This is a genomic window from Kordiimonas laminariae, assembly GCF_023008165.1.
Taxonomy (GTDB): Bacteria; Pseudomonadota; Alphaproteobacteria; order Sphingomonadales; family Kordiimonadaceae; genus Kordiimonas; species Kordiimonas laminariae.
In genome coordinates this window covers 461,372-519,042 of the sequence record NZ_JAKQZA010000002.1, presented here as the reverse complement: position 1 = coordinate 519,042, position 57,671 = coordinate 461,372, and the positions used below count along the sequence as shown (strand labels likewise).

At 46.3% G+C, this 57,671-nt stretch carries 47 protein-coding genes (2 of these 47 running past the window's edge); 28 read left to right on the top strand and 19 right to left on the bottom strand.

Annotation, left to right across the window (positions count from 1 at the left end; genetic code table 11):
* The 15 genes from MF542_RS05865 to MF542_RS05795 form a co-directional block, all read left to right on the top strand.
* Nucleotides 1-832, top strand: the 3' end of a protein-coding gene (locus MF542_RS05865; protein ID WP_247016933.1) for a hypothetical protein. It extends 2,060 nt beyond the left edge of the window; the window shows 832 of its 2,892 coding nt (coding positions 2,061-2,892); its start codon lies beyond the left edge, outside the window; its stop codon occupies nucleotides 830-832.
* Nucleotides 833-910: 78 nt separating this feature from the next.
* Nucleotides 911-3,526: a TonB-dependent receptor domain-containing protein gene (locus MF542_RS05860; RefSeq protein WP_247016965.1), complete on the top strand. Its 2,616-nt coding sequence runs from the start codon at nucleotides 911-913 to the stop codon at nucleotides 3,524-3,526.
* 62 nt (nucleotides 3,527-3,588) lie between these two features.
* The gene (locus MF542_RS05855; RefSeq protein ID WP_247016931.1) at nucleotides 3,589-4,446 is read left to right on the top strand and encodes a type II secretion system protein N; all 858 of its coding nucleotides are present in this window, start codon (nucleotides 3,589-3,591) and stop codon (nucleotides 4,444-4,446) included.
* A gap of 13 nt (nucleotides 4,447-4,459) precedes the next feature.
* Entirely contained in the window at nucleotides 4,460-6,442 is a 1,983-nt protein-coding gene (gspD, locus tag MF542_RS05850; RefSeq protein ID WP_247016929.1) for a type II secretion system secretin GspD, read from the top strand.
* A 7-nt stretch (nucleotides 6,443-6,449) separates the two neighbouring features.
* On the top strand, nucleotides 6,450-7,934 hold the full coding sequence (gene gspE / locus MF542_RS05845) for a type II secretion system ATPase GspE (protein WP_247016927.1): 1,485 nt from the start codon (nucleotides 6,450-6,452) through the stop codon (nucleotides 7,932-7,934).
* Complete coding sequence (gene gspF / locus MF542_RS05840; RefSeq protein WP_247016925.1) at nucleotides 7,934-9,151, top strand: type II secretion system inner membrane protein GspF; 1,218 nt, start codon at nucleotides 7,934-7,936, stop codon at nucleotides 9,149-9,151. The genes gspE and gspF overlap by 1 nt, the downstream gene beginning before the upstream one ends.
* 12 nt (nucleotides 9,152-9,163) lie before the next feature.
* Nucleotides 9,164-9,625: a type II secretion system major pseudopilin GspG gene (gspG, locus tag MF542_RS05835; protein ID WP_247016923.1), complete on the top strand. Its 462-nt coding sequence runs from the start codon at nucleotides 9,164-9,166 to the stop codon at nucleotides 9,623-9,625.
* 9 nt (nucleotides 9,626-9,634) lie between these two features.
* Complete coding sequence (locus MF542_RS05830) at nucleotides 9,635-10,123, top strand: prepilin-type N-terminal cleavage/methylation domain-containing protein (RefSeq protein WP_247016921.1); 489 nt, start codon at nucleotides 9,635-9,637, stop codon at nucleotides 10,121-10,123.
* The gene (gene gspI / locus MF542_RS05825) at nucleotides 10,113-10,490 is read left to right on the top strand and encodes a type II secretion system minor pseudopilin GspI (RefSeq protein ID WP_247016919.1); all 378 of its coding nucleotides are present in this window, start codon (nucleotides 10,113-10,115) and stop codon (nucleotides 10,488-10,490) included. Before MF542_RS05830 ends, gspI begins: the two co-directional genes overlap by 11 nt.
* Entirely contained in the window at nucleotides 10,490-11,107 is a 618-nt protein-coding gene (gspJ, locus tag MF542_RS05820) for a type II secretion system minor pseudopilin GspJ (RefSeq protein ID WP_247016917.1), read from the top strand. The genes gspI and gspJ overlap by 1 nt, the downstream gene beginning before the upstream one ends.
* Nucleotides 11,107-12,099: a type II secretion system minor pseudopilin GspK gene (gene gspK, locus MF542_RS05815; RefSeq protein WP_247016915.1), complete on the top strand. Its 993-nt coding sequence runs from the start codon at nucleotides 11,107-11,109 to the stop codon at nucleotides 12,097-12,099. The genes gspJ and gspK overlap by 1 nt, the downstream gene beginning before the upstream one ends.
* Nucleotides 12,096-13,199 carry a type II secretion system protein GspL gene (gspL, locus tag MF542_RS05810; RefSeq protein WP_247016913.1) on the top strand — a complete coding sequence of 368 codons (1,104 nt, stop codon included), beginning with the start codon at nucleotides 12,096-12,098 and terminating at the stop codon, nucleotides 13,197-13,199. Before gspK ends, gspL begins: the two co-directional genes overlap by 4 nt.
* Nucleotides 13,196-13,681: a type II secretion system protein GspM gene (gene gspM, locus MF542_RS05805; RefSeq protein WP_247016911.1), complete on the top strand. Its 486-nt coding sequence runs from the start codon at nucleotides 13,196-13,198 to the stop codon at nucleotides 13,679-13,681. Before gspL ends, gspM begins: the two co-directional genes overlap by 4 nt.
* A complete protein-coding gene (gspN, locus tag MF542_RS05800; RefSeq protein ID WP_247016909.1) occupies nucleotides 13,678-14,415 on the top strand; it encodes a type II secretion system protein N in 738 nt (245 codons plus the stop codon). Before gspM ends, gspN begins: the two co-directional genes overlap by 4 nt.
* A gap of 16 nt (nucleotides 14,416-14,431) precedes the next feature.
* Nucleotides 14,432-14,935, top strand: a complete 504-nt coding sequence (locus tag MF542_RS05795) for a hypothetical protein (protein WP_247016907.1) — start codon at nucleotides 14,432-14,434, stop codon at nucleotides 14,933-14,935.
* A gap of 4 nt (nucleotides 14,936-14,939) precedes the next feature.
* On the opposite strand, the gene MF542_RS05790 is transcribed toward MF542_RS05795, so the two are convergent.
* The 5 genes from MF542_RS05790 to MF542_RS05770 form a co-directional block, all read right to left on the bottom strand.
* Nucleotides 14,940-15,773 carry a thioredoxin family protein gene (locus MF542_RS05790; protein ID WP_247016905.1) on the bottom strand — a complete coding sequence of 278 codons (834 nt, stop codon included), beginning with the start codon at nucleotides 15,771-15,773 and terminating at the stop codon, nucleotides 14,940-14,942.
* A 212-nt stretch (nucleotides 15,774-15,985) separates the two neighbouring features.
* Nucleotides 15,986-16,795, bottom strand: coding sequence for a ferredoxin--NADP reductase (locus tag MF542_RS05785; protein WP_247016903.1), 810 nt, complete (start codon nucleotides 16,793-16,795; stop codon nucleotides 15,986-15,988).
* 251 nt (nucleotides 16,796-17,046) lie between these two features.
* On the bottom strand, nucleotides 17,047-20,133 hold the full coding sequence (locus tag MF542_RS05780; RefSeq protein ID WP_247016900.1) for an efflux RND transporter permease subunit: 3,087 nt from the start codon (nucleotides 20,131-20,133) through the stop codon (nucleotides 17,047-17,049).
* Between the two features lie 11 nt (nucleotides 20,134-20,144).
* Complete coding sequence (locus MF542_RS05775; RefSeq protein ID WP_247016898.1) at nucleotides 20,145-21,230, bottom strand: efflux RND transporter periplasmic adaptor subunit; 1,086 nt, start codon at nucleotides 21,228-21,230, stop codon at nucleotides 20,145-20,147.
* A 123-nt stretch (nucleotides 21,231-21,353) separates the two neighbouring features.
* Nucleotides 21,354-22,076 carry a TetR/AcrR family transcriptional regulator gene (locus MF542_RS05770; protein WP_247016897.1) on the bottom strand — a complete coding sequence of 241 codons (723 nt, stop codon included), beginning with the start codon at nucleotides 22,074-22,076 and terminating at the stop codon, nucleotides 21,354-21,356.
* Nucleotides 22,077-22,334: 258 nt separating this feature from the next.
* Between MF542_RS05770 and MF542_RS05765 the strand changes: the two genes are divergently transcribed.
* Nucleotides 22,335-23,510 carry a pyridoxal-phosphate-dependent aminotransferase family protein gene (locus MF542_RS05765; protein WP_247016895.1) on the top strand — a complete coding sequence of 392 codons (1,176 nt, stop codon included), beginning with the start codon at nucleotides 22,335-22,337 and terminating at the stop codon, nucleotides 23,508-23,510.
* A gap of 61 nt (nucleotides 23,511-23,571) precedes the next feature.
* Here the strand turns inward: MF542_RS05765 and MF542_RS05760 are convergent, their stop codons facing one another.
* Nucleotides 23,572-23,811 carry a hypothetical protein gene (locus MF542_RS05760; protein WP_247016893.1) on the bottom strand — a complete coding sequence of 80 codons (240 nt, stop codon included), beginning with the start codon at nucleotides 23,809-23,811 and terminating at the stop codon, nucleotides 23,572-23,574.
* A gap of 90 nt (nucleotides 23,812-23,901) precedes the next feature.
* Nucleotides 23,902-24,132 carry a hypothetical protein gene (locus MF542_RS05755; protein WP_247016890.1) on the bottom strand — a complete coding sequence of 77 codons (231 nt, stop codon included), beginning with the start codon at nucleotides 24,130-24,132 and terminating at the stop codon, nucleotides 23,902-23,904.
* A 252-nt stretch (nucleotides 24,133-24,384) separates the two neighbouring features.
* Between MF542_RS05755 and MF542_RS05750 the strand changes: the two genes are divergently transcribed.
* Complete coding sequence (locus MF542_RS05750; protein ID WP_247016888.1) at nucleotides 24,385-27,777, top strand: amidohydrolase family protein; 3,393 nt, start codon at nucleotides 24,385-24,387, stop codon at nucleotides 27,775-27,777.
* A 73-nt stretch (nucleotides 27,778-27,850) separates the two neighbouring features.
* Here the strand turns inward: MF542_RS05750 and MF542_RS05745 are convergent, their stop codons facing one another.
* The 3 genes from MF542_RS05745 to MF542_RS05735 form a co-directional block, all read right to left on the bottom strand.
* The gene (locus MF542_RS05745; RefSeq protein WP_247016886.1) at nucleotides 27,851-28,690 is read right to left on the bottom strand and encodes an alpha/beta fold hydrolase; all 840 of its coding nucleotides are present in this window, start codon (nucleotides 28,688-28,690) and stop codon (nucleotides 27,851-27,853) included.
* A gap of 11 nt (nucleotides 28,691-28,701) precedes the next feature.
* Entirely contained in the window at nucleotides 28,702-31,083 is a 2,382-nt protein-coding gene (locus MF542_RS05740) for a TonB-dependent receptor (RefSeq protein WP_247016884.1), read from the bottom strand.
* A gap of 90 nt (nucleotides 31,084-31,173) precedes the next feature.
* On the bottom strand, nucleotides 31,174-32,274 hold the full coding sequence (locus MF542_RS05735) for a response regulator transcription factor (RefSeq protein ID WP_247016882.1): 1,101 nt from the start codon (nucleotides 32,272-32,274) through the stop codon (nucleotides 31,174-31,176).
* Between the two features lie 168 nt (nucleotides 32,275-32,442).
* Between MF542_RS05735 and MF542_RS05730 the strand changes: the two genes are divergently transcribed.
* The 8 genes from MF542_RS05730 (at nucleotide 32,443) to MF542_RS05695 (ending at nucleotide 42,055) form a co-directional block, all read left to right on the top strand.
* Entirely contained in the window at nucleotides 32,443-33,027 is a 585-nt protein-coding gene (locus MF542_RS05730; RefSeq protein ID WP_247016880.1) for a uracil-DNA glycosylase family protein, read from the top strand.
* A 223-nt stretch (nucleotides 33,028-33,250) separates the two neighbouring features.
* The gene (locus tag MF542_RS05725) at nucleotides 33,251-33,670 is read left to right on the top strand and encodes a GntR family transcriptional regulator (protein ID WP_247016878.1); all 420 of its coding nucleotides are present in this window, start codon (nucleotides 33,251-33,253) and stop codon (nucleotides 33,668-33,670) included.
* 10 nt (nucleotides 33,671-33,680) lie between these two features.
* On the top strand, nucleotides 33,681-34,592 hold the full coding sequence (locus tag MF542_RS05720; RefSeq protein WP_247016876.1) for an ABC transporter ATP-binding protein: 912 nt from the start codon (nucleotides 33,681-33,683) through the stop codon (nucleotides 34,590-34,592).
* Nucleotides 34,593-34,601: 9 nt separating this feature from the next.
* A complete protein-coding gene (locus MF542_RS05715; RefSeq protein ID WP_247016874.1) occupies nucleotides 34,602-36,434 on the top strand; it encodes a hypothetical protein in 1,833 nt (610 codons plus the stop codon).
* Nucleotides 36,435-36,508: 74 nt separating this feature from the next.
* On the top strand, nucleotides 36,509-38,575 hold the full coding sequence (locus MF542_RS05710) for a S9 family peptidase (RefSeq protein ID WP_247016872.1): 2,067 nt from the start codon (nucleotides 36,509-36,511) through the stop codon (nucleotides 38,573-38,575).
* A gap of 228 nt (nucleotides 38,576-38,803) precedes the next feature.
* Nucleotides 38,804-39,049: a DUF6356 family protein gene (locus tag MF542_RS05705; protein ID WP_247016870.1), complete on the top strand. Its 246-nt coding sequence runs from the start codon at nucleotides 38,804-38,806 to the stop codon at nucleotides 39,047-39,049.
* 17 nt (nucleotides 39,050-39,066) lie between these two features.
* Entirely contained in the window at nucleotides 39,067-40,113 is a 1,047-nt protein-coding gene (locus MF542_RS05700) for a YeiH family protein (protein WP_247016868.1), read from the top strand.
* Nucleotides 40,114-40,210: 97 nt separating this feature from the next.
* Nucleotides 40,211-42,055 (top strand): ABCB family ABC transporter ATP-binding protein/permease, encoded by a 1,845-nt coding sequence (locus MF542_RS05695; RefSeq protein ID WP_247016866.1) that lies wholly within the window; start codon nucleotides 40,211-40,213, stop codon nucleotides 42,053-42,055.
* Nucleotides 42,056-42,103: 48 nt separating this feature from the next.
* Here MF542_RS05695 and MF542_RS05690 read toward each other — a convergent pair whose 3' ends face one another.
* From MF542_RS05690 to MF542_RS05665, 6 genes are all read right to left on the bottom strand, one after another.
* Entirely contained in the window at nucleotides 42,104-44,941 is a 2,838-nt protein-coding gene (locus tag MF542_RS05690; RefSeq protein ID WP_247016864.1) for a TonB-dependent receptor domain-containing protein, read from the bottom strand.
* A gap of 132 nt (nucleotides 44,942-45,073) precedes the next feature.
* Nucleotides 45,074-46,168: a FecR family protein gene (locus MF542_RS05685; RefSeq protein ID WP_247016862.1), complete on the bottom strand. Its 1,095-nt coding sequence runs from the start codon at nucleotides 46,166-46,168 to the stop codon at nucleotides 45,074-45,076.
* A gap of 14 nt (nucleotides 46,169-46,182) precedes the next feature.
* A complete protein-coding gene (locus MF542_RS05680; protein WP_247016859.1) occupies nucleotides 46,183-46,776 on the bottom strand; it encodes an RNA polymerase sigma factor in 594 nt (197 codons plus the stop codon).
* Nucleotides 46,777-46,873: 97 nt separating this feature from the next.
* Entirely contained in the window at nucleotides 46,874-48,073 is a 1,200-nt protein-coding gene (locus tag MF542_RS05675) for a hypothetical protein (protein WP_247016857.1), read from the bottom strand.
* A gap of 9 nt (nucleotides 48,074-48,082) precedes the next feature.
* A complete protein-coding gene (locus MF542_RS05670; protein ID WP_247016855.1) occupies nucleotides 48,083-48,907 on the bottom strand; it encodes an outer membrane lipoprotein-sorting protein in 825 nt (274 codons plus the stop codon).
* A complete protein-coding gene (locus MF542_RS05665; RefSeq protein ID WP_247016853.1) occupies nucleotides 48,897-51,269 on the bottom strand; it encodes an efflux RND transporter permease subunit in 2,373 nt (790 codons plus the stop codon). The genes MF542_RS05670 and MF542_RS05665 overlap by 11 nt, the downstream gene beginning before the upstream one ends.
* Nucleotides 51,270-51,490: 221 nt before the next feature.
* Here MF542_RS05665 and MF542_RS05660 point away from each other — a divergent pair, with 221 nt between their 5' ends.
* Nucleotides 51,491-52,471, top strand: coding sequence for a LysR family transcriptional regulator (locus tag MF542_RS05660; RefSeq protein ID WP_247016851.1), 981 nt, complete (start codon nucleotides 51,491-51,493; stop codon nucleotides 52,469-52,471).
* Here MF542_RS05660 and MF542_RS05655 read toward each other — a convergent pair.
* From MF542_RS05655 to MF542_RS05645, 3 genes are all read right to left on the bottom strand, one after another.
* Entirely contained in the window at nucleotides 52,461-53,957 is a 1,497-nt protein-coding gene (locus MF542_RS05655; RefSeq protein WP_247016849.1) for an EAL domain-containing protein, read from the bottom strand. The two genes, MF542_RS05660 and MF542_RS05655, sit on opposite strands and share 11 nt — an antisense overlap.
* A gap of 138 nt (nucleotides 53,958-54,095) precedes the next feature.
* Nucleotides 54,096-55,517 (bottom strand): amidohydrolase family protein, encoded by a 1,422-nt coding sequence (locus tag MF542_RS05650; RefSeq protein WP_247016847.1) that lies wholly within the window; start codon nucleotides 55,515-55,517, stop codon nucleotides 54,096-54,098.
* 77 nt (nucleotides 55,518-55,594) lie between these two features.
* Nucleotides 55,595-56,590 carry an AraC family transcriptional regulator gene (locus MF542_RS05645; RefSeq protein WP_247016845.1) on the bottom strand — a complete coding sequence of 332 codons (996 nt, stop codon included), beginning with the start codon at nucleotides 56,588-56,590 and terminating at the stop codon, nucleotides 55,595-55,597.
* A 115-nt stretch (nucleotides 56,591-56,705) separates the two neighbouring features.
* Between MF542_RS05645 and MF542_RS05640 the strand changes: the two genes are divergently transcribed.
* Both MF542_RS05640 and MF542_RS05635 read left to right on the top strand, forming a co-directional pair.
* Nucleotides 56,706-57,644, top strand: a complete 939-nt coding sequence (locus MF542_RS05640) for a bile acid:sodium symporter family protein (RefSeq protein ID WP_247016842.1) — start codon at nucleotides 56,706-56,708, stop codon at nucleotides 57,642-57,644.
* A 15-nt stretch (nucleotides 57,645-57,659) separates the two neighbouring features.
* Nucleotides 57,660-57,671: the beginning of an N-acyl-D-amino-acid deacylase family protein gene (locus MF542_RS05635; RefSeq protein WP_247016840.1), read on the top strand. It continues 1,767 nt past the right edge of the window; the window shows 12 of its 1,779 coding nt (coding positions 1-12); the start codon lies at nucleotides 57,660-57,662; its stop codon lies beyond the right edge, outside the window.

Genomic DNA, 57,671 nt, shown 5'->3' with positions numbered 1-57,671 from the left:
ACGTGTAGTTTACGCAGGTAACCCAATCACAGGTGATGATGAGTTCAACAGCATCGCATTCCAAGGTGTAGGTTCAGGAACAACTGTTGATTATGTTCAAACACACAATGGTGCGGATGATGGTATCGAATTCTTCGGCGGTACAGTAAACGCTAAGCACCTTGTAATCACTGGTTCAGATGATGACAGCCTAGACTGGACACAGGGCTGGCGCGGTAAGGTTCAGCATGTTGTGATCATTCAGAACCCTAACCAGGCTGCTACTGATCAGGGCTTCGAAGCTGATAACCTTGGTAACAACAACGACTTCCTACCACGTGCACAGCCAATGATTGCTAACTCAACAATTATCGGTGCTGGTGAAGCTGGTGGTGAAAGTGATATCGGTATCCTTCTCCGCGAAGGTACAGGTGCAAACCTTTACAACACTGTAGTAGCTGATTTTGGTGATGCATGTCTTGATATCGATGATGCTGCAACATTCACAAACGCTGGTTCAAGTGCAACTAATCTGACTGGTAACCTGACTATGGTTTCCTCTCTGCTAAGCACAACTTGTTCGGAAGTGTTCAACACGGATAGCGACAACGCATTCGATCTTGAAGCTTGGTACACTAACCAATCAAACAACATTGTTGTGGCTGACACTCTCGTAATTGCGGCTGGTGGTGATGCTTTCAAAACATATATCAACGGTGCAACAGAGAACGGTGCAACAGCAACAAATGTTGCGACAGTTAACAACTTCTTCGATGCAGTAAGCCATATCGGTGCTGTACAGAATGCTGCAAATAACTGGGCCGCTGGTTGGACAGTTTGGATCAACGAATAAGCCTTTAGACAATAACCGCAGCAAGGTGCTCCCTTGCTGCGGTTTTGCGCACATAATGGAAACCTGACGGTGGCTAAAATGAATTTCACCCACTCTAAATTAAAAAGCGCTCTACTCGCCTCGACAGTACTTCTTGTACCTGCCGAGGCTTTCGCTCAGGAAATCGATCTTGCTCAGGATGTAGAGGAAATTACAGTTCTGGGGCAGTATGTACCTGATGAAAAGCGCGCGACCTCTGAAATCGCTAACGTGCTTGATGCGGAGGCTTTTTCGCAAGCAGGTGATGGCGATATTGCTATTGCTTTGCAGCGTTTGCCTGGTCTTTCGCTGGTTGGCGGTAAATATGTATATGTTCGTGGTCTTGGTGATCGCTATTCGGCGTCGCTTTTGAATGGTTCATCTATTCCAAGCCTTGAACCACTTAGAAAAGTTGTGCCGCTTGATATTTTCCCAACAAGTATTGTGGAATCTGTTCTGGTACAAAAAACATATTCTCCTGAATACCCACTGGAATTCGCTGGGGGTGTGGTTGATATCCGTACGAAAACAATTCCGGATGAGTTCATCCTGGAAGTTGGTATCTCAGGTAAGTATAACTCTGAATCTACTGGTAAAGACGTTCTTAGCTACGATGGTCCGGGTATTGAAATTCTCGGCTTTGGTGGTTCTCAGCGCAATATTCCAGATGAACTTCTTCAGGACATCACTCTTGCAAGCCTGTCAGAAGAAGAGCTAGCGGCTGCTGGCCGTGCCATTCCAAACATCTGGTCAATTGATGATGAAAATGGCCTCCCTGGTGCAGGGCTGAACTTTGCGCTTGGTAACCGCTATGAAGTTGGTTCTGAAAGTGCATTCGGTTTCTTCACTGCGGTGAACTATGATGTGGAAACGGTGCACCGTGAAGGTGTTCGCCGTAACTTCACGGTCAACAACCAGGGGCTTGAAACTCGTTTCAGCTATGGTTCTGAGGTTTGTGATCAGACAGAGTTTCAGGACGCTGATACAGAGTGTGGCCTTCGTCAGACAAATATCAATGTTAGCTTGAATGGTATTCTATCGCTTGGATATGAAATCAACGCGAACCACTCACTGAACTACACAGGTACGGTACTTCGCCAGTCTCGCAAGCGCTCGCTTATCGAAACTGGTCAGTTTACTGCTGAGCCTGATGAACTGCGTACATCTTCAACTATTGACTGGATTGAAAGTCAGGTTTGGACGAACCAGATCACAGGTGATCACAATTTCACTCTATTTGACGATAGTGATGTGTTCCTTGATACTCAGCTAACATGGCGTGCTAACTATTCTCGTTCAGACCGTGATGTACCACTTCGTCGTAGTACTATTTATCGTTTTGAAGATGATAGCGATCGTTTCCAGCTTGTAGCGAATACAACAGGTAACACGACTGAATATAACGCGCTTGATGAAGAAACTAAGGAATTTGGTTTTGATATCGTTCAGCCGTTGAATATTGGTAATATTGCTGTTGATGTTAAGACAGGTTTTACTTACCTGGAGAAAGACAGAAGCTTCGGGCTTGTGCGCTATAATTTCCAGATCCCGTCATCAGCTGGTTCTGATCTTCGTTTCCTTGTGCCAGAAATTATCTTCGGCCCTGCAAATATTCGCCCAGGTGGTGTAAGGCTTGTTGAGCAGTTTGATGCATCTGATGCATACACAGCATCTCTTAAAAACTATCAGGGTTACCTTGGTTTTGATGCACAGGTAACCGACCGTGTTCGTATCGCACTAGGTGCACGCTACGAAGATAGCCTGCAAACAGTGAATACAGTTGACCGGGTACTTCTATCACCTGTGAATGTTAATCAGGATCTTGAGCGTTTGCTTCCATCTGCAACCATCACATATGAGTTTGTAGATAACATGCAGCTTCGCCTTGGTTATAGTGAGACAATCACTCGTCCGGATTTGCGCGAACTTTCAAGTGCACCATTCCTGGATGATAACCGCGGCATTCTTGTTGTTGGTAATCCAAACCTTTCGACAACAGAGATCAAAAACTATGATGCACGTTTCGAGTGGTATTTTGGTGCCGGTGACAGCCTGACAATCGGTGCTTTCTATAAAGACTTCACGAACCCGATTGAGGTTTCGGTATTCCTTACAGGTGAAAGTGTTACTTACACTTACATCAATGGTGAAAGCGCTGATAACGCGGGTATTGAGGTTGAACTTGAAAAGTTCTTATTCCTTCAAGAGTGGTTTGGTTGGGATTGGCTCGGCCTCAATAAGGAATTTTTCCTTAAAGCTAACGCTTCTTATGTTGATGGTGAAACTACAACCGCAGCTGCGAACCAAGGTAATGTGACAAACTTGGTACGTCCGTTCCAGGGGCTCTCAAACTGGCTTGCGAACGTGCAGGTTGGTTGGAACAATCACGATAAGGGCGAATCTCTCGCACTTGTATTCAACTATACAAGTGAGCGTCTTAGCCTTGTTGGTACATTCGGTGCTCCGGATGAATTTGAACAGCCACCTGTAACTCTTGATTTTGTATACAGCCGTGAGTTTGAAGTGGGTTCTAACATTCTTGAATTCAGCTTTGAGGCTTCGAACCTTCTTGATGATGGTATCCAATTCTCTCAATCTCTTGGTGATGATCGCCGTATTACAGAGGCATATGATCTTGGACGTTCAGTTTCTCTGGGCTTTAAATACAAGTTCTAATGTGCAAAAGTTTCGGCCTGCTGCTTTGGCAGCAGGCCCTTTGAATTTAGATTAAGTACCGAATGCCTAAGATTATTGAAAACGTATCATCTTCTGGTATGGCAGAAGAAACTAACATAGCGGCACTTTCTGCAGCTACTCCCAAGTGGCTGCGTGTCACAGCTACTTTCGTTGAAGTTTTGTTGGTTATCTTCCTTGGGTATTTTGCTTCACAGCTTTTTACAAAATTGCTTTCTGATACGAACACGAATGTTGGATCGGCTTTGCCGCCGGTGATTACTCAGCCAGCCAATCGGGCGACAGATTACAGTTCCCTTACGAGATTTGATCCTTTCTTTCGACAGTTGACGTCAGCGCCGACAGCACAAGCTGCCGCTGTTCGTGAAAGTAGTTTGAAAATCAAACTTTATGGCCTCCGTGCCGAGGGCGAAGGTGAAGGTAATGCGATCGTGCAGATGGAAGGGGCCCAGCAAAAACTGGTACGTACTGGCGAGAGCATTTCAAATGGCATCCAATTAGTTGGTGTTTACTCGGACCGCATCGAAATTGCACGTAGAGGTGCTAGAGAAGCGGTTTATATGTTTAAAACCAACAAAACGCGCTCAGTAACCACTGCTCCGCAAAAACAGATTACCGAACCAAACACTGCTTCTTCAAATTCTCATATTATAACAGCCCTGACCGCCATGAACTGGGAGCCGGTGCGCGAAAATAACCGCATCATTGGTTTCAGGTTAACGTCTGATGTTAGTGGGCTGTCTGTTGGGCTTGAAAAGGGTGACATAATACAATCCGTTAACGGATTTAAGCTTAATTCCTTTGAGAACTTGAAGGAACTACCAGATGAACTTTCTGGTGCATCGAAATTTACGATTGAGTTGTTAAGGCGTGGTGAGCGCCGCACGGAAACAATAGGCTAAAGTGGGATAGCCTTTGGGGAAGAATGCAAAGATTATGCTTCAGGGAACTTTGAAAAAACTAGCTCTTGCAACCTTGCTGGGAGCTTCGGCGCTAACTCTGCCGCTGTTTGCGCAAGATCAGGTGCTAAATTACCGCGATGCAGATATCCGCGAGTTTATTAACGATATTGCTGGTATCACCGGGCACACTTTCATTGTTGATCCTCGTGTGAACGGTCGTGTGAATGTGGTTTCCAGCAAGCCAGTTTCAGAAGAAGGAGCTTTCCAAACCTTTCTTTCTGCATTGCGCGTAAATGGTTTTACCATCGTACCGACAGCAAGTGGCGCCTACAAAATTGTACCTGATGAAGTGGCAGTGCAGGATAGTGTTCCTGTATCTGGCGATCTGGCAGGTGATCAGCTGGTAACCCGCGTTTACACACTTTCCTATGTAGATAGTTTGTCCGTACAGGCCGCTGCCAAGCCGTTTATTCACAAGAATGGCCGCGCATTTGCCCGCCGTGGTTCGCCATATGTAATTGTCACAGATTATGCTGAAAACCTGAAGCGTATTACCCAGCTAGTTGAAAGTATGGATGTTGATACGTCGGTTATCAAAACCATCGCCCTGCAAAATACATCAGCTTTTGAAATGGCGGATGTTGCCTTGAGATTAGCTTCACGTCAGGCTGGCGATGAGAGTAATTCAACTATCTCTGTTATCCCGCTTGAGAGCAGTAATACACTTATTCTTAAAGGGCCTGAAAAGGTAGTTTCCACGTTTGAACCAGTGCTGCTTGAACTGGATAAAAACAATGCCTCGCGCGGTGATTTGCTGGTTGTAAACCTTAAGCATGCAAATGCAGAAGCTATGCTGCCGATGTTGGAAAGCGTTGTGAAATCTGTAACGCAAAAGGATTCCAGCGGTAAGGTTGTTAACCCCGATAGTAATGTTGCACTTTCTGTTTATGCGGGAGCAAATGCGCTCGTAATTAACGCAACTCCTGAAATGCAACAGCGAATTGTTAGTTTGGTCCGAAGCCTTGATGTGCCGCGCCCACAGGTGCTTGTGGAAGCAATTGTTGTTGAGGTTTCAGAGGGGGCGGCGAAAGAGCTTGGTCTTCAGTATATTCTTTCTGGCAGTGAAGGTAGTGGCATTCCTTTCACCATGACCAACTATGCGCAAACTGCGCCAAATGTTTTGGCGGCAACAGGTGCGCTGCTTCTTGATAATGATGATCTGAGCGAAGATGTTTCCAACACGCTTCAGGAAACAGCTGTGAATTCACTCGTTGGTTTAAACGGTTTTTCTGTAGGTGCTGCGGGTAGAACAAGTGGTGGTACAGTATTTGGTGTCATCCTTAACGCACTCGCGCAGGACACAGGCAGCAATATCCTTTCTACACCGTCAATTGTAACGCTTGATAATGAGCCTGCAAAGTTCCAGAGCGGACAGGAAATCCCGATTACGACTGGTGAAGCGCTCGGTAGTGCCAACGTAAATCCATTCCGTACAGTTGAGCGGAAGAATGTTGGTATCATTCTGGAAGTAACGCCGCAAATTAATGAGGGCGAAGATATTCGTCTTGCTATCCGTCAGGAAATTTCATCTGTGGCTGGCCCTATTGCGACTGGTTCAACAGAGTTGATCACTAACCTTCGTGAAATCACCACTACAGTGCGGGTGAGTGATGGAGAAATTGTGGTGCTTGGTGGGCTTATCCAGCAGAATGAAACAACTCGCGTTGATAAAGTTCCGCTTCTTGGTGATATCCCGCTTTTGGGCCGTGCTTTCCGTTCTGATAGTAAAAGTGTTCAGAAAACAAATCTAATGATCTTCCTGCGTCCTACGATTATGCGCAGTGCTGAAGATGCCCGCGCCGTAACAGATCAAAAGTTCAATTACATTAAAGGTAAGCAGGCAGCGATTGAATCGCAGACACCGCTAGACCAATTGGTGAAAGAAGTGCTGGGCACGTCACCTTCAGGGGCTTCCGATACCTCAGGACAGGAGTGATCTGTCTATGACTGAGAGATTAGACCCTGTACTCAAGTATGGCTTTGCTCGCGAATATGGCTTCGCCCTGATTGAACAAGATGATGCACAGGCTGTTATAGCAATGAGAGAAGGTAGTGATGCCTTAATGCTCCGTGAGGTACGGCGTAGTTTTGGTATACCGATTGCTGTAGAGGAAAGATCCGCGAAGGATTTTGATGCGCTGCTTTCAAATCTCTATGCATCGAGCGGATTGGCTGAATCCGTTGAAGAAGAACTGCCAGACGATAGTCTTGATAGTGTGCTTGAGGGGATGCCCAAAGCCGCCGATTTGTTGGCGAATGACGATGATGCGCCAGTGATCCGGTTGATCAATAGCCTTATGGCTGAAGCGGTGAAAGCTAAAGCTTCAGATGTGCATCTTGAACCCTTTGAAAATGCGCTTTCTGTTCGCCTCCGTGTAGACGGTGTACTTACTGAAATAGCTAGCCTGTCTGCACGCATAGCGCCTTATATCGTGTCGCGTATTAAAGTGATGTCTCGCCTTGATATTGCCGAAAAACGTATCCCGCAGGACGGACGCTTATCGCTCACGCTCGGAGACAGAGTGTTTGATGTGCGGGTTTCAACATTACCGTCTCGACACGGTGAGCGCGTGGTGCTTAGGCTTCTTGATACCAGTCAGGCGCAGTTGAGCTTGGAAGATCTTGGTATGCAGGCAAGTGTGCATGGGGGTATTCTGTCAGCTCTTGAAGAACCGAATGGTATTATCCTAGTAACTGGGCCAACAGGCTCCGGTAAAACCACGACACTGTATGCAGGGCTATCACTTCTTAATGATCAATCTCGGAATATCATGACCGTGGAAGACCCAGTGGAATATGCGCTTGAGGGTATTAGTCAGACACAGGTGAACTCGAAGGTAGGAATGACATTCGCTAACGGTCTTCGTGCTATCCTGAGGCAAGATCCTGATGTGGTTATGGTTGGTGAAATCCGTGATACTGAAACCGCAGAAATGGCAATTCAGGCAAGCTTAACTGGCCACCTTGTGCTTTCTACCGTACATACAAATAGCGCGATTGCTGCTGTTACCCGCCTTCGGGATATGGGGGTTGAAGCATTCCTTCTTTCATCAACCGTTAAAGCAATTCTAGCGCAGCGTCTTGTGCGCAGGCTTTGTGGTTCCTGTAAGATTGAAGTTGAGGATGATGGTTCTATCCGTGAACAGCTGCAGCTTGAACATAATCATGATGCGAGTTTCTATAAGCCGGGATCATGTGCTGCCTGTAGTAACACAGGATACATGGGCCGTGTTGGTATCTATGAACTGGTGAAAGTAGATGAAACACTGCGCCGGATGATACAGGAAGGTGCGTCAGAGCAGGAAATGGAAGCGCATGCGTTCCAGTATGGTGATACACTGGCTTCAAGCGGTGCACGCTTGGTGGCAAACGGTGAAACAACCATTGAAGAAATTATGAGGGTTTCCAAGTTGCGGGATAATGGCTGATGCAAGCCTATGAATATGATGCGCTTGATGCAGCAGGGAAGGCAAAGAGCGGTATAATTTCTGCTGAAAGTGAGCGCGACGCCCGTAAGCGCTTACAAGCCAGTTCGCTTTTTGCCACATCTATCACTCTAGCTTCAGAAAAGAAGCGAGTAGAACGGAAATGGTTTTCTAAATCAGATGCTATTGCGCCTAAAGACCTGGCTCAGATTACCCGGCAGTTAGCAACTATGCTGATGGCAGCAACGAATGTAGAAGAAGCGTTAGGGGCGATCGCAGCACAATCTGAAAAAGATAATATCCGCCGTGTGATGACCCGTCTCCGCAGTAATGTGATGGAAGGTAAACGTCTCAGCCAAGCAATGGAACAGGAACGAGCAAGCTTTGATGCGCTCTATATAGCGATGGTGGCAGCTGGCGAGGCATCAGGTGATTTGGCGCGAGTACTTTCTAATATTGCAGATCACAGAGAAAAGGCGCTTGAGACACAGCAGAAAATCCAGTCTGCTCTTATTTATCCTATTGTGCTTCTGGTGGTGGCAATTGGTGTAATTACGGCCTTGATGGTGTTTGTTGTGCCAAAGGTTGTGAAGCAGTTTGAAAGCTTTGGTGCTGATTTGCCGGCTCTTACACAGGTGGTAGTGGGCACTTCTAATTTCCTTGTGAATTATGGGCTTGTGTTTGCTCTTGTTATTGCAGCTGCTATTGGGGCTTTTATGTTCACGATGCGCCGTGATACTTTTCGGTTTGCAGTACACGGTATGATCTTGAAATTACCGCTCATTGGAAGATTGGTACGTACCGTAAATGCCGCACGCTTTGCGCGTTCCTTGGGTACACTAATTGATGGCGGCAGCCCGGTACTTGAGGGACTTATTGCTGCCAAGGAAACAATCCAGAATGCAACGATGAAAAAAGCGGTGGAAGCAGCTGTTTCACAGGTTAAAGAAGGTACAGCAACGTCTTCAGCACTGCGGCAGTGTGGCGCTTTTCCTGCGATGCTTGCTTATATGGTAGCCGCAGGTGAGAAGAGCGGAAACCTGCCGGAAATGCTTACAAGCGTGGCCAGCTATCTGGAACGGGAATTTGATGGTTTCACCAAAACGGCTCTGGGGCTTCTGGAGCCAATGATTGTTATTTTTATGGGCGGAATTGTGGGTTCAATTGTTCTGTCCATCATGCTGCCGATCCTGAGGCTCAACAGCCTTGTATTGGCATAGCGGAGAAGAGTGATGAAAAATAAAATGATGACGATGCTGAAAGCGTTGAAGAAAAACAGCCATAAGGACGATGGCTTTTCTCTCATCGAACTAATGGTGGTGATTGTGATCATCGGCCTGCTTACAACAGTTATTGTTGTGAATGTGTTGCCAGCACAAGACCGTGGTTTGGTTACCAAGGCACAGGTTGATATTACAGAGCTTGAAAAAGCGTTGGAAATGTACCGGCTTGAAACACTTAGATATCCAAGCCTTGAGGACGGACTTGAAGCACTTACAAAGGCACCGGGGGGGAATTCTCTTCGTCAGGAACCTTTTATCAAGAACCTGAAAAAAGACCCATGGGGTAACGATTATGTTTATCTGATCCCAGGCGAAAATGGCGCGTTTGATATCATGTCTTATGGGGCAGATGGTCGTCCTGGTGGTGAAGGTTTAAATGCTGATATCAGTAACCGGGCACAGCCGGAATAAACTTCAGACATGAAACAGTTTGGCAAGAATGACGACGGCTTTTCCCTAGTGGAAATGATGGTGGTGCTTGTGATCATTGGTTTGATGACGAGCGTTGTTGTTCTTGTATTGCCTTCTGCTTCAAGTGAGAAAGTTGCACGACTTACTGAATTGCGGAATGCTTTAACGGCGGTTGCCAGAGATAGCATAATCAGCGGGCAGGTACGTGGTATTCGGTTTAATCCTCGTGGGTATAGTGTGCTCACCGTGCGTGAGGGAAAATGGGAGCAGCTTGTTGATCAGCGTTTAGGTAGCTGGCATTCCGGTGAGCTGATAGCGGTGTCTGTTGAAGGCGCTGATATCGATTTAACGTCGGATACTGGTGAAGCACTGAGGCCCCATATCTGGTTTTTACCAACGGGTGAGCGTGCGGGCTTTCAAATCCGCTTTAATTTTGACGGAACACAGGCATCTATCGTAACCAACCCATATGGGATTGAGGTTCAGCATGAAAGCTAAGCACCTTATAATGGCAGAAGATGGTTTTTCCCTGATTGAGCTTCTTGTCGCTGTTGCGCTCTTATCGCTTGTTGCTGTTACCTTGCTGCAAAGCCAATCGGGGGCAACTAAAAATACAGCCATTTTGCAGGAAAAAGCATTGGCTTTGATGGTGGCCGAGAACCAGATCGCGAGATTAACTGGTGGTGCTCTTATTCCAAATATAGGTAACCGATCAGGTGAAGAAGATCAGTTTGGTGTGAAGTTTCAGTGGCAAGAAAACGTACGGCTGGCGCCGGGCGGTAAACTGCTTGCTCTGGAAGTTAGTGTATTCCGTGAAGACGGTGTAAAGCTTGCGGGGCTCGTTGGTTTTCGGAGGGCTGAATAATGCAGCCTCTAAGAAATGAAGCGGGTTTTACACTTCTTGAAACACTGATTGCGGTGAGCCTTTTTGCCCTTGTGGGCGTAATGGGGGTTACGCTGCTTACCAGCTATTCAGCATCCCAAACCCAGCTCGATCAGTCTGAAAAATTTCTTTCAAATGTCCAGCAAGCCAGAGCGCTTATGCAGGCCGACCTTGAGAGCGCGGTAAAACGCCCAGTACGGGATTTGTTTGGCTCTAATTCAACCGCAGTGTTTCAGGGATACCCGCCAAGTCGCCCTGGCGTGGTTTTCACGTTTGTACGTGGTGGCCACATGGGAGCATTTCTTTCCGATGAGCAACCGGCCATTCAACGCATTGATTATGTGTTCGGTGATGGAAAGTTGATCCGGAAAAGTTACCGATTGCCTGATGCGACCGAGGAAACGCCGGTTTCTGAGCAAATATTATTTAATGATGTAGAGGCTTTTACAGCTCGTTTCCATGCCGGAGATCGCTGGGTGGAAGATTGGGGTACACTTGCGGGTGGTGCCGCACGGTTCCCTTACCTTGTCGAATTAAGTATTGAACTGCGGGGGCGCGGCACCATGAAAAACATCTTCTCCGTTGGAGGTGGTGTGTGATGAGTGCGTGGCTTAAAGATGACCGAGGCGCCGCGCTGGTGACAGTGCTGTTGATCATTATGGTGATGAGTGCAGGGGTAATGCTAACTCTCGATACACTTACCTATACCATCAGGCGGTCCGTTGCAGTTCAGATATATAGCCAAGCCAAGCTATACGCTCGGGGTGGTGAACAAATGGCGCAGGAAGCAGCCGAACAACTTTATAATACTGATCAGGCTATCAAAGCCGTACTTGGTACTGGTGATGAAGCCGCTGTATCCTTTCCGCTTGATCAAGGGGGGTATATCAAAGGGTACCTCCGCGATGCCAGTAACTGTTTTAATATAAATAGCCTCGTTACAACGCCGGAACGAGGTCTGTATATTAGCAATGAAGAGAATATTCTTTATTTCCAGCGGCTGCTTTTGAACCTTGGCATGTCTGCTGGGCAAGGAGCATCGCTTTCAAGTGCGTTGGTTGATTGGCTAGATAGTGATAGCCGCCCATCGCGCGGTGGTGCCGAAGACTATGATTATAGCGGCCTGAAGATACCTTACCGCGCAGCAAACAGCTTGATGGCAGATATTACCGAGCTGCGCCTCGTACAAGGATTTACACCAGAAGTGCTTGGTGTTTTAGAACCATATGTTTGCGCTGTGCCAGAAGCCGCCGAAAACCGTTTGAATGTGAATACGCTTACTGTGGATCACGCACCTATTCTTGCGGCACTCGTCGGTGAAGGCCTTGCCGTGAATGATGCTGCCCGGCTAATAGCGGAACGACCGGGGCGCGGATACAGTGATATTGGTAGTTTCTGGGCGGAAACCGCATTTGAAGGCATAACTATTCCTCAAGCTATCAGATCAAAGGCAGATGTGTGGCCACGGTTGTTTTTTGCTGAAATTTCGGTGAAATATATAGATGCAGATGTAAAACTCACATCGCTTATGCAAATGGAAAACGATGGCTCCAGTAAAATTATTAGCCGCCGTTATGGAGCATTATTTTGATTGAGCATTTAGTTATAAAATTAGCCCCGAGAGGCACAGATGTTGATGCTGCCTTTATAGCTTCTGCGGATGGTAAGTGGCTCCGATCAGCTGATATTAAATCACTGGATGATAGTAGTTATGCAGGCGTATGGGCTGTTGCAAATGGCGTAGACGTATCGCTGTTCAGACAAGAATTACCTGCGCTGCCAGAAGGGAAAATTCGCAAAATTATTCCTAGCGTAATGGCGGACCAGTTAGGGCAAGGAGCAAGTGAACAGCATTTTGCATTCTGGAGTGGCGCTGAAACCGAAAAGCTCGTTGCTGTTGCGTCTGATGAATATATGTGCACCGTGCAAACAACATTGGCCGGTGTTGGAGTTACCGTTACCGCGCTTGTTCCTGACTATTGCCTTCTAAGGGCAGGTGAAAATATTCAGGCAGTACTTTGTAACGATGGTTATTGCCGCGTCAAAACGCTCGACGGTACAGGGTTTACCGTGGAAGCTGATATTGCTCCAACCATGCTTGGTGATCTGAAGGTGCGCGAGCTTTCCATTGAGGAAGAACAGGAGATGTATGCATCCGCCGTTCATTCTCAGGAAAACCTGCTTCAAGGTTCATATGCTGCTAGTGCCGGCCTTTCAGCAATGTTTTTGTTGTTCAAGCGAGCGATGTTTTTGTTCATTGCGATGTGTGCAGTTTGGGGAGGTGCGCTCTATAGCGAAATCTCCAATAAGGAAGCAACGGCTGATCAGCTGTATGCAGAAGCCGAGAACTTATTCCGTCAGGCATTTCCTGAGGTGCGCCGTGTCGTGAACGTAGAAGTGCAGGCAAGGCAGCAGATTAGTCGTCTGCAAACGGGCTCGGCCTCGGAATTTCTTCAGCTTTCCAGCGTATTGTTCAAGGCGGTAGAACAATCTGAAACTACTCTCCTGGAAGCTATTCGATTTGATGCTGATCGTGGTGAATTAGTTGCGACGCTATCGTTTCCTTCGTTTGCGGAAGGAGAGAAACTGAAAACTGCTCTTACACAGGAAAATGTACGTTTGAATGAAGGCAGCAGCAGGCAGGAAAATAACCGTATTTATACGGACATCACCTTAAGGAGCGGCCAGTGAGGGAATATCTAAATAACCTGACCGATCGCGAGCGGAACTCGTTGGTCTTCATGGCCGCTGTCATCGTGCTGTTTCTTCTTTATTTCGCGCTCTACCGACCGCTTCAGGCGGGGAACGCTTCTGCTGAACGTTCTATTGCAGCAGCAGAGCGGGTATTTGAAACTGTACAGAAAGCAGCCCAGCTAGCGAAAGCTGCAGGAAGTAGTGCTCAAGGGCAGAATAGGGGAAAAGACGATCGCCCGGTACGCGTGATTGTGGCGGTTACAGCTCGCGCAAACGGTGTGAATATTACTCGTATCCAACCTGCAGAAAGCGGATCGGTGACATTGTGGATTGATAGTGTTAGCCCACAGCATTTTTATGCTTGGACGGCACAACTGGGTAATGATCACGGCATTAATCCGATAAAGGTTTCGATGCAGAAAACAGGAAATACAGGCAGTGTGCGTGTTCAGGTTCAGTTTGAAGGGCCTTCTCAATGATGCTTTCCTGGAAAAAACTAACAGCGGTTTTTACGGTAGCTTTCATAAGTTTTTTCTTTCTTTGCTTGCCAGCATCGGTGGTGCTTTCTTGGGCCGGTGTTGGTAATATTTTCAAGTATCGTGTAGCAGAAGGGAACCTGTGGCATATGCAAATCACAGGCGCTTCGGTACGCGGATTTTATCTTGGCGATATTGATTATAAGCCAAGCTTTAGTGTTGCGTCTGGTGAGCTGGCTGGAGCTATTTCTTATCAGGGAGCCGGCCGTACGGCAGCATTCGATTTTGAACTTGAGCAGAATAAGGTTATCCATCTAAGGAACGCGTCTATTGGCGTTCCTGTTAAGGTGGTAGATGTTCCCCTTCCCATCAAGGGTATTTTGAGTGCTCAGGCTTCTGATTTTGCTTATGATTTAAGCAGTGGTTGCGTGGACGGAGAGCTTTATCTTCGAAGTAATATGCTCAACCCGGTTTTTGAAAATACTCCTTGGAATGCACCTCTTCTCAAAGGAACAGCGGTTTGTGATGCTGGTGTGTTGAAAGCTAACCTCGTTGGTGAAAATGAAGTGGCACAAATTAGTGTCCATGTTTTCTGGCAGGGCGGACCTTTGGTGAATGCCACGATGCAGGTTGTACCGACGTTAGGTGTTGAAGCACAGCTTGAGGCTATGATGCAACTTGCAGGGCTTGTGAAACGCGGAAATGCGTGGCAAAAACAGCTGAAGATACGGTTCTGAAGAACGGGGAATGCATGTGAAGAAGCTGGGTTCAATTATTGCTGTGACGGTAGCTTTAAGTGCCTGCAATGGCCAAACTACGACATCTGAAGTACCTCAAGCTCAGATATCCAGCAGGTCACTTGGTTCTGATGAAATTCTTTCTCGCATCTATGAGCTGGCACCTAAAAAGCTTAACTCGCAGGAGTGCGGGTTGTTTTTATGGTTGAAGCGTTCAGATACACCTCTTGTATATTTCCAGCGGGCAAGCAGGTCTGATCTTGATGCACATGCTGAAATGGTGATTGACGGTATACCCAAGCAGCTTACTCGTACAGCACGCAGCAATCTTATTGCGCTGTCTTATTACGAGCAGCAACAGTTCACTGTCGGCGATGTTACTCTAGAATTAAAGATGATGACTGATAGAAGCCAGAGTTTGAGGCAGGGGATGAAAATCCCGGCTGCAACAATTTCATTGAAAGATTCAAAGGGGTGGTCAGCCGTGTTACCTGTGGCAGGCGCGATTGCCTGCCAATAAAGCGTTATTCCGATGCTGTTATAGAAAAGCCTTCTTTTTCCCAGTCAAACGGTTCATAGGTTGGATAGGAAAGAGTTATATTTTCTTCACCAGCAGCTACGCGTTCTGCCGCTTCTGTTTTCAGGGCATCAAGATCTTTGGTGATCTGGTAGCGAAAATCGCGTAGTTGACCCCAGTAGCTATAAAAGCCTTTCGGTCGTTCTGATTTGCCAAGTTCCATCATTGGGCCAATAAGATTGAAGCCCCTGTAAACACGCAGGGACTGTTCTTTTTCAAAGGTGTTAATTTCTACCAAAAGTGCTTTCAGTTTAGGATTTGATACTTCGGCTGCTTCGCCTGTTATTGGTAGTTTGGCAAAATAACTAACTGTATCTGATACACTGATGCTGTCTGCATCACGCCAACGGTGTGTGTTTTGATTATTCAGAAGTTTATTATTCTCTGGATTGATGATGAGAACAGTAGGTGTGCCGTAAATAACGGGTTTGCCAAAGCGCTGAATGATTTTACTGCCGTTTTCGAGATATCCCACATCAACAATGGCGTATTCATATCGGTTGGCAACAAGCTCCTGCATTTCAGGGCTTTCTAGCCTGCGAAGAAAAGCCATGCTGTCATGGCACCAATTGGCACCCATAATCACCATCGCCAGTTTGCCGTTTTCTTTGGCCTTGGCAAGTGTCGCTTCCACGTCAGCCATCGCATTTTGGGATGGTTTATAGGAAAGCTTGGATGCGTGTTCTTCACCGCTATCCACAGTAGCATATACATTGTGTGTTGCTGTGAAACTGAAAAGAGCGAGCGCAATAGCGCCTGATTTAATAATATTAAAAGCCACGACAGATCCCCTCAAAACAGCCGTAAAATTAGAGATGATTTTAGGGGGAAACGATAAGGAGTCTAGCTTTAATAATTTATACCACCCTATATACAGCGAGTTTTGTTAGTTTTTAATACTATGCGCCTCGTGTCTTTGAGGGATGATTGTTTAAATAATAAAAAAGCCGTGCAGTATGCACGGCTTTTCCAATACTCGAATATGTTCGTTAATTAACCAACGAAAGCTTTTTCGATCACAAACTCAGCTGGTTTAGCGTTTGAGCCTTCAGTAAGGCCTGCTTTTTCCAAAATCTCTTTTGTGTCGTTGATCATTTCAGTTGAACCACAGATCATGCCGCGATCAACTTCTGGATCAAAAGTTTTGTCGCCAACGAATTCAGCTAAGTCACCATTTTCAATTAGCGTGGTGATGCGGCCAGTGCGGTGGTAATCTTCACGAGTTACGCTGTCATAGTAGAAAAGCTTGCCTTCTACCAATTCACCAAGGAATTCGTGGTTTAGTGTTTCGTCCACAATCTGTTTGCTGTAACCAAGTTCAGCAACGTCGCGACATGTGTGAGTTACAACAACGCGTTCGAACTTCTCGTATGTTTCAGGATCACGGATGATGCTTGCGAATGGTGCAAAGCCAGTACCTGTTGAGAATAGGTATAGGTTACGGCCAGGTGTTAAGGCATCATGAACCAGGGTACCAACTGATTTGCGGTTCAACATAACTTCATCGCCAGGCTGAATTTTCTGCAGGCGGCTTGTTAGTGGGCCATCAGGAACCTTAATTGAGAAGAACTCCAGCTCTTCATCCCAGTTAGGGCTCGCAATTGAATAAGCGCGCATAAGCGGCTTCTTTTCGCCCTGAAGACCGATCATTACAAATTCACCAGAACGGAAACGGAAGCCTGATGGGCGCGTAATACGGAAAGAGAAAAGACGGTCTGTCCAGTGATGAACAGAAAGTACTTTTTCTGATGTTGGACCAGTCGCAGAAGCTTTTTTAGCTTTAGGGTCGAAATTCAAATTCATTGGAGATCACTCCGTACCTATAAATCGGCAAATTTTTCTATTAAAAGCCGATATATGAAAAAAAATCCTATTCGCCGAAAACTCAAGGTTATTGAGAATTATTATCAGAGGCGACTCTACTTGTTGGCTATGTAAGTGAGAATCTGAAAAATTTCAAGAGAGTTTTGCTTGGCGAACACATTAAAAAAGGCAGCAGAGCGAGGTTTTCTGCTGCCTTTAGCCTAAACCTGCGGCTGAATGTCATAGGGGTTTCATTCTGCCGCTACTGTGAGCTTAGGTTCAGGTATCTCTCTATCCTCATGTTTTTCCTGCTTGTTGTGGTGTGCAGCCAGCAGTGAATAGACTGCTGGAAGGATGAACAGGGTGAAAAAGGTTCCAACCAGCATGCCCACCACAATCACAATGCCGAGAGCAAAGCGGCTGGCAGCGCCTGCGCCAGTGGAGGTCGCCAGCGGGATAAGACCAACAACCATGGCTGCGGTCGTCATCAAAATAGGTCGCAAACGAATTGCAGAGGCTTTCAGTATTGCTTGTCTGCGGTTCAGACCGTCTGACTGCTGCAGTTGGTTGGCAAATTCCACCATCAGGATGCCGTGTTTACTGATAAGGCCAATCAACGTTACAAGACCAATTTGGGTGTAGATATTGATTGTGGTGTATCCGAGATAAATCGGTAGCAAAGCACCAAACAGGCTAAGCGGTACGCTCACCAGAATGATAAACGGATCGCGGAAGCTGTTGAACTGGGCAACAAGCGCCAGATAAATCACTAGCATTGCAAGCGCAAAGGCTGTGGCTAGCTGATTGCCTTCATAAACAAACTGGCGCACATCACCCTGCCAATCATAGCTGAAGCCTGACGGGAAACTTGTTGCAGCATAATTCTCCAAGAATTCCACAACAGCATCCATCGTTACACCCGGGGCCGGAATACCTTGGAATGTAGCTGAGTTAAGCTGATTGAACTGGAACAGCTTGTTCGGTTCAACATCTTCTTCAAGCGTGATTACTGAAGAAAGTGGAACCTGTGTGCCTGAACCTGTGCGTACGTAATATTGGTTGATAGTGTCAGGTGTTAAGCGGAATTCCGGGGAAACCTGCGGGATCACTTCATAAGCCCGGCCATCAACATTAATGCGGTTTACGTAGTTCTCGTTCACAAAGATCGCCAGTGTATCACTGATATCTGCCATGCGAATACCGAGCGCGTTGGCGCGGTTTCTATCAATCTTCACACGGGTAACAGGGGTGTTCAGATTGATGTTACTATCTGTCACCATAAACAGCCCACTTTGGTTGGCGGCCATTTTCAGGTTTTCAACCGTATCAAACACCTCTTTTGGTGATTTGGATGAACTGATTATCATCTGAACTGGCATGCCGCCTGTGGAACCCGGTAGAGCAGGCTCAGGGAAAGCGAAAACTGCAAGGCCTTCAACATCCATCACACGGCCCTGTACCTCCTGCTGAACTTCCTGCTGGCTGCGTTCACGGTTTTCCCAGCGTTTCAGAACCACACCACCGAAGCCTTCGTTGGTTGTTGGGCCATTTACGATAAAGGTCTGGTCATACTCTGGCGTTGAACGAAGAATTTCTTCCAGCTTGAGTGCAAACTTGTTTGTATAATCGATGTTTGCGTTCTGAGGGCCACGCATGAAGAGGAATACGTTACCTTGATCTTCTTCAGGTGCTAGTTCTTGTGCGGACGACATATACATATATGCCGTGCCGCTCATTACAACGAGGGCGAAAAGCACAGTGAAATAGCGGAACTTCAATGTCCAGCCAAGTAAGCCTTGGTAAAGGTTTGTAAGCTTGCCAAAGAAACGCTCAATCGCTTTGGTGAATTTGCCTTCAGTCGTTTTTGCGTCAATTGTGTAGGCCGCCATCATTGGGGACAGAGTTAGCGCCACCACGCCAGAGATGACAACCGCCGCGGCAAGAGCAAAGGCGAACTCACGGAATAAGCTGCCTGTAAGACCGCCCACAAAGCCGATTGGGGCATATACGATGGCCAGTGTAGCTGTCATAGCGATAACGGGGCGTACAATCTCTCGTGCTCCCTTAAGGGATGCTTGAAGAGGGCTTTCGCCTTTTTCCATATGGCGGAATACATTTTCCACCACCACGATGGCATCATCCACCACGAGACCAATGGCTAGTACCATCGCCAGCAGGGTAAGCAGGTTAATACTGAACCCAAACATGGTCATGATCGCAGCAGCACCAACAAGCGATAGTGGAATGGTAACAATTGGCACCAGAATGGTTCGGAAGGAACCAAGGAACAAATACATTACGATGATTACGATACCCACAGCTTCTATAAGAGTGGATGTTACCTGATCAATGGAAGCATTGATAAAACGGGTTACATCGTAGCTTACGTTTGAAGTAAGCCCCGGAGGGAAATCTTGCTTCATGTCTTCGAACAGGGCTTTGGTATCTTCCACGATAGTAAGCGGGTTGCCCGTCGGCGATGCGTTCACGCCAACAAATACAACAGGTACACCGTTTTCATAACCTGTCTGGTCATCAGATTTTGCACCGAATTCAACGGTTGCTACATCGCGCACGCGAATGAGATTGTTACCGTCGTTCCGCAGTACCATATTTTCAAAATCTGAAATGCTGACAATATCTGTGTCTGCTTTCAGGTTGGTGGTGATATAGCTGCCTTCGATGTTACCCGGTGCCGCTTGTACGTTGTTTTCGCGTAAGGCGCTTGATACATCGCTTGCTGTAAGATCAAGGGCGGCCATCTTGCGCGGATCAAGCCACAGGCGGATTGATAGCTCTTGCGCACCGATCAGCTCAGTACTGCCCACACCCTCAATTGAAGCGAGACGCGGAAGAATAGCCCGGTTCAGATAATCTGTAACTTGCGGGATTGTGAGCGTTTTAGAAGAGAAACCCACATACATAATCGCAGTGCCTTGGCCTGCGGTTTTACGAATGACGGGATCTGTCGCCTCAGACGGGATACGGAAACGCACCTCATTAATCTTGGCCATGATCTCCGTCATGGCTTGATTACTATCAGCATTCAACTTCAGGCGAGCGCTAATAGTGCTCATGCCTTGAACTGTTTCACTGCTTAGGTACTCAACGCCAGTTGCGGTAGCGATAGACTGCGCAATAGGTGTTGTCACAAACCCTTGCATCAGCTCTGGCGTTGCACCTGGATACGCTGTTGTTACAGAAATAGTGGCTGCTTCAATTTCAGGATACTGCCTGATGGGAAGCTTCATTACTGCGATGATGCCTGCCATCAAAATCATGATGTTCACGACAATGGCGAGCGCAGGCTTTTTTATGAATAAATCAGTAAAGGGCATGATGTGCTCCTCTAGTTCGCGCTTGGCACAACAGAAGTGGAAGCACTTGCTGCTTTAATCGTTACAGGGGACCCTTCAAACACGCGGTTGGTACCTGATACGATAACGGTATCGCCTTCCTTCAGGCCTTCCTGGATCACCACATAACCGTCGCGGCGCTGGCCTAATTTCACTGAGCGGCGCTGGGCTATGCCGTTCGCTGTATCAACTATAAAAAGAGTGTCTCCGTATGTAGAACGCTCAACAGCTGTTTCTGGTACCATTAGAACCTGTTCGGTGCTTGGCAGGGTAACGCGTGCTTCAGCAAAAAGGCCTGAACGAAGCTTGTTACTGTCCTCAGGGATATAAGCTTGAACACTGATGGTATGGTTGTTTCGGTCTACTTGCGGTTCAATAGCGATCAATTTGCCCTTGAAAACCTCATTAGGGAAAGCTGCTATTTTGATATCAGCATCCTGGCCGGTCGTGATATTACCAAGGGCTTGTTCTGGTAGTTGAATGATAGCCGTAAATTTTGATGTATCGGTTAGTGTTACAAGCACTGTACCGGGATCAAGGTATTGGCCCAGATTTACTTGACGAATACCAAGAATGCCGGAGAAGGGTGCAACAACGCGCTTCTTGCGAATTTCAGCCTGTACTTCAGCAATGCGGCCTTTAACCTCATCAAGTGTAGCTTGGGCCTCATCAACCCGTGCTTCAGAAGAAGCTAAGCCTTTAAGGTCTTTCGCACGTTCAAGCTGCTTTTCTGCCAGTGTTTTTCTTGCTTTCAGTTGTGAGAGTTGGGCTCTATCTACGGTGTCATCAATCTGCAGGATAACTTGACCGGCTTCCACAGTTTGGCCAGAGACAAAATGCAGTTCTGAGATCCGGCCGGTTGTTTCAGAAGCTAGATTCACTTGGTTCACAGCTTCAAGACGCCCAATGCCTGAAAGATATTGCGGAAGAGCTTGTGGTGCGACCTCTGTGGTAGCTACAGGCATAGGCGGTAATTGAAAGCCGCCTTCATCATCCTGACCGAAACTGACAGTTGATAGCGCTATGATTGACGAACCAACCAAAGCAGTTAATACGATATTTTTTGCTATTTTTTTCATTACAGACCCCGCTGCCGTTACTCAGGCTATCTACTTAAGATTTTAATTCGTAATAAAATCGAATTAAATTCATTTTGGGCATAAATAACTATTATTTTGTTAATTTCAAGGAAAAAATGAATCTTATTCGGAAGTTGTTTGACTGTTTTGAATAGTGTCGAAAATTTCAGTCACTTTTTCAATAGGGTTAGGCTCAGTCCAGCCCCAACCAGTGAGATGCTTTGCTAAATTTTCAATGAAGATTGCACCCCAATCTTCTCTGGCAAAATTGGTTTGAGTGACATTTGCTGTTTCAGATTCGATAATGGAAGAAAAGGTAAGAGCATCGATGCCTACGGCTAAAGACCAGCAACCCAAGTTAAGTGACCTGTTCTCTTTTTCCGTAAAAGCGTCTCTGCCAAATTCGGGGGCAGCTTCAGCTACGAGATTTGAAAATAGCTGCCACGCCTCGTTAAAAAAACTGTGCAGGCGGTCTGTCAAAAGAGGGGAGGCGCGTTTCCAGATTGAAGGAGCCATGGATAGATGCGCAAGCTCACTCATGGCAACCTGATCAGCGGTCTCTACCATATCATTCAGGCAGGCAGCTATCAGCTTTTCAGCTGGCGTATTCCCAAATTTTTGAGAATTTTTAAACCATTCTAGGTGCTGTTCGGAAAACTTGATAGCGAGCGCAATCAATAAATCTTCCTTACAGGGATAATGACTGTATAGTGTGCCCACCGAAAGCTTGGCGCGTTTCGCCAGATCAGACATTTTCATGCTGAAGAAGCCTGCTTCTTCAATAAGTGAAATAGCATGGTCCAATATCAATTGTTCGCGCTGCTGGCGTTTTTCCTGAATACTCATAAATGGCCCTGATGTATAAATTTGAATTCGAATTTAGTTCATTTTTAAAAATGTGTCAAACACCTGATCATTCTTACTGACTTGATTTTAGAATGTGTCGATCTGCTTTGACTGCAAACTGCCATGTTTCAACATTTCCTGCTGGAAGAAGTGCTGGATTTCTGACATTTTGTGCGCAGTTCACTATTTAATCGTGATTTAATTGGCCTATATGGCTTTTAAAGTTCTGCACCACGTTTTCAATATTCGGAGTTAGAAATGAAATCATTTATACCGCCAAAACGCACTTTGATGGGCCCGGGACCATCGGATGTTTCGGACCGTATTCTGGAAGCGATGGCGCGTCCTACACTTGGTCATCTTGATCCCGATTTTCAGCGAATGATGGAAGAAGTGAAAGAGGGTTTGAAAGCGCTGTTTAGAACAGAGAATAAACTCACTTTCCCGGTATCGGCACCAGGTTCCGCAGGTATGGAAACTTGTTTTGCCAACCTTGTTGATGAAGGTGATACGGTTGTAGTTATTCGCAATGGCGTGTTTGGTGAACGCATGCGTGAAAATGTTGTTCGTGCAGGTGGTAACGCCGTTATGGTCGATGCAGAATGGGGTACTGCGCCAAAGCTTGAAGATGTGGAAGCTGCTCTTGAAGCAAATCCGGATGCTAAAATTCTGGCCTTTGTGCACGCGGAAACATCAACTGGTGTTTGGGCTGATGCTGAATCGCTTGCTGAGCTTGCACGCAAATATGATTGTCTAACCATTATGGATGCGGTGACAAGCCTTGGCGGTATTCCTGTGGAAATAGATGGTTGGCAGATTGATGCGGTATATTCTGGTTCTCAGAAATGCCTTTCCTGTACGCCAGGGCTTTCACCCGTTTCATTTTCCGATAAAGCCATAGAAAAGGTTAAAGCTAGAAAAACACCGGTTCGTAGCTGGTTCCTCGATTTATCATTGGTGATGAGTTACTGGGATGGTGAAGGTGGTCGTAGTTATCATCATACGGCCCCTGTGAATGCACTTTACGGACTTCATGAAGCTCTGGTTATGGTTTCAGAGGAAGGTCTTGAAAATGTATGGGTACGCCATGCGGTAATGCATGAAGCGTTGGCTGCGGGTCTTGAGAAGCTTGGCCTTAAATTCCTTGTGGATGAGGAAATCCGTTTACCTCAATTGAATGCAATGGTTGTACCTGACGGAGTGGATGAAGCGTCCGTTCGTGCCTACCTGCTTGAAAAGCATAATCTTGAAATTGGCGCCGGACTTGGGCCTATGGCTGGTAAGGTTTGGCGCATTGGTTTGATGGGTTCAAGCGCATCTGAAGAGAATGTGGAGCTATGTATCACTGCAATCGCAGATGCACTTAAAGCGCATCAGTATCCGGTTGACGGTATCGCAGCACTTGAAGCTGCTAGAGTTGTGCTTGATGAATAAGCAGTCATAGCTGAATTCAGGAGGCGGGAACCTATGATATGGTCCCCGCCTTTTTTATAGGTTAAAACCCACCTTCGAGGATTGGCCCGTGGCTACCATCACAGCCACCTGCCGCGACACAGATAACTTCCTGTGTTGTAGGGTTGAAAAAGAATTGTGATCTTTGGCCATTGAGGCATTGGAAAGCGCCCGTAGCAATAAAACCAGAAGGCGCGGTGCTGTATAGCGGATTATCGGCTGAGGTGCCATCACCGCCAAATACCAGATCAGTTTGTTCGAACGATAGTGTTTCAATAGACATAGCGTGTCCCCTTGATTGTGGTTGAAGAATAGTTGACCCTATTTTCGTGATGAAACGCAGGAAACTGTATTGGTTTTCCCCGTTTAATTATTAGAGGCCTATGTGCGGGCCGCCGGAGCAACCGGTGCCTTCAAAAACACAAACCGTCTCAAAAGTGTCTAGATTGATGTAAATCTGAAAACGGGTACTACCGTTACAGTCGAATAAACCAGTTGCTACAAAACCGGCCGGAGGGCTGCTGAATAGTGGGTCCTCAGCAGTGCGGCCGCTACCGCCAAATACCTGAGTGGTTTGCTCGAATGATAATGCTTCAATAGACATGATATGTCTCCCCAAGTTGTATTTTTCGTGCAAAAATAATCATGCATCTTTTATTTAGTGTATCAATACAACTTATTAGTTTTTGTTCGATTTAGTACATAATGAAGTGTTGATGTTGTATTTTTGATACTATTTGTGGAGTTACCATGTGCTCTGACAGATTCTTTATTTAATGCCTCTTTTCTCTAATGTTACGGTGTAGCAGTCTGAATATATAAATTTGGAATTGGGAAATTGGGCGAGGGGGCAACTATGTCACGCACTTCGAAGAAGGCGCTGTCTGCAGCGCTGTTTGCAACAAGTTTATTTTATGCACCAGCAGTTTTATCTGCGGATGCAACACCACCATCAATTCATGAAAAATGGACAGAGCCACCTGTTCATATGCGAATGACAAGTGTGGTAACTGAAAAGCCAGGTGAAGGCGGAGACAAGAAAAAAGGCCTGCCACTTGAACCGTCACGTACTGTTGAGTTTGAAACTGATGAAGCAACATGGATTGCGCTTGATGTATCGCCTGATGGCAGCACCATCATGTTCGAAATTCTTGGTGATATCTACACCGTGCCAATGGCAGGAGGTGAAGCGACAGCTGTTTTAACTGGCATGGGTTTCCAGTCTCAGCCATCCTATTCACCTGATGGGACACAGATTGCTTTCATTTCCGATCAGGATGGTTCGGAAAATCTCTATATTGCAAATGCTGATGGCTCTAGGACAAAGAAGCTTTCATCACTGGCATCCGGCGAACTTATGAGCCCCGCATGGTCAGCTGACGGTAACTACGTATATGTATCTCAACTGCCGAACGGTATCGGTGCTAATGAAATCTGGATGTACCATAAGCATGGCGGCAAAGGTATTCAGGTAACTAACTCTCGTCCGCAAGGTGCGAATACACCTAGGAACCGTCAGCCAAATGCACAGGGCGTTTCCGTTTCAAAAGATGGTCAGTATCTGTATTACAGCACCAAGCAAGGTGGCTTTTCTTACAATATGTCTAACTTCCCTTGGCGGGTGGTACGCCGTGACCTTCAGGAAGGCACGACAGATACTATTGTAACTGCTTATGGTGGCGCGATGCGCCCAGCTATTTCGCCAGATGGTACGATGCTTGTTTATGGTACGCGCCATGAAACAGACACTGGTTTCCGTGTGCGCAATCTCGCGACAGGCGAAGACCGTTGGCTAGCCTATCCTGTAACACGGGATGATCAGGAATCCCGCGCGACACGTGATCTTATGCCTGCTTATAGCTTCACACCTGATGGCAGTGCGATCATCACAACAAGTGGCGGTAAGATCGAACGTATTGATATTGCAGACGGCAAGCGCACAGTTATTCCGTTTACCGCCAAAGTGAAGCTGGATATTGGCGCTGATCTTGTTCATCAGGAAAAAGACCCAGAAGGCCCAGTGGTGGCGCGCATGGCGCAAACACCAGCGATGTCGCCAAGCGGTGATACAGTTGTGTTCTCGGCACTTGGTGAGCTTTATTCCATGCAATTGGCAGAGGGTAGTGCACCAAAGAAAATTGGCCGGGCAGGTACCAATGTACACCAGCCGTCATGGTCAAAAGATGGGCGCTATATCACTTATATTAGCTGGGATACAGATGGTGGGCAGATTTACCGTATGCGCGCGAATGGTAGGAGCAAGCCTGAGCAGATAACAAAAGTCTCTGGTTATTATAGTGAGCCACATTTCACACCAGCAGGTGATGAAATTGTTGCGATCCGTTCCTCTAACCACCAGTTCAATCTCGGCAACGCTGGTGCTCAGCGTGATTTGATTGCGGTGAATGTGAAAACCGGTGCAACGCGGGTGATTATGCCGGGTTCAGGTTTTGGCAGCATTCATTTTGGTGATCAGGCTGACCGCGTGAATCTTTATGATGGCGATAAGCTTTTCTCTGTACGTCTTGATGGTACGGATCGCCGAGATCACTTGAAGGTAACGGGTAAGGGTCTCTATTTCGCGGCAAAACCAGTGCCTGCACGTGATATGCGCCTTAGCCCGAACGGCAGATTTGCACTAGCACGTTCACAGGAACAATTGCAGCTCATTAACGTGCCGCCAACTGGCCGAAAAGCTGTAACTGTGAATGTTGCAGGCCCAAGCGTACCGCTTAAAACACTCTCTGATATTGGTGTTGATTATTTCGAATGGTCTGACGACGGTGAAACTATCCTGTGGTCTGTGGGGAGTACACTCTATACCCAGAAACTTTCTGACGTTGAGTGGGTGAAACCAGAGAAAGAAGAAAGTAAAGAAGAGGAAAAGACGGAAGAGACAGCTTCTGAAACAGCAGAAAAAACGGATGCTGAAAAGAAAGAAGAAAAAGCCGAAGAACCTAAGAAATATCATACCTATGTAGCCCGTGTAGAAGTGCCGCGTGATAACCCCGAAGGTACAATTGTTCTGCGCGGAGCAACTGTCCTTACGATGGGAGAGCAAGGCACCATTGAAAATGCAGATGTTGTGGTAACAAACGGCAAGTTCGCGGCTGTTGGCCCTCAAGGTTCTGTGGATATCCCACGCGGCGCTGAAGTTCGTGATGTGAGCGGTAAATTCATCACACCAGGCTTTGTGGATAGCCATGGTCACTGGCGTAACTGGAGCCGGAACGGTGTTGTGGAAGAAAACTTCTGGCCGTTCCTTGCGAACGTTGCTTACGGCGTAACCAGCGGCCTCGATGTGCAGACAAGCACGACAGATATATTTGTGGCTCAGGATATGGTGGAAGCAGGCCGGATGATTGGCCTGCGTGCATGGTCAACCGGGCCGGGCGTGTTCTCCGATACCAATATTAAATCTAAAGAGCATGCGGTGGATGTGCTGACCCGCTATAAAGATCATTACCGTACCAAGAACATCAAAGCTTACATTACCGGCAACCGGAAACAGCGCCAGTATATTGTGGATGCCTCCAAGGAAGTAGGTATCATGCCAACAACTGAGGGCGGCCTTGATGCGAAGCTTGATCTTACGCACATGATCGATGGTTTTGCGGGTAATGAGCATAATATCCCGATTGTGCCGCTCTATAAGGATGTGGTGCAGTTAGCCGCGCAAACTGGCATTGGTTATACGCCAACCCTTCTCGTGACATACGGTGGCCCGTGGGGTGAAAACTATTATTTCACCAACCAGAACCCGCACGATGATGAGAAGGTAAATCGTTTTATGCCGCATAATATTGTGGATGGCCGCACCAAGCGTGCCCCTTGGTTCCGTGATGAAGAATATGCCTTCACGCGGGTGGCGGACAGTGCCATAGATATCCAGCGCGCAGGTGGTAAGGTTGGTGTTGGTAGCCACGGTCAGTTCCAGGGGCTTGGTTATCACTGGGAGCTTTGGTCCCTTGGTTCAGGTAAAGCTACACCGATGGAAGCGCTCAAAGCAGCGACTATTGATGGTGCACATATCATTGGTCATGCCGATGAAGTGGGTTCCATCGAACCGGGTAAGTTCGCGGACCTTGTTGTTCTGAATAAAGACCCACGTGCTGATCTGAAAAACACCGTGGATATCCATCGGGTGATGATGAATGGTCGTCTTTATGACGATGATACCATGAACGAGGAATGGCCGCGTAAGCGCGTGTTGCCGAAACTATGGTTCCATGATCAAGGCCCAAAGTAACAGGCTGAGTTAGATAAAAGAAAAAGGGGCTTTTAGGCCCCTTTTTTAGTGTGAAGAGCATAAAGCTCTTCAGTTACAGAGACTGAAGGTAGGCGCTCAAATCTCTGTTGAAGTGATCGCTAAACTCCTGAAACATCATGTGACCGCCAAAGCTGGATATGCTTGCGTCAGGTAACGTTCTCATCAGGTATGCTTCTGCTTCAGCGCTCCAATGTTCAGCGAGGTAAAAGCGAGTAGGGACGACGCCATTAATGGCTTTCGCTTCTTCTTCCCTGTTACTGAAAAGACCGGATGCAAAAAGCTGTGATGCAACCACGTATGGTGTTTGTTGGGATATCTCCACGATACGGCTTAATTCTCTATCGCTTAAGGTGCCACTAAACATCACATGTTCAGCATATTCCCGTATCATCACTGCATGCCCTTCCTTTGAAGTTAGGGCATGATAGGCACCGCCAAGGTCGCTTATTTTGCCCTCTGTCCAGATATCAGGATCTTCAGACATACCAATAGGCGGCATATCAATACAGATATGCGAATAGAGGTTTCTTGGGTATTTGGCTGCATATTGCCATGTGGCAAGTGCACCGAATGACCAACCTATGAGTGCGATATTTGTTAGCCCTTTTGCACCGATGAAAAGCTCCAGATCATGGGCAATTGTTGTATAACCGTTCCCCTCACTGGTGATTGTAGAAGCGCCGTGGCTCCTAGGGTCCAGCGCGATCACGCGGTGGGTTTTGGAAAATTCTTCCAGTTGATGATGAAACACTTCCGCGGAAAACGTGAAGCCCGGTACAAACAGTAAAGTGGGGGCATCAGCGAGCACTGGTGTTGGTTTGCGTTCAACATAAGCAAGGGAGATACCTGATGCTATTTCAAGCATCTCCTTTTTAAGATTAGGCAAAAACATATAGCCAGCCCTTAAAAGTTTGCCCGGAAATCAATTCCTATAGTACGGGGACGATTGCGTACGATACGCGGACGTCCACCAGCTTCCGCCGCTAATGTGCGGTTATCTGAATAAGCGGCATCTTCATTAAACAGGTTATCCACAAAGAGTGTGATTGCATACTGATCGTTCCTCAGGCCAAAGCGCGTATTAACCTGCGCGTAAGACGGGCGAATACGTGGAGAATTACTATCCACTACAGTACTGATACTACTATCCACATAAGCGAAATCTGACCTGCTGAACCACTGGAAATCACCGAAAGATGCCGGAGTTTCATAATCAACTGTCGCGGAGAAAGTCCACTCAGGTACTTGTTGAAGCGGGTCACCATCTGTTGCAATGCCCGGTACAGTTTCAGTGAAGCGAGCGTTGGTGTACCCGGCGCCAGCCTGAAGGAACCAATGTTCATTTGGTCGGCCCGCAATTTCAAACTCGAACCCAGTGCTTTTCGCTGCACCAATGTTTCCAACAAAATCAAAGCCACACCCAAGCAGAATGCGCTGCTGAATATTATCAAAGTTCACGTGGAAAGCAGCCGCGTTCACCGTGAGCTTACCTCCGTTCCACGTGGTTTTAGTACCTAGTTCATAGCTGACAAGGCTATCAGAGCCGAAGGTTCGTGTGTCGTCGCCAGAACCAAATCCAAGCGCTTCCGCCTGAGCAGGGCAACCAAGTGTAGCGGGTAGTTCACCATTGGTGCCACCAATACGGAAACCTTCAGCAACAGATGCATAAACAAACACATTTTCGTTGGCTTCATATTCGATAAGGCCTTTGAAATTGAAGCCATCTTCTGATTGTACTGTTTCTGGTGACACTATATTAAGACCGCCAGCAGCAAATCCGCCAATCACATCGTCTGTTGTTACTTCAGTATCAAAATAACGAACGCCAAGGGTGGCACTTAGTTTGTCCGTGAAATTATAGGTGAATTCCCCAAACAGGCCGAGTTCTTCAATTTGCATATGCGTGTCAGATGTGAAGATTAAATCACCAGTACCTGTTAATCCGCCGGGCGCCCCTAGGAAGCCTGAAAAGACAGCATCAAACCCGGGTGCGATGTTTGGCGGGTCAAAGGCTTCATTGTCGTCAGTGTTTTGGTAGAAGGCACCAACTGTCACCTGGAAATCGCCAGCAAAATCAGAAACAAATCTGATTTCCTCTGCAAATGTCTTAAATTCAAGTGACTGGAAAATTGGTGAAGATACTGCGGCTGGCTGGGTTGGTAACCCTGCGCCTTGCAGGATCGGGCCAAGAAGAGTGAAAGAAATAAATTCGCTCGAATCCTCAAATTCATTGGTGGTGCGATCAAAGTATCCTGTGGCGGAGGTGAAGGTACCAAAATCAGTTTCATAATTTATGTTAAGGCTAACTTGCACCCATTCGTCTGTACCGCCTTCATCCACATTAAAGAGGCGCTCTTGCGTGAAATCATCCCCAACAAGGGTAAGTTCCCCTGTTGTTTGATTGGTGACAAAATCAGCAAGTGGAAAACCTGAAAGCTCAGTGCGTTGGTACATCACGCGCCCGTTAAAGGTAAGTGCGTCTGTAGCATCAAGCCTGAGTGCCAGTTGCCCTCCGTATATTTCACGGTCGTCAATGTCTTCTTGGGTGGATGGCGTATCGCCCACCAGTGCACCAACAGTGCCCGCCGGTACAACAACACCGGGTGCTGTGGATGGCCCTACGATTTTATCAAAGATACCTTCCTCATATTGATAGTAAGCCGTTGCGCGTGCTGCGAAACGGTCAGATAGAGGAATGTTGGCAGCAGCATCAAACAGGTAGTTCAGGCCACCTTCTTTGGTATTCGACAGGCCGCCATGGAAACGGATGGTTGCTTCATCAAATTCCGGTTTTTTGGTGATCACCCGAATAGTACCGCCAAGGCCCCGTGCGCCAAACAGTGTCCCCTGCGGGCCGCGCAGTACCTCTACACGCTCAACGTCTAACACGAGAGGATCAATAGATTCATCGAGCGGAATATCATCAATATAAAAACTGGTGGTGTTCAGGCCCTCAATACCACGAATGGAAATCGTACGGTTTGCCAGAACACCATCATCGGTTGCTCCGAACGACAGGTTTGGGATTGAAATTGCATAATCAGCAAATTCACTGACGCCGCGAGCTTGCAGGTCTTCACCTTGAAGGGCGGTAACGCTCAGGCCAACAGTTTGAATGGATTCAGCTCGTTTCGTAGCTGTAATGATAATTTCTTCGAGCGCGTTTTCTTTTTCGCCTTCTTGTGCGGCCGCCGGAGTTCCTGCCACCAGCGCGACAATGGAAGCTGATGCTGAAGCTTTTATAAGTGTTTTTGATAATGTCTGTATGGTTGATCTTCTGGTCATGTTTTCCTCCCAACACTCTCCATAATTTGATGGTTGGAAGTATTTTAAATTTCAGTGTTCGTCATGGAAATCGGGGATACCCCCTATAAATCAGGGGCGCAGTGCCGACAGAAGCCCGGTTTTGTTGTGGCAGGCAGTTTTCCTGTAAATAGCGGTTAGGTGGCTTTCCAGTGTTTTCGGGCTAACACCCATTTTATTCGCGATTTGTGTGTTAGTAAGCCCTTCACTGATCAGATGAATTACATCTTGCTGCCTGCGTGTGAGGTTGAAGTGCTTTAATTTACCTTGTGAGATATTATTTCGCGCACCTTCATTAAGGAAAAAGACTGTGAGCTTTCCCGTTTCAGGCACAGATATAAAGAGAGCGGGTAATTGTTTTTCGGCACATGATGGCACCTCAATACTATCCGTTACCTGTAGAGTATGACCCTTCAGGGCATTGATGCAGAATTGACGTATTTCCGGTGTAAAACTATCTAGAAGCATAGGCCAAAGTTGATGATCTGGAATAGCTACTAAACCCTGAATTTTATTGGTGAGGTCTGCTGATTTAGCCGTAATGATACCTTGTGTATTTACAGTGATGAACCCCAGCATAGAAGAACGTACCATCATAGCAGTGAGAGCCAACTGTTCATCGTTGCGGGCCATACTAGCCTGCAGTGCCTTCAGGCTAGTGGAAAAGTGTGATGCTAGTAACTTTGCCTTTAAGTGATCGCTTTGTTCATATGCATCTTTATGTAAAGGGCGATGCAATCCAAAGAGACCATAATAGTTTTTCCGGTCCGCAATAGTGAAAATCAGGCTTTGATGGATGTTCTGAGGTTGCAGAAAATCTTCATAGTAAGCGCTGTTAATATAATGATGTTCGCGATCTATTGCTTGATCGGTAGAGACAGACACGCACTTACTTTCGTGAGAACTTTGCCCCAGCAATGCGTAACAAGGGTCCTGTTGGTGATAGTTGCTTTGGTATATATCACAGTAAAGAGTATCCAGGTTATTGGCGAAGCAATCCTGCAGAGATAGTCCCGGCGTCTGGTTTGAATTCGTGTAAAACAGGCTGGAATTCGATTTGAAAAGATCAGTCATTGGCACAAGTACAGCGTCGACAAATTCGGTGATGGACTGGCATTCACCAGACATGCCGGAAATCGATGATATAAGCTCAATATCCCGTGCCTCTAGCAAGGCAGATATCCTTTCAAAGCTGACCCTTAAAAACGCTATCATGACTGTGCAATATGAGTCAAATTGGTGAAAACTATGCAGTTTGTCCCAAGTTTTTGATAAATAATCCCAGAGTGTGGCAAGGTGAACTGTCGCTTGTTAAATTGCCTTTGTCTTAGGGAGAGTTTTGTGCAGGCTTTAGAAACATTAGTGGAGCAGGTTAAAGGGTGCCGTCTATGTGCATCTTGTTTTGAACATGAGCCACGGCCCGTCCTGCAGGTGCACCCTAAAGCTTCCATTCTGATTGCTGGGCAAGCTCCTGGCAGAAAAGTGCACGAAACCGGTGTACCGTTTGATGACGCGAGCGGCGATAGGCTCAGATTATGGCTCGGCCTTAGCAAGGAAGAGTTTTATAATCCTGAACTAGTGGCCATCCTGCCTATGGGCTTTTGCTTTCCCGGTACAGGTAAATCGGGTGATCTGCCGCCAAGGCCTGAATGCGCCAAAGCATGGCGAAGTGATTTGATGGCGTTCCTACCGAATTTGAAGGTTAAACTGCTGGTGGGGCAATATGCACTTAACTGGCATATGAAAGGGCAAGTCAGAAAGAATCTGACTGAAACTGTGAAGGCTTGGAGAGATTTTCAAGCCGACGGTTATTTCCCGATGCCGCACCCAAGTCCGCGCAATAATATCTGGCTTAGTAAAAACCAGTGGTTCGAGGCTGAAGTGGTGCCAGAACTTCAAGCTCAGGTGCGCGACTGCATCAATTAATTTTCTTGCCTGATTCTTAGCTGTACTACGGTGTACTAGTGAAATATAGTACACCGTGTGAATGACATGTGGTTTTTTGCTAAGATAATAAGTCATTTAAAATCAATAATTTATTATACTTTTACTGTGTTTTGTAAAAGTATGCGCAAAATATTACTGTTGACAAAAGTTATAACCGTACCCACTGTACTACTACACGCAGTACAGTGGGTTTGATACTGAAATGAGCGCTATGAGTTCGGTAAATATTCAAATTGTAACAGGTGATGCCCGGCCAATATTTCGGCAAATTGTCGATGGTATTCGAATGGAGATAGCTTGCGGTAATTTGATACCGGGCGCCAAGTTACCAAGCGTTCGGGGGCTAGCCCTCCAATTGATGATCAACGCCAATACTGTGGCCAAGGCTTATGCGGAACTAACATCGCAAGGCTTGGTAGAAGCAAGGCAAGGACTGGGCTTATTTGTGTCCGAGCCACGACAGCTTTTAAGCAAAGAAGAGCAGGAAAAACAGTTGAAAGAGGCCGTTGAAACATTTGTTGGTGATGTTGCTTATCTGGATTTCAGTGAAGCGGAAATCATTGGTCATGTAGCCGCGAGCCTTAGCAAACTGTCTGCAAAAAAGAAAACTCATGAGGTCTAGCGAGGATAGCATGACAGACTATTGCATAGAAACAGATGCACTGACCAAATGCTATGGCAAGAAGACCGCCCTGAACGACTTTTCTCTGAAAGTCCAAAAGGGCGGCATTCATGCCATTGTTGGCAGTAATGGCGCGGGTAAATCCACTTTGTTCCGTTTGCTTTTGGGGATGATTGCTCCCACGAGTGGTTCGGCGAAGGTTCTAGGTGTGGATAGCCAAAACCTAACAACCGATGTACGGGGTAAGGTTGGGTATGTGAACGAAGAGCATACCTTACCAGTATGGATGACAGCGAAGGCTGCAACCCATATGCAGAGGAGCTTTTATCCTCTATGGGATCAAAAAATTTATGACCATGTGATTGGTTATTTTGATGTTGATCCAAATCAGAAGATTTCGGGCCTTTCGCGCGGTGAACGCGCGGGGCTGAATTTGTCCATGGCGCTGGCGCAAAGTCCGGAAATACTTATTCTGGATGAGCCAACCTTGGGCCTTGATGTTGTCGCTAAACAGTCATTCCTGGAAGCACTGATGTTCACAGAAACAGAACGTGCAGCGACAATCATTTATTGTTCCCACCAGATGGAAGAAATTGAGCGGGTCGCTGATCAGCTCATTATTATGGAAAAAGGGCATTTGAAGAATAACAGTGCCCCGCATGAATTTGTCGAGCGGGTTTCTGTTTGGGCAGCTGAAGTAAACGGTAAACCTATTGATCGTTCACAAATACCAGGGCTGCTCAATATCAAACGCATTGACGATCAACACCATATCATGGTGACAGATCAAGGGGATGATTTTCCGGAAAAGGTTAAGCATCTGGGGCTGACAGATTTACAGTCTATGCCAGTGAACCTTGAACGGGCGGTAAACGCATTCCTCTCCAAAAACCATAATTCTCCAGATAGCAAAATCGGATAGGGCGCGAACATGTTTGAATTATATAAAGCTGAATTTGCCCGTTATAGAGTTTGGGCACTGTGTGCTGTAGTTGCTGTGTTGGCTTTCTACGGTTTTTTGGCAAAGTTAAAACCGTTTTTCGAGGCTGAAGCATTGCAGATAGCTGCAATGAATATTGGCCTTGTGGGCGGTAGTTTTGGCTTTGGTATTGTGCAAATGATTTTGCATAAGCGCATTAACCATTGGACTTATCTGATCCACCGCCCGCTTGAAGTTCATAAGATATTTATTGCTTTGGCTGGTGCAGCGCTGACCATTATTTCCATTGTAGTGGTTGTGCCGCTTTTGATTATGACGGTTGGATTTGACGCCTTTACCGCAGAAACAGTGGATATGCGTCACTATGCTTATATCCTTCAGCTTCTGCTTACATGTTTTGCGGCTTATGCTGTTGGTACCTTCTCTGTACTTAATGCCAGTAAGGGGGCATTTCTGATCATTCTGATGATTGCAGCTTATTTGATGCCGAATCCCGAAACTGATTTTAAGCAATTTTTTCCAGCGATCATCATTCTTGCCGGCTTGTTTTTGTTGAATTTCAACAGCTTTAAGGCGGACCTGACAGCACATACAAAAGAGCCGTGGGCGATTTTCCTGCAGGTTAGCGGTATGGCACTTGGTATTGTAATGGCAATAATGGCGTCATCGACAGTCTTTTACCATCTACCGCTTTTCATTACAGGCCAACATCCTGACGATAACCCATATGATGGTAGCTTCAGCTATATGTATGAATATGAAATGGGTGAACGTCCGGCATATGTATTACGCAACAGCACACACCCGTCGGCTGATATTTATGCGAAGCAGGCCGAACTTGCTGACCAGGAATTCTTTAGCCTTAATCAGTGGACTTTCCCTCGTCAGGGGCAAATGTATGTGAAGGATAAGCAGTATGCGCTTCAACCTCGCGGATTGAACCAGATATGGCAATTCTCTCATGATGCAATGTTACTGATTGGGCGAAACAATAAAACTGATGAAATCATTGGTGTTATTGGGCAGAACGGGTTTCTGGATAACCTGGATGCTGTGACTGAAGCTGACCGCTTCAGGGAAGTACCATTCATGATCGGTGAGAGCTTCCTTGAAACCACTTCCCATCTTTATCAGGTGAATTTTGCTGACCGTGATATGTTGGTGAAACACGAGCCTGATGCGGGTGAAGAATATATCGGCCGCCTCCAGATCAACGAAGATTACATTGTGATCGTTTCTGATAAAAAGAGTTACCTGTTTGATAAAGTGGCTTTTATTGATGAGTTTGAAGCGACTGAAGCTGAATATGTTGTTGAACATCCAACAAGACCAGAAGCGATGGCATGGGTAGCGACATACCGTTTAGCTGATGGGTATATGATGCTTTTCTCGGGCAATGATTACTTCGCGAATAACAAGCCGGGTGCATCGATTGTACATGCGAAACTTGGCGGTTCATCAGAACTTATCCACGAAGAGCAGTATGCTTACAAGAGGCATCCGTTTTGGATCCAGCATCTAGAGTTCATTGCGTCACCAGCAAATTACATCCTGAAGAATGTATATTTGCACTATATCGAGCCAAGCGAGACCAGAAATATCCCATTCAAGGATATTACAGGTAATCGGTATGATACCCATGTCTGGATTTTTGCAGGGTTCTTACAGGTACTTACAGCGTTGCTTGCCTTCTTCTGGAGCCGGAGACGCAACCTAGGGAAAGCCCAAACCATTACTTGGGCTGCGATGGGCGCGATCTATGGCCTTCCTGGTTTTATCGCTCTGGTTTTGATGAGCCCATGGAAGCGTGATGTAAAAGCGTAAAGCTCAGTAAAAGTGTGGCTGTTCACAGCCACACTTCAAGAAGACTCAATAAATATACGACAGAGGATAAAACAATGAAGCACTTTGCTTACAAGGTGCGGCAACAGGTGAGCTATGCCCTATTTGCCGCTGCTGGAGCCTTAGTTCTAACATCCACTGCAACTAAAGCCGATGATCTAGATGAGGCGATTGAACAAATGAAAGCTTCTGCTGAAGCTCCGATTATTGACCGGTCGATAATAATAAAACGGCAGCCAGTGCGTGGGGTAAAGCTTTCTCCAGATGGTTCAATGATCGCCTATCAAGTTCTGAAGGGCCGCCATGATGAGGTGTGGTTGCATGATGTTAAAACGTCGGAACGCAGGAAGCTGCTAACTTCAAAAGAAGTGAACAGGATTTCCTGGTCTGGCGATGGACAACATCTTTTCGTAAGGACGCGACAAAATGTAAATGTAATAAAGCTTGAGGAAGGCACGCTGCCGCAGATTGTCATCAACTTGGATTCTGAGAAAGAAGAATTCTATTATGGGGTTGATGACAAGCTTCCCCATGCTTTCTTTGTCTCGCTTAAGCGTGATGCAGATAATACTTATGGTCTGTACCGTGTTTTTCCTGATGGCAGGAAAGAAGAGTTTTTCCGGTCTGAGAAACAAGTAGCGGATTTTCTCTTTATTCCCAATATGGGGATATCGCTTATTAAGAGAAATTCGGCAGGCTTAACAAGCCGGATTTTAAAGGTTGTGGATGGTGAAGAAATACCCTTCCATACGTGTGAGTTCAGAGATCCATGCCAATTTATAAGCGCACCTGATGGCGAAAATGCTTTCTATATACAAGCACGTTTGGGAGGTGATTTTGCCTCTCTTTATAAGTGGAACTTGGACGCTGGAACTACTGAGTTGGTGCATGCAGATCCTAAAGGAACCTACGATATAGATGAAACAATATTAGATGGCAGGAATGCTGAGCCATTTCTGGTTTCATACAAGGATAGCTATTCTACGACATATGGTTTGAATGATGAAGCACAGAGTGTAGTTGATGATTTGACAGCGCGAATTGATGAGAATTTTTACGAGATTATTACTGATCATGCGCAGCGCAAATGGATGCTTATGGGAATAAGTGCTACGCATTCTGCACCTAAGTTTTACCTTTATGATAAAGAAACTAAGTCAATCACTCGTCCGCTCAAGCCTCATCTTGATGAAATTTATGCAGAAGACCCAAGGCTGGAAGACGCCGATATTGGAGCGCGCGTAGCTATTAGCTACAAAGTGAGTGATGGCATGACCCAGCATGGCTATGTAACCTTGCCTCGTGGTGTTGATCCAGCTTCTGTGCCGCTTGTTGTGTTTCCTCATGGTGGTCCATGGGCAAGAGATTACGGAGCTTACAAAGGGCAGGCAGCCTTTTTGGCAAACCGGGGGTATGCCGTTTTTGAGCCAGCTTTTCGAGCTTCTCGTGGATACGGGTATAAGTATTTAATTTCTGCTAACAGAGATTTTGGAAAAGGGCGTGTACATCAAGATATCATGGATGGCATGGAATATGTGCTCTCTCGAGGTATTGGTGATAGAAATCGATTAGCGATTGCTGGCCATTCCTTTGGTGGCTTTTCAACAGTAGGTGCTTTGGCTTATGAGCCTGAGACGTTCAAAGTTGGATTTGCAGGTGCGCCGCCTGTTGATCTGGTTGCAGCCGTCCGTTTTTTAACTAAACGCGCTAAATCGGATCGTGAATTAAGGCGCCTTGCAAGGCTGGAATATCTTTCTGCTGATCCCGATATTGAAGGACAAACAGAGGAGCTCTACGCTAAATCACCGGCTGCTCATGCTGGTAAAGTAATTAAGCCGCTATACCTTTGGGCTGGTGAAAAAGATGATCGAGTGAATATTCTGAATGTTCGAGATTATGCCCTTAAACAGCAGGAAGCTGGTAAGCCGATTAGTTTAATGGTGGAGCCGCGTGCAGGCCATTCCCCAAGAAAACAACTTCATCGAGAGGCGTATTTTTATATGTTAGAGAAAGCGCTCCATGATCATGTTGGTGGGCGTTTTCAACAAGAAACCAGCGTGCGCTTACAGAAATACCTGCAAAAGGCGTTGGTGATTGACGTCAACAATGTACTGTCAAAATAAGAAAAAATGCGCAATTAAATTCCTGAAGCCAAAGGTGTGGTGAAAAGGTAAATAATTGCGCATATAAACTTTTGATAATTTAATTTTTTCCAACAAATCGACATTAATTAGTGTATTTATGCTAAAAAAGTTGGAATAAATATTAAATTAAAACTGACTTTTCTTACGATTTTGAGCCATAATACCCTCATAGGGAAGTAACTGCTAGTAATCTATGAGGAAGAGGCTGTGTTGAAAAAATTATTCACTGAACATCCAGAGACAGTTGGCGAAAGCTATTTTGAACATATGGGGCAGGCGTTCTCTTTTGGTTCAAGCATGCTTTTGAACGGTATCGCTTGTTTACTTCATGGTTTTTTTCCGTTTTTGTTTGTGAAGACTGGCAGTGAAGCGATTACGAAGTTGCATGATCGTATGGTTTTAAACCGTGATCGTCGTAAGCCAAGAGTTTCAAATACTGAAGAATTAGCGTAGCTACAGGCTGGTTTTTCATGTCGTTTTTATCAAACGCCTTACCCGGCCGGGCCGACCTGCCCACATTGAACTGGGAAACAGCAAAAAATAATATACCGGGAGTTTTCCTGACCCTCACCCTCGCTATGGCGGCGACCTTTGTTGCCAGAAGCTATGGGGGGCCAACGATGCTGTTTGCGCTTCTGTTTGGTATTGCTTTTAACCATTTAGGTAAAGATACCAAATATGCGCCGGGTATTCAGTTTGCATCAAAAACGATTTTAAGAATTGGTGTGGCGCTCCTTGGGGTACAGCTTACCGTCGGAGAATTAAGCGCGCTCGGGGCGCCAATCGTTGTACTGGTTACTATGGGGGTTGCCGTTACAATTATTGGGGGGGCTGCTATTGCCAGAGCACTTGGGTTGTCTTCCAGGTTTGCTGTTTTGACGGCTGGGGCCGTGGCAATATGCGGTGCATCTGCTGCGCTGGCTATCTCCGCTGTATTACCCAAGTATGAAAACAAAGAGCGCCACACCATCCTTGTTGTGGCGGGTGTTACCGCTCTTAGCACCATTGCAATGATTCTGTATCCGGTTCTCACTCAATCTTTGGGGATGGATGATAAAGCTGCAGGCATGTTCCTTGGCGCTACAATCCATGATGTAGCTCAGGTCATTGGTGCTGGTTATGCTATCTCCGATACCGCAGGGGAGACTGGTGCGGTGGTAAAACTGATGCGCGTGGCGTGTCTTGTACCAGCCGTTTTCATGATTGGCCTTGTTTACCGGGAAAAAGGTAGCGAGTGTGATGGCAAGACCACAACTGGTCCTTTATTGCCACTTTTCCTGATTGGCTTTTTGCTTCTCGTTGGTATTAACAGCGCAGGTCTTATTCCAGAATTTGCTGCGGCTGAGATCAGTAGTTTTTCTCGTTGGTGTTTGGTAACTGCGGTGGCTGCACTTGGTGTGAAAACCAATGTGAAAGAAATTTTAGGGGTTGGCCCAAGGCCGCTTATGGCGCTTAGCCTGCAAACAATTGGGTTAGCGCTTTTCGCGTTGTGTGGGCTTTCAATTATTTTAATGTAATTTGCTCTTAATCTCTTAAAATAAAGAAAATTATTTATATATTACGTAAGGCACTCCATAATCGGTGTGCCTTTAATTTTTTAAACAGGATTTTCTTATGGCTTCACAGACGGGGCAGAATGCTAGTGAGGGTGCTAAAACAGTGTCACACTGGACAACAGCGAAAAGTTTACTGCCATATCTGTGGGTGAAAGGCCGCTGGGATTTACGTTGGCGCGTTATCCTTGCACTTTCTTTTCTTGTAGCTGCGAAATTTATCGGGGTTTATGTGCCGTTCCTGTTCAAGGATACGGTTGATGCCCTCAGTCCAAAAGCTACAGCTGAGGCTATCGCAATCGCGATACCAACCGGCCTGATTATTGGCTACGGCATTGCCCGTGTGCTTAGCCTTCTCTTTGGTGAGTTGCGGGATGCTGTATTTGTAAAAGTAGGTCAACATGCACTGAGGCAGGTGGCTCTTAAAACCTTCCGTCATTTGCATAACTTGTCGCTCTCTTTTCATTTAGAACGTAAAACAGGTGGTTTGAGCCGTATTATTGAACGCGGTACCAAGGGGATTGATTTTCTACTGCGTTTTATGTTGTTCAATATCTTGCCGACCCTGCTTGAGATCGTTTTGATTAGCAGTATCTTCTGGGTGAAGTTTGGTTTCCTTTATGCTGCTGTAACTTTTGCGGCACTTGCGAGTTATATCTATTTCACCATCGCAGTAACCGAATGGCGCCTTAAGTTCCGTCGGGAAATGAATGATCAGGATACCAAGGCTAATACCAAAGCGATTGATAGCTTGATCAACTTTGAAACAGTGAAATATTTCACAAACGAAGAGCATGAAAGCCGCCGTTATGACAAGGCGCTTGAACGTTTTGAAAGCGCGGCTGTTCGCAGCCAGTTTTCGCTTACATTACTGAATGTAGGGCAGGGCTTGATCATCTCTTTGGGTTTGGTGTTTGTTTTGTGGATGGGGGCACAGGGTGTGGTGCAAGGCAAGTACACTATTGGTGAATATGTGCTGATCAACTCTCTTCTTATCCAGATTTATATGCCGCTGAATTTCCTCGGATTTGTGTACCGCGAAATCAAACAGTCCCTTACCGATATGGAAAAAATGTTTGAAGTTATCAGTACTCATTCTGATGTGACCGATAATGTCGATGCCAAAGATCTTGAAATAAACGGTGGTGGTGTACTGTTCCGTGATGTGAAATTCCATTACGCGAAAAACCGCCCGATCCTTAAAGGTATTAATTTTATAGTGCCTGCGGGCACGACGACGGCAATCGTTGGGGCTAGTGGTGCTGGCAAGTCCACCATCTCTCGTATCCTCTTCCGGTTTTATGATATCGCGGAAGGTGGTGTTTCTGTAGACGGACAGGATATACGAACCATTACCCAGAAAAGCCTTCGCGAACAGATTGGCGTAGTGCCTCAGGATACGGTGCTCTTCAATGATACAATCCTCTATAACATTCGTTATGGGCGCCCTGATGCTACAGATGAAGAAGTTATTGAGGCAGCAAGGTTAGCTCAAATCCATAGTTTCATTGAAGCCCTTCCTGAGGGTTATGACACCGAAGTTGGTGAACGAGGTTTGAAGCTTTCAGGCGGCGAGAAGCAGCGTGTGGCTATTGCACGAACGATCCTGAAAAACCCAGCTATTCTGCTGCTCGACGAGGCGACATCAGCGCTAGACAGCCAGACTGAACGAGATATTCAGGCATCTCTTGAGCAAATCTCCAAAGATCGGACAACCATTGTTATTGCTCACAGGCTTTCAACCATCGTGGATTCAGACGAAATTCTTGTTATGGATGCCGGTGAGATTGTTGAACGGGGTACCCACAGCGAATTGCTTGATATGCAAGGTATGTATGCAGATATGTGGCAGCGCCAACTTGAGGTGAAAGAAGCTAAAGAAAAGCTAGTGAAGCTTGAGGCATAAAAAAGGCCGGCCTCTTGAGGCCAGCCAGTCTGGGAAACTTTGTAATTCTTAGAAAGCGTAGGTTGCTCGCGCGTACCAGTAGCCACCATTGAAACCGAATGGCGCCGAACGACGTGAGAATTGGAATACACCCGGGGAATCGACGATACCTGCAATGGTGCCACCACGAGACTGACCAATAAGGTTACGGTCTGGTGTTACATCAAACAGGTTATTTGCGCCGACTGTCAGTTTCAGGCCGCTATCACCGAAGGTGTAGCTTACCTGAAGGTCTGTCAGCCATTTTGAACCGAAGTCCTGAACGTTTTGGCCAGCACCTGTTGGTGTATCACACGCGCCTTCACAAACTGTGTAAGAACCAAACTGGTTAAGGCGAGCAATGATTGCCCAAGGGCCTGTCTGATAGTTGGCAGATAGGTTTATACGTGTTTTAGGCTGCCATTCTTCCACAATGGAGATATCCTGTGGGGTGAACAGTGGGCCAACATTAACACCGCCGATTGAGTTCACGATGGAACCATCTTTTACAGAGGTGTTCGTGTAGTTGCCGGATGCTGAAAGCCTGAGGCTTTGATCACCTGGAAGCTCCACATCATAAGTTAAAACAACATCTACACCATCTGTTGTGGTATCTGCGATGTTAAGCAGGAATTGGCCTGAAGAGGCTGCCCCTGCAACGGCTTCAAAGCCTGGTTGGGTTAGATCAATACCTGCTGAAATACCGATGCGATCATCAATTTCAATATGGTAATAGTCACTCGTAATCGTGAGGGCACCCATAGTAGCCACAAAACCACCGCTGAAACTGATAGATGTTTCTTCCTGAAGTTCAGGCACGCCAGCCAGGCGGGCAATTTCGCTATCATTTCTGAATGTACCGCGTTCTTGCGCCACCGTTTGACCATCAACAGTTACAAACTGTGTAGAAACACTGTTTGAGAATTTCTGTTGCAGGGATGGTGCACGGAAACCCGTTGAAATAGAACCGCGTAGGGCAAAGTTTTCAGTAACTTCAAGACGAGTAGAGAACTTACCATTCAGGGTGCTGCCGAAGTCGCTGTAATCTTCATAGCGACCAGCAACAGCGATCATCCATGAATCTGTGATTTGCGCTTCCACATCGGCGTAAAGCGAGAAGTTGTTTCTGCCTTCATCTACTTCATTTGCTGGTGAGAAACCTCTGAATACCTGAAAGCCGCTTGAATACGGAACAGGATTTACATCACAGCCTGGGCAGTTGGTGTTAAGAGCGCCACCATCCTGATAGGAAACTGGTTCTCCAGCTTCGATTGTGAAGCTTTCATCTCTGTATTCAGCACCGAAGGCGATGGTTGTTTCCACGCCATTGAAATCAAATGTTTTCACAGCATCAGCATTAAAGGTGGTTTGGCTGATGCCAAGTGTACCAGCCTCGGCTGATGTTGGGCTGTTTACACCGAAAGAAGCGTTCAGCGAGTTTGAGATCAGGTAAGAGAATGAATTCGAGCCGTGGTTGATGCTGAAATCTAAATCCCAACCACTATCAAGTGACCACTCGATACCACCAGATAAGGAGTAATCTTCAATCGTTGTATTGATTAGTGGCAGGAAGCCATCCGGGTAAAGCTCAATTACTGTGCGGTTAAACTGGTTCGCACGACGATAGAAACCAGCGGTCTGGTTTTCACGGTCAGAATAGGTACCGAATACATAAAAACGCTTGTTGTCATCAATAGGTAGTTCAGCGTTTAGAACCAGCGCTTTTTGTTCACTATCGCCATCACCAATACGGAAATTCTGGCGATCAAAGTCAAATTCACGAGGATCACAGCCGCTGTTATCTGAAGCGTTACAAGCACCGCCGTTATCAAGGAGCGGGTATTGAACTGCGCCAGAAAGACCAGCTCGATTTGTATTACCGCGATCACGGTATTCAGCTGTCAGGTTAATGAAGCCATCGTCACCAAGGCCGAAGCCTGCATTTGCGTTTGCTACAAATGTTTCGCCGTCGCCTTCATAAGTTTGGCCATAAGAAACATTCACTTCGCCGCCTTCAGAACCTTGCTTGAGTACCAGGTTAATTACACCGGCAATCGCATCCGAACCATACTGCGCGGCAGCACCATCACGAAGAACTTCAATACGGCCTAGTGCTGCACCCGGGATTGCGTTCATATCAACACCAGATGCACCGCGACCAACGGAAGTATTTACATGTAGAAGTGCACTTGTATGGCGACGTTTGCCGTTAACGAGCACTAGGGTTTGATCGGGACCAAGGCCGCGAAGTGTAGCAGGGCGTAATGCGTCTGTACCATCAGAGATAGATGAGCTTGAGAAATTGAAGCTAGGTGCAAGGGTTTGCAGCATGCGGCCTACTTCTGTTTGGCCTGTGTCTGCGAGTGCTTGAGCGTTTACAACATCCACAGGTACTGGAGTTGCGATTGCTGTTCTACCTTTTGCGCGCGTACCTACAGAAATAATCTCCTCAATCGCGCCTGTAGATTCGCTATCGCTATTCTGGCTTTGGCTGCTTGGCTGCGCTACGGCTATGCTCGGCTGAGGTTCTGGCTTTTTTCTAACAGTAACTGTATTGGCGCTGGTAAATGTATATTCTAAGTCAGTGCCTTTAATGAGCATATCAAGTGCTTCACGTGATTCCATTTTACCAGTCAAGCCTCTGCTTGAAGGCAGGTCACGTGTATTTGCTGCTAGAATAAGCTGAACGCCTGCTTGCTCTGAAAATGCCAGCAAGGCGGACTGCATTTTTTGCGGTTTAATTTTAAAATTAATGTCACGAGCTGCATCATCAGAGAGAGCAGCAGTGCTCATGGAAAGTGCAAGTGCAGTGGCGCCGAGCATAGAGCCGACAATCCGCTTAACACTTTTCTTTTTTGTAGTCTTCACCGTTTATTCCTCCACTATGTACTGGCATGTATATTTTGAGCCAGTTATTTCCTAAGACGCTGAAGTACGGATAAATTGGAATTTTTTTTAAAATAAATCTGATTTCACGCAATATTCTGTCAACAATGGCAATTATTGCTGCTCGTCAGCCTTCATCAAAACAATGCTGGAGCCAACACGAACGACCTTAAGCGGATAGCCTTGTTGAAGCCCTTCCAGCCAGTTATCTACCTGATCAGGGTATACAGTGCCAGTGAAGCTGTAGTCACCGATTTCCTTGTCACCGATACGGATTTCCTTTTCCACATAGCGGTTCAATTCTTCGATTACTTCATCAAGAGGTTTCTCTAACATCCTGAGGACCCCAACACGCCATTCGAGGCCTTCGTGTACATCGACTGTGCGTACTTCGGTCAGGCCCTCTGTTTTGGAATAGGATGTTTCATTACCAGCAGTTACGAGTGCCACTGGTGACGAAGTTGTTTCTGTGTTTTCTTCTTCAGAACGAACAGCGACTGTACCTTCAAGGACTTTAACAACAACACCTTCTGGTGCTTTTATAACATTAAAGACAGTTCCAATGGCAGTTACAGTGCCGTCGCCTGCTTCAACAATGAAAGGGCGATGGGGATTTTTGGCGACTGTGAAAACGGCTTGTCCTTCCAGAAGGCGTACGGTTCTTGAACTGTTACTGTATTGAACCTCAATTTTACTGTCAGGACCGAGTTCTACAATGGAACTGTCAGAAAGTTTAACAAGTTGCTGATCTTCAGTGACAGTCGCGTAGGCTTGGATGGCTGGGGGGCCAGGTAAATCAGTAGACGGGGAGTAGAACAGGTACCCCGCCATAAACAGAGAAACAAAACAAGCCGCAATGGCAGCATATTTACTGTGCCAAGTGTTTTGAGGGGGCTGCTCTGTATTATTTTCCGTTATAAGACTGAGTACGGAACCGCCAGCAAAGTTTACGGGGCGTTCTGCGGTGGTTTCTATGGAATCGGTCGGGCCGCGAGCTTCCAAATCGCTTATATCTAGTTGATCAAGTTTGCCCCACAGAGTTTCAAGCCTTCTGAAGGCAACGCGGTGTTCTCTCGAATTCAGGAACCAGTTTTGCCAGGCACGAAGTTCAGCGTTAGAGATCGTTCCGTCTTGCAGGGTCAGATAATAATCTGCTGCTTCTTCCAGGATTTTTTTATCCGGCTTATTTTCAACAGTATCGTTACTCATACAGAACTGTCCCGCTAGCTTTGCCAGGCATCAAGTTCATCACCCAAAACATCGGTGCAGTGAACCATCGCTCTGACAACATATTTACGTACCATGCTTGATGAAATGCCCATGTCGAGTGCGATTTCATCATAATCACGGTGTTTAAATTTATATTCAACGAAAGCGTATTTGCATTTCTCGGGCAGGCTTTCAATACAGCAAATAACCTGTTCCAAAGCTTGCTTGCCAGCAACTTCACGTTCGGGCGTGAAATCAAAAACCTGAGCGGAGGAAGTTGCAGTTTCCTCTTCTGTGTAGGCCTGTGATCTGCCTTTGCGGCGAATGCGATCTATGGCAATGTTGGTAGCTGTCCTAAAGAGAAAAGCCCTCAAAAAACCAATAGTGTTCGCATCATCCAGCCGCAATAGCCGTACATACGCTTCCTGCGCTACTTCAATGGCCTCGTCATGGTTTTTAAGACGGCCGGTGAGATAGCGCACTAACTCTTCATTATGGCTTTGGAAAAGTTGTTGAATCTCTTCCTTTGCCAATGCTTTGTCACCAGCAGCTTGTTCTTTTATGCTGCTGGTTTCCTCCCTTTTTCGGAGGTATTTTGGAAACTTCATACCTCACTCCTCGACCTATATGACGAAGAGCGTGCCAGATTTTGGAATAAAAATATAGAAAAAGACAAAAAAGAAGGGGCCGAAGCCCCTTATTGCACTAGAAATAGCGAGTTAACCGGAACATGACATGGCTATCGTCTTTGAAGGCAAAAGCTACATTATCCGGGTCAACATTCATAAAGAAGCGGCCTTCGATTTCTGCGACCCAGTTGTCTCCAAAACGTTTAGTAGCTTCAATAACCCCTGACATGGAAGCATCGTCAACATCCGTTACAATACCTGCAAGGATAGAGGTGTCATCCGCATCATTAAGGGCATACCGAGCACCCACGAATACATCGTTATCGGCGACGGTGAAAGGGGCGATAGCCGGATCATCTGACCGACCATCATACTGGAATTCTAGAAGAAGACCCAAGTCTGCACCTGCTTCTGAAACACCATAAAAAGTATATTCAAAGCCACCAACAGCAGCTGCATATGTTTCGAAAGCGCTGTCTCTGACAAGGGCTTCAAATTTCCACAGCCATGCATCTTTGGTATACTGAATATCTACACCAAACTGAGTGATGTCATCATAATGCGGTATTAGCGCTGTTGCTTCTGAATTCGGGATAAAGCGGGCTTCACGGTTCGCGCCGTGGAAGAAAGATAAACCAACATCCCAGTCGCCAAAATAGTGACTGTAGCGGAGAGCAAAATCAACGTCATTGTCATCGTCGGTTCCTTCATCAAACAAAGCTAAATCATTATCTACCAACAGGGCAGGCCTCAGGCGACCATCAGCCCCTGGAAAGGTGCGCTTCCTGAACCCGGGCATAACATATGCCGTGATTTGACCCCAATCCCGCTGGGTGGAAACCTCAAGCATTGGCTGGCCAAGTTTGTCCTCATTATCAATGTCCTCAACACTATCTGATTGGTTGATGATATCGACTAGATGAACACTTTCAGCTACACCCCAGAAAACTTTTCCAAGCCCCGCGCGAACGGTCCATTCATCTCCTGTCCAGCGCACATAAGCTTCACGCAAATCAAAATGAGTTCTTTCCCCATCTTTTGCGTCCAGCCGGGTGTAAGGAATAACAACAACATCCCATGCCCGATCGCTGCTTTGCCAGCGAAGATCTGCTTCAAGCTCAAGCGAGGGCTGGTAAGTTGATATTTGGCCGGGAAGCGCGCCCTTTTCGAAGAACAAACGGTTCTCTAATCCGACAGAGCCTGTCAGTTCAAAATCACCCGCTGCTACAGGCATTGTAGCAGCGAGCAGAGCTATACTGGATACCAGTTTTTTCATAAGGTTTTCTTAACGCACGCGCTTGAGGACACCTTTGACAAAATCTTTGTCAGCGAGGCCAGTTTTGAACTTGTATTCACCATAGCTAAGTGTAGTGGATTTGTTTGTTTGGTGATTTGTCATCGCAAGAGTGTGTGCACGCCATACACCACCATCATACTCTTTGTAATCAGAGAAGTTCAGGGTTTTAAGAAGCGCGTTTTTACGGTCGTAAAAATCAATTTTGCGTACCTGATAAACATCCTGATCGATATAGGATACTTGGCGTGTGTAGCCGGAATTTTTATAGCGTGGGAAGCGCTCAACGACATCTACTTTCATACCGTCCAGTGTTTCTTCACCAACATACTTATATTCGTATTTGTTAAGTTCTGTGGAGGTGAAATCCTCAAACGCAAACTCAGAACCTACAAACGGGCCGGATTTATTAGCAGAGGAAATACGCTTCACCCGCTTTAGCGCTGGCAGGTATAGCCACTGGTTATCAGGCTCAAGAATTTTGGCATGAGAAAGAAGGGCTGTACCTTTCACATCACGTGGTGTGGAAAAGACCGTAAGGCCTTTATCACCTACATCTTCATTTTCTCTTTCAAGAGTTTTGAAAGAAAGTTCACGTGTTGTCTCGCGGCCAGCAGCGTTCACAAGTGTCATAATCGCTTCAACTTCAGAGCTTGTGAAACCATTATCTGAACGGTCTGACCGTGCGGCTATATCAAAGCCTTTTTGCTTGTCGGCTGCTTCATCAGCTTGTAAGGGCGCAAAAGCAACGCTTGTGGCAAGAACCGCTCCCAGAATGGAAGCGGAAATTGTTTTATTCAGGAGGTTAAGCTGCATTTTTTTTCTCCACATTACTGTCGTTAGTTTCAGCAGGCTTTGCTGCAATTAGTTTGCCTGAACCGCGCATCAAAAGAGCTGGCAGGAACAGGAAGTCAAAGATAAGGGCGAAGGCAATTGCCAGTGCTGTCAGCAGGCCCATATCCGCATTGATTTTAAAGTTTGATGTTGCAAGATACGCAAAACCAATCACCAGAATAACTGTGTTGATGACAAGGGCATTACCAACCATTTCGAACGCATATTTAATGGCGCCAGCGCGGTCATATCCTTTTTCGCGAATACCGCGGATATATTTGGAAAGGAAATGCACCGTATCATCCACCACAATACCAAGGGATACACTGGCAACAGAAGCTACAGAGAAACCTACTGTGCCTACAAGCAAAGCCCATGTACCGAATGCGACAAGAATTGGTAGACCGTTCGGAATGATCGAGAGCGTACCAATCTTGAAGGATTTCAATGCGAAGATCATAACAACAGCAATTGCAAGGATTGCAATAACGTTACCCGCAATCATGCTTTCCACATTACGCTCTGCAACATAGGTAAACATCACCTGCGCACTTGTTGGTACTGTTGCTTTCATGGTGCCTTCAGCATTTTCAGTAATCCATGCACGTGCATTATCAAGGAACTCTTTTGTTTCAGTGGTTGAAACATTGCTTAGAGTTACTGTCATCCGTGAGGCAGATTTATCAATATTGATGCGGTCATTGAGATCAAGCCCGTATGGTAGCGAGATTTCATATAATAGCAGATATTGGCTAGCTAGTTCACGATTTTCAGGCAGTTTATACCAACTTGCATCGTCACTATGCATATTCTTGTTCAGGCGTTTCATAATGTCTGAAATGGAATATACGTGCGTTACGTTTGGTTGCTTTTTAGCCCACTGGTTAAAGGCATCGAGTTTTGCCAAGTATGCTGGATCATTCACACCTTGCTCGCCTTCAGCCAGCACTGAGAATTCGATTGGGTAGAAACCGAAAAACTCATTTGCGTAATCAGCGTCGCGGCGGAATTCGATGCGCTGATCGAAATATTCAGTCCACTGATCATTAAACTCAATCTGCGGGATCATTGCGATCATCGCGATAGCGAAAGCGCCGATGCCGTAAAACAGCTTTTTGTTATGTGCCACAACAAATTCTGCGAGGTTACCCATAAAGTTACTGTCAGATGTTCCCTTCTTGGCAGCAACTTTTACAGGTAGGAAGCTCATCATTGCTGGGAGGAATGTTACTGACATCAACCATGCTGCAACAACACCAACAGCTGAAATATTACCCAAGTGCCAGAACGGAGGCGCATCTGAGAAATTAAGAGCCAGGAAGCCAATTGCGGTAGTAAGCGAAGTAACCATCACAGGCATGAAGTTTACACGAAGTGCTTCAACAAGAGCGTCGTGTTTGCTTTCGCCTTCACGCATATGTTGGCGCATTGTAAGCAGAATATGCACTGCATCTGCGATCGCGAGCGTTAGGATAATGGTCGGCGCTGATAGGGAAATAGGGGTTAGCGCAACACCGCCAAAGCCTGCAACGCCCATCCCGATCAGGGAGGCGAAAAGGATCATGGCAACGGTTACAACTGTGCCAGAAATGCTTCTCACTGTAACAGCCATTAGAACAATCAGAATAAGATACATGATTGGAATAATGGTTGATACATCACCAAAACCGGCTTCCTGGAAGGAAGTGTTGAGCATTGAAACACCTGTGATGGCGATTTTATGCTCAGGATATTTTGCCATGATTTCACTGCGAAGCTGACGTACATGTGCAACGGCTTCTGGGACTTCATTCATGGATTTTTCAGGGTATTGAACAACAACGTTAATCGCGATAGCACGGCTATCTTCTGTAACCAACTGGTCCCGTAGAAGAGGTTCGGCAATAGCAATTGCACGTTTTTTCTCAAGATCTTCTTGCGACAGATCAACAGCGCCTTCGACAAGATTTTCAACGATCAGATCGTCTTCTTCTGACCAAGTATGCTGGAAGTTGCTGATAGAATCTACGCGTAGTGAATAAGGGATTTGCCACGCTTTTTCTGTCATTTCTTCAACAAGGGCGAGGGTTTCATTATTAAATACATCGCCAGAGTTGGGAACAATGGTAAAAAAGAAATTATCGTTCTTGGTATAAGTGCCTTGAAACTCTTCAAACGCTTGAAGTTCAGGGTTAGCTTCAGAAAAGAAATCGCGATAATTATTTGAGAACCCCAGATACTGCATGCCCGATGCAATACCAAAGGTAAGAAGAATAGTGGCGAGAATTACCAGCCACCGTTTTTTTATAACACCGTTTGCAAGTCTAACTGCAAACTCGTCCATTGCGGTCATGGTTTTCGGCATAGCCTGCTCCATCAAATGCCATGCCCGCTCTGCTGGCCTTTCTAGGGGGGAAGAGGCGAAAAACCAGCAGAACGGACAAACTCAGAATTATTTTCACTAAACTATTGGTGTTTTTGAAATAGGATAATACGCCGCAGCCTATTTTCCTTTTCTCTTGCCTCTATATGGACATCCAATGTACATAATTGAAATTGATATTCGTAACATTGGAAATTCACATCATGAATTTGGCTGGTATTGATCTGAACTTACTTCTTGTTTTTGACGCTGTGATGAAAGAACGCAATGCAACGCGTGCAGGGATGGCAATTGGTATGTCGCAACCAGCTGTTTCTAATGCCTTAAATCGCCTTCGCCATATTATGAAAGATGATCTTTTTGTTCGTGGGCCTGACGGTATGCGTCCTACATCAAGAGCGCAGGAACTTGCGAACCCTATCCGACATGCCTTGGCTGAAATCGAGGAAGCACTTAACCCAGCGTCATTTGATCCGGCCAATGCAGAGCGCACTTTTGTGATTGCCACAACAGATTATGCCTCCATGACCCTTATGCCTTATCTTGCTTCCTATATTTCCGATGAAGCACCGAAAGTGAATATTCACACGATACCCATTCAGGGAAGGCTTTACGAAAAACTGGACTCACAGGAAGCGGACTTTGGTATCACAGCGCTCAGTGAAACACCTGAGCGGTTCGGCCGAATGGATATGCACTCAGATGAGTTTGTTGTGATGATGCGGCCTGATCACCCACTCGCGAGGCATAAAAATTCTATCCCGCTCGAAGAATATTCTGCGGCAAGGCATCTATTGGTTACACCTCGTGGTGATGCACGCGGCTTTATGGATGAGCAGCTCGAAAAACGTGGTTTGAAACGCCAGATATCAATGACCATAAACAGCTTTGGTCCAGGCCCAATGATTGTTATGTCGAGTGATCTGATCCTTACTATCCCGAGCCGTATGGCAGGGAAGTGTGCTCAGTTCTTCGATCTTCATATTATGCCTAGCCCAATTCAGCCACCGAAGGAGTTAACAGGTGGTGTTATGATTTGGCATAATAGATTAACGAACCATCCGGCTCATACGTGGTTCAGGCAGCTTATCAAGCGTGCTTCAGATGATTTTATTCAACACGGATTCGAGCATTATATGAATGTAAGCCTTGATCCCAACAAAGATTTGTTGGCTAGTCAGTAACCATAATACGAATGCCGAGATCCCTTGCGGTTGGTTTTAACTGATCTTCAATGTCTGCTGAAACCACGCCCACCTGAAGGCTGCTCCAGGTGTTTACTAACTGCGTTAACAGGTCATTACCTTCGGGGTGATCTGAAAGCCGTCGGATTAACGCAGTGGGAACTTCTACAAAACCGTAACGCAAACATCCAAGCGCATCTTGTGCCATTACCGCGTCACTGAAGCGGTCAATCCAGATTGGGTGGCCAAGGTTTCTAAGATGCCGTAAAGCGTCCCAGTGAGGGCCGCCCATTTTAACTGGAGGAATACCCTTCACCCGGAAACCGATACTGTTGGTTGGTTCTTCATACTTTTCCATGATGAAGGCGAGTTCAAGATGGAACCGTTCCTGGATAAGGGTGGAGCGACAAAGTTCATAAAATTCTGGCGTACGCTTATCGTTTTCTAGTTTCTTTGAACGCATTCGTATTAAGTCTTCGAGTTGGGCTAAATCATGTTGAAGGGATATATCTGGATGATCAGCCATCACTAGAATTTCTTCAGGCAACCTGATCTGACCTTCAAGATTGACTTTGCCCTGTTGCAAAAGCCCAACCATTGATGAAGCGTTTGTATCCATCATGTCTCGTGGAGTAAGCTGGTATTTGTAGCGGTTAAGAGCATTCAGGATCAGGTTTCTGTTATGCTCAATGCCGTCAACAACGCCTGAAAGTTTTTCTGAAGCCTCAGATGGTTCAATTTCTCCCAGAAAGACACTGCGCGAGTGGTTCAGAGCCTTATGAAGTTTGTCAGCAGGGATATCCCGATCATCAAGCTCAATGTTTGATGTTTTGGGCACAAAGGTATCAGGTGGCAGGTTTAATTTTTCTGCGACCGTTAGCATTTCCTTATGGAAGGCCGTTTCGCTCCAATCACCCGAAGTGATTAAGCCATAACTAGCTTCGTCGAGCTTACCAACTTTACCGCCGATCGCTTTGGTTTGCAGTTCCTGTTCAATTTGTTCACGGGCTGCTTTTTTATCCGTTTGTGTGAGTTTGGACGTATCTTTAAGGGCATCAACGCTCACCATCGTGAGCTCCATATCGCCTTCGTAAGGGGATGCTAGTAGTTCTTCTACAAAATTGAAGAAGCTATGCATATCAGCCGCTGGTTGCTTTGGCTCATCGGTGTGTTTGATATTGCTTGGCTTATAGAAATCCAGCCGGCGCTCTTCCGGCCCTGTTTGTTCCATTTTCATATCGAAGTTAATGTAGCCACCCGTTTTTACCCTGAGCGGTACTCGCGGAAACAAAACATCAGAAAGCGTACTGCTATCTTTTTCAAGAAGCTTGCCTAAGCGGTCAGAAGCATCAGCCGGGAAAAGGAAACTTAAAGGGCGGCGAAACAGGTCGGTATCCGACCAGCGCATGATGGTTTTGAAGCGGTCATCAGCCTCGCTAATAAGGCTGTTTTTTACAAGGAATAAACTGAACTCAACTGCGCCCACGGTTGCCTCGAATGATAAGTTGCCTGAGGGTATTGTGGTATCACAGCTGCTTTTAAGGCTTGGTAAAGTAACAATTCAAATTGAATTCAAATTGATTGAAAAAGGCCCCGCTGATGCGAGGCCTTCTTGGTGTGTAGGTTATTTTTGAGCTTTCAGGTCAGCTCTAATCTTAGAAGCGATTTTCTCTACATCCGCTTTGATTTTTGTTTCATCTAGCGTAAGGATCGTACGGTCTTTCATCAGAACTTTACCTTCGACGATAGATGTCACTACATCACTTGAATTAGCCGCGTAAACCAGCTGAGACATGATGTCATAAAGCGGTGTTAGGCGTGGGCTATCCAGTGAAATCTGGATCATGTCAGCCTTCAGGCCGGGGATAAGTGCACCTGTTTCTTCCATGCCTGCAGCAATAGCGCCGCCGCGTGTTGCCATCTTAAGTGCTTCATATGCAGGAACAACAGTTGGGTTGGTTGCGACACCTTTGTGAATAAGGGCTGCAAGACGCATTTCTTCCCACATATCCAGATCATTATTGGAAGCGGCACCATCTGTGCCGAGGCCAACATGTACGCCAGCTTCCAGAAGGGCAGGCACGGGAGCCACGCCAGCACCCGTTTTCATATTGGATGTTGGGTTATGGATAGCGCCAAAGCTTTTGCCAGCTACGGTCTTAATATCTTCTTCTGTTGGCCATACTACATGAGCTGCAATTGTATGTTGATCAAGCATGCCAATTTCTGAAAGAAGCTGGATGGATGATTTACCGTATTTGTCGCCAATGGTTTTGGTTTCGGCCTGATCTTCAGCCACATGGATGGATACCGGAACATCAAGTTCTTGAGCTGTTTTGAAAGCAACTTCTAAATGTTCTTTTGAAACTGTATAGGGTGCGTGAGGGGCAAGAGCAGGTTTGATGCGTGGGTGTGCTTTTTCTTTCCAGCGCTTCACATATTCAACACCAGCCGCATAACTGTCATCCCAGCCTTTAAAGCCAGGGCTTGGGAAATCAATCATCGGGGCAGAAATGATCGCTCGCATGCCGCACCGATCTACAACATCTGCAATCACATCTGGATAAAAATACATATCCACAAAACTTGTGGTACCGCTCTGGATCATCTCGTAACAAGCAAGAGAGGTGCCTGCTTCAATCAGCTCAGGGTCAACATAGCGACCTTCCATGGGGAAGATGTATTTTTGAAGCCATGTCATCAGCTCAAGATCATCTGCCATGCCGCGGAATAGCACCATGGATGAATGAGTGTGACCATTTACAAAGCCCGGCATCAAGGCTTTGCCTTCACCGTCAATCATCTCAGCAGCGGTGTATTTCGCAAATACATCATCTTTGCTGCCCACATAGATGATTTCACCGTTTTTCACAGCAACAGCGCCATTTTCAATAAGCGGCTGTTTTTCATCCATGGTTACAACATAGCTGCCAGCCACAATCATATCTGCGGAGAGCTTATCCATTTTCTTTTTTTCTCCAGCTTCTGCTGCCGATAATGCAAACAACGAAAAGACTGCACAGGCAACATATTTAAACATCTTCATGGTCACTTCCTTTAACCCAGACCAAATAATATTAAGCATTGTGATACGTGAGGAAACAAGATCTCTGCAATGCATTTTTACGATGCAGAGCGAAATTGAGCTGGTGATAAGCCCTTATGCTTCTTAAAAGAACGTACAAACGGTGCAGGTTCCGAGTAGCCGAGGCGTGTTGCTATTTCGGAGACCGAAAGCTTGGTCTCTTCCAGCAAAGAATGGGCTTTTTGCATACGGCATGCTAGCAGTTCAGAGCGGAAAGTTGTATTTTCGTCCTCAAGTTTTCTCTGGAGAGACCGCGTCGACAAACCAAGCTCTTTGGCAGCAGTTTGAACGGATAGGTCACTTGGTAGGCGGGCGGCAAACCAGTTTTCCAGCAGTTCCTTCAATTGTGCTTTGATGGTGAAAGGGTTTTCCAGCTCCTTCCTAACATGCTTAAGCAGTGTTTGGTGGAGGGCAGGATTTGCCTCAATCATGTGAAGCTTCAGGCTTTTTTGTCGCCAGAAGATGCTGTTGCTCGGGGCACTAAATTGAACGGGGGCATTAAACATACGAGCGTAGTCATCTGCATTTTCAGGTTTCTCGCGTTTGAGCCAGACTTCAGAGGGAATAGCGGTTTGTGCAGCAAGACGTCCAAGTTGGCTGAAGGGCAGGAGGGATGCTTCAATACGGCATGTTTGGGCAGGGATTTTTTCCTGATAAGGGAAATAGGTAACTTGTAACTGTTCAGAAGTTTCTTCTACCTGAAAGCTGCCCGATCCAACATAAGCTGTGTTCTCGCAGGATGCCTTGATAGCGTCACCAACTGTTTTACTGGTGATCAGCATATGACCGAGGCTAGCAAAGGATGTATAGCGAACCCGCTTGCCCACATGCATGCCCAGCATATGATCGGACAGCTTGAAAGCTGCTTCCCACAACTGATCTGAGTAGCTCATTGGTACACGGTCAGAGAGCTTATATCCAGAAAGAGGCTTTACGCCCGCTTCTTCATAAAGGCGCGCGGTATCGATACCATAATCGAGGAGTAAAACCTCCTCTATGGTTGACAAATACCGAACCAGCACTCCTTCATTCATGTGGGCCCATTCCTGACATAAATTAGTATTGGCGTAAAATATCAATTATTCGGCGCTCACTGTCATTCTTTTTGTGTAGTTCGTCAAGTACAAACAAAGTGGGAAGTGGAGGACTATGTTAGAAAATGCGGATGCTATTCAGGATGCGGTCATAAAGATGGACCCTTCTGTTCAAAAGCTCTTATCTGTATCGCTTGCTTTTACGATGCTGACAGTGGCGCTTGGACTGAAACCTGAAGATTTTAGATTTATCAAAAAACACCCACAATCGGTGGTGATTGGTTCGTTGGCACAGTTGCTGGCGCTGCCGGTCGTGACGCTTGGGTTGATTTATTTGATAACGCCAGAAGCTGGAATTGCCTTGGGAATGCTCATTGCGGCAGCCTGTCCGGGGGGAACTATTTCCAACCTGCTAACACGAATAGCGGGTGGAGATGCGGCATATTCTGTTTCGCTTACTATGGTTTCCAGTATTTTCTCAACTGCTGCACTTCCCTTCGCCATTTTGTTCTGGACGGGCCTATATGGCCCAACCTCTACCCTTCTCGATACAATCAACATAGACCGAGTGGACTTTATCATCGGGACCAGCGTAACATTGCTTATCCCACTCGCCCTTGGGCTCACGATCTCGCATCACAAACCTACTTTAGCAGCAAAGATGAACCGTTATTTCCTGCCGGTCGCGATTGGTATTTTGGTGTTTTTGATTGTGTCTGGATTGATCAACAATTCGGATCTGATCTTGAAATATGGAAGCACCATATACCCGATCGTGATTGGGCATAATGCGCTGGCTTTCCTAGTTGGTTTTTCGATTGGTAAATTCACACTTAAATCCGTTCGCAAGGTAAGGGCGCTTACGTTTGAAGTAGGTATTCAAAACACGGGTTTGGGTTTGCTCATTGTACTTACCCAGATGGGCGGTGTGGGCAGTACTGCGCTAATCGTTGGTACGTGGAGCATATGGCATCTCTTCGTGGGCTTTCTGCTCGCCAGTAGTTTCAGACTTTCAGACAGAATTAATGCGGCAAAGCATCAAGCTGCGGAATAACATCAGGAGAGCGACATGGCATTCGAT

What these genes read in the sequence shown, in the direction of transcription:
- MF542_RS05860 (WP_247016965.1), top strand. Translation starts at nt 911, where the DNA reads ATGAATTTCACCCACTCTAAATTAAAAAGCGCTCTACTCGCCTCGACA.
- MF542_RS05855 (WP_247016931.1), top strand. Translation starts at nt 3,589, where the DNA reads ATGCCTAAGATTATTGAAAACGTATCATCTTCTGGTATGGCAGAAGAA.
- gspE (WP_247016927.1), top strand. Translation starts at nt 6,450, where the DNA reads ATGACTGAGAGATTAGACCCTGTACTCAAGTATGGCTTTGCTCGCGAA.
- gspF (WP_247016925.1), top strand. Translation starts at nt 7,934, where the DNA reads ATGCAAGCCTATGAATATGATGCGCTTGATGCAGCAGGGAAGGCAAAG.
- gspG (WP_247016923.1), top strand. Translation starts at nt 9,164, where the DNA reads ATGAAAAATAAAATGATGACGATGCTGAAAGCGTTGAAGAAAAACAGC.
- MF542_RS05830 (WP_247016921.1), top strand. Translation starts at nt 9,635, where the DNA reads ATGAAACAGTTTGGCAAGAATGACGACGGCTTTTCCCTAGTGGAAATG.
- gspI (WP_247016919.1), top strand. Translation starts at nt 10,113, where the DNA reads ATGAAAGCTAAGCACCTTATAATGGCAGAAGATGGTTTTTCCCTGATT.
- gspJ (WP_247016917.1), top strand. Translation starts at nt 10,490, where the DNA reads ATGCAGCCTCTAAGAAATGAAGCGGGTTTTACACTTCTTGAAACACTG.
- gspK (WP_247016915.1), top strand. Translation starts at nt 11,107, where the DNA reads ATGAGTGCGTGGCTTAAAGATGACCGAGGCGCCGCGCTGGTGACAGTG.
- gspN (WP_247016909.1), top strand. Translation starts at nt 13,678, where the DNA reads ATGATGCTTTCCTGGAAAAAACTAACAGCGGTTTTTACGGTAGCTTTC.
- MF542_RS05785 (WP_247016903.1), bottom strand. Translation starts at nt 16,795, where the DNA reads ATGAATTTGAATTTCGACCCTAAAGCTAAAAAAGCTTCTGCGACTGGT.
- MF542_RS05780 (WP_247016900.1), bottom strand. Translation starts at nt 20,133, where the DNA reads ATGCCCTTTACTGATTTATTCATAAAAAAGCCTGCGCTCGCCATTGTC.
- MF542_RS05775 (WP_247016898.1), bottom strand. Translation starts at nt 21,230, where the DNA reads ATGAAAAAAATAGCAAAAAATATCGTATTAACTGCTTTGGTTGGTTCG.
- MF542_RS05770 (WP_247016897.1), bottom strand. Translation starts at nt 22,076, where the DNA reads ATGAGTATTCAGGAAAAACGCCAGCAGCGCGAACAATTGATATTGGAC.
- MF542_RS05765 (WP_247016895.1), top strand. Translation starts at nt 22,335, where the DNA reads ATGAAATCATTTATACCGCCAAAACGCACTTTGATGGGCCCGGGACCA.
- MF542_RS05760 (WP_247016893.1), bottom strand. Translation starts at nt 23,811, where the DNA reads ATGTCTATTGAAACACTATCGTTCGAACAAACTGATCTGGTATTTGGC.
- MF542_RS05755 (WP_247016890.1), bottom strand. Translation starts at nt 24,132, where the DNA reads ATGTCTATTGAAGCATTATCATTCGAGCAAACCACTCAGGTATTTGGC.
- MF542_RS05750 (WP_247016888.1), top strand. Translation starts at nt 24,385, where the DNA reads ATGTCACGCACTTCGAAGAAGGCGCTGTCTGCAGCGCTGTTTGCAACA.
- MF542_RS05745 (WP_247016886.1), bottom strand. Translation starts at nt 28,690, where the DNA reads ATGTTTTTGCCTAATCTTAAAAAGGAGATGCTTGAAATAGCATCAGGT.
- MF542_RS05740 (WP_247016884.1), bottom strand. Translation starts at nt 31,083, where the DNA reads ATGACCAGAAGATCAACCATACAGACATTATCAAAAACACTTATAAAA.
- MF542_RS05725 (WP_247016878.1), top strand. Translation starts at nt 33,251, where the DNA reads ATGAGCGCTATGAGTTCGGTAAATATTCAAATTGTAACAGGTGATGCC.
- MF542_RS05720 (WP_247016876.1), top strand. Translation starts at nt 33,681, where the DNA reads ATGACAGACTATTGCATAGAAACAGATGCACTGACCAAATGCTATGGC.
- MF542_RS05715 (WP_247016874.1), top strand. Translation starts at nt 34,602, where the DNA reads ATGTTTGAATTATATAAAGCTGAATTTGCCCGTTATAGAGTTTGGGCA.
- MF542_RS05710 (WP_247016872.1), top strand. Translation starts at nt 36,509, where the DNA reads ATGAAGCACTTTGCTTACAAGGTGCGGCAACAGGTGAGCTATGCCCTA.
- MF542_RS05700 (WP_247016868.1), top strand. Translation starts at nt 39,067, where the DNA reads ATGTCGTTTTTATCAAACGCCTTACCCGGCCGGGCCGACCTGCCCACA.
- MF542_RS05695 (WP_247016866.1), top strand. Translation starts at nt 40,211, where the DNA reads ATGGCTTCACAGACGGGGCAGAATGCTAGTGAGGGTGCTAAAACAGTG.
- MF542_RS05685 (WP_247016862.1), bottom strand. Translation starts at nt 46,168, where the DNA reads ATGAGTAACGATACTGTTGAAAATAAGCCGGATAAAAAAATCCTGGAA.
- MF542_RS05680 (WP_247016859.1), bottom strand. Translation starts at nt 46,776, where the DNA reads ATGAAGTTTCCAAAATACCTCCGAAAAAGGGAGGAAACCAGCAGCATA.
- MF542_RS05675 (WP_247016857.1), bottom strand. Translation starts at nt 48,073, where the DNA reads ATGAAAAAACTGGTATCCAGTATAGCTCTGCTCGCTGCTACAATGCCT.
- MF542_RS05670 (WP_247016855.1), bottom strand. Translation starts at nt 48,907, where the DNA reads ATGCAGCTTAACCTCCTGAATAAAACAATTTCCGCTTCCATTCTGGGA.
- MF542_RS05665 (WP_247016853.1), bottom strand. Translation starts at nt 51,269, where the DNA reads ATGCCGAAAACCATGACCGCAATGGACGAGTTTGCAGTTAGACTTGCA.
- MF542_RS05660 (WP_247016851.1), top strand. Translation starts at nt 51,491, where the DNA reads ATGAATTTGGCTGGTATTGATCTGAACTTACTTCTTGTTTTTGACGCT.
- MF542_RS05650 (WP_247016847.1), bottom strand. Translation starts at nt 55,517, where the DNA reads ATGAAGATGTTTAAATATGTTGCCTGTGCAGTCTTTTCGTTGTTTGCA.
- MF542_RS05645 (WP_247016845.1), bottom strand. Translation starts at nt 56,590, where the DNA reads ATGAATGAAGGAGTGCTGGTTCGGTATTTGTCAACCATAGAGGAGGTT.
- MF542_RS05640 (WP_247016842.1), top strand. Translation starts at nt 56,706, where the DNA reads ATGTTAGAAAATGCGGATGCTATTCAGGATGCGGTCATAAAGATGGAC.